The organism is Nocardioides sp. LML1-1-1.1, assembly GCF_040676175.1.
GTDB lineage: Bacteria > Actinomycetota > Actinomycetes > Propionibacteriales > Nocardioidaceae > Nocardioides.
The window spans coordinates 388,186-442,111 of the sequence record NZ_JBEGHK010000004.1; the positions used below are offsets into that span (position 1 = coordinate 388,186).

Consider the following 53,926-nt stretch of genomic DNA (forward strand, 5'->3'; position numbering starts at 1 on the left):
TCCTCGTAGGCCGCGTCGGTGCCGGCGAGGCACACGACCGGCTGGCCGGCGTAGGCCTTCAGCAGGTCCTCGACTCCCGCGGTGGGGCCGGCGACCTCGACGCCGATGCCACCGGCGGCGAGCAGGTTGCTGACGAAGGTCGCCCGGGCGGTGTGCTGGGCGATCGTGCCCAGCGTGGCCAGGAAGACCGGCCGCGCGGCCGGCTCGTCGCGCAGCGCCTCGAAGGAGGCTCCGTAGCGTCGTACCCGGTCGTTGAGGGGGTCGGCCGCACGCTCGGGCAGCGTCTCGGCGAGGTTCGGGAACTCGCTCACGCCGGTGAGCGGGCGCTTGCGGCGGGCGATGTCCTTCTCCCGCTGCGCGACCACGGCGTCGATGCGGGCACGGAAGGCGTCGAAGTCGTGACCGCTCTCCCACTCCTGCTCCAGGCGCTGGAACTCCGCCCAGCCCGCCTCGGCGAGGTCGGCGGTGAGCTTCTCCACGGCGTAGGCGCCACCGGCCGGGTCGGCGACCGCGGCGACGTGCGACTCGTCGATGAGCAGGTGGTTGACGTTGCGCGCGATCCGGCGGCCGAAGCCGTCGGGCAGGCCGTTGGCGCTGTCGAAGGGCAGCACGGTGACGGCGTCCGCGCCACCGACACCGGCGGCGAAGGCGGCGACCGTGCCGCGCAGCATGTTGACGTAGGGGTCGTACTTGCTGAGCATCGGCCGGCTGGTCGCGGCGTGCTGGCGCTGGACCGCGCCGCCGCTCCCGCTGGTCGAGCCTGTCGAGACCGAGCCTGCCGAAACCCCGCTCAGCTCCAGCACCCGGGCCCACAGGATGCGCGCGGCGCGCAGCTTGGCGATGGTCGGGAACTGCTCGTCGGTGGCGGCGTAGCGGAAGTCGACCTGGTCGGCCGCGTCGTCCACGGACAGGCCGTGGTCGGTCAGCCAGCGCAGGTAGGCCACGCCCACCGCGATCGACCAGCCGAGCTCCTGGGCGTCGCTCGCGCCGAGGTCGTGCGCCGCGGTGGCGTCCACGACGATCGCGCGCAGGTCGTGCTGACGGGCCTTGCGCACCAGGGTCTGCAGCTCGGCGACCGCGTCGTCGACGGCCAGCGGGACCTCGCGCAGCATCGCGCCGAGCGGGTCGACGCCGAGGTTGGTGTCGGGGTGCTTGTCACCGGGCAGCGCGAGGAAGGCCTCGGCCACCGCGGTCGTGGCCGACGGGGCGTCGAGGACGACCGGCGCCAGGTCGAGCAGCACGCCGGCCAGGGTCGCGGCGACGTCGGTGCTCTCGTCCGCGGCGAGCCACAGGCTGGTCACGCCGCCGTCGAGGTCGACGAGCGCCGCCTCGTTGGCGAGCTTGGCGTCGGGCCCGCTCACCAGGCTGCGCACGTCCCACGCGCCCTGCCGGTGCGGGCGGACCGGGGTGGCGGGGCCACCGGGCTCACCGAGCGGGGTGATGGCGATGCCGTCGAGCGTCGTACGGGTCAGCTTGTCCCACACGGCACTGTCGGGGTCGTTGTCGCCGAGCTTGCGCGTCTTGCGCAGCACGGCGGCGGTGGCGGCCTCCCAGTCGGCGCGCGAATGCGCGTCCTCGGGCTGCGCCAGCGTCAGGGGCGAGTCAGTCACAAGCGGCCACTTTATCCGCGGTGAGGGTCGTCTCACCCCGGCTGTGAGATATGTCCGACTACCGGGCGGTACGGCGAGGGCCTAGCTGCCGCCGCCCTGGCCCGACCAGTCGGGCAGCTGCTGGAGCGACCAGCGGTTGCCGTCGGGGTCGGCGAACCGGACGAACCGGCCCCAGGGCAGGTCCTCCACCGGCGTGACCTCGATCCCCCGCCCGACCAGGTCGGCATGGCTCGCGTCGGCGTCGGCGACCACCATCTGGAGGTTGTCGAGCGAGCCCGGCGCCATCTCGGTCAGCCCCTTGCCGATCGCGATCGAGCAGCCCGAGCCCGGCGGCGTGAGCTGCACGAACCGGATCTCCTCGCTGACCGTCTGGTCGTGGTCGGCGTTGAAACCGGCCCGCACGTAGAACTCCTTGGCCCGGTCGATGTCCGTCACCGGCACCGTCACGAGCTCCAGCCTCATCTCCATGGAGCCAACCTAGGCGGCATCGCCGACAGCGGACATAGGGTGCGGTGCGTGAAGGTGCGCGACCCTCGGGGGCAGACGTGGCGGGTCACCCGCCGCTGGGTGCCGTGGCGACGCCGGCTCAAGGGCGTCGACACCGGCCCGCTCGACCTGGCCACCGGCCTCGGCGACGACCCGGTCAGCGCGATCGTCGCGATCGTGCTGCTGATCCTCGCGCTGCCCTTCATCGCGTTCTCGCTCGTCGTCGCCGCCGAGCTGCTCCTCCTGCTCCTGCTGCTCCCCTTCGCCGTGCTCGCCCGCGTCCTGCTCGGCCGGCACTGGACGATCGAGGCGCGGCGCGGGTTCACCATCTGGTGGGACGCCCCGGCGGGCGACTGGCGCGCGAGCGGCGAGCGGATCCGCGCGGTGGCCGGCGCGATCCAGCGCGGCGACCTGCCCCGGCGCACCGTGGGCGCCGAGGACGGCGCGGAGGAGGGCGGGTGAAGGTCCGCGACCCCGAGGGCCGCACCTGGCGGGTGACCCGGCGCTGGCTGCCTTGGCGCCCCCGGCGTCGCCGGGGTCTCGACCCGAGCCTGACGATCGAGGCCGTCGACGGCCTGGCCGCACTCGTCCTCTTCCTCGTCTTCGGCCTGATCATCCTGCCGCTGCTCAGCATCGTGGTCGTGCTGGCCCTGGAGTGGCTGCTGGTCCTGCTCATCCTCCCCGTCGTCGTGCTGCTCCGGGTCGCCTTCGGCCACCGGTGGTGGGTCGAGGCCCGGATCGGCTTCCGGCCGTACTGGGAGGAGGAGGTCGGCGCCTGGTCGCAGAGCCGCGACCGCATCCGAGCGGTGGCCGGGGCCATCGAGCGGGGCGACCCGCCGCACCGCACCCTCGGCTCCGAGCCCGACCCGGAGGACTGACCGCCGCCCGGCATTCACCCGCCGGACACCGTCGCCTCGGTCTCCGGCAAGGTACGACGCCCACCGTGGTCGCCATGAGGATCGTCCTGGCCACCGAGACCTTCTACCCGGCCGTCGACAGCACGACGACCACGCTCAAGGCGACCGTCGACCGGCTCGTCGACCTCGGCCACGCCGTGCGCATCGTCGCCCCGGGCCCGGGGCTGGCGAGCTATCGCGGGTGCGACGTGGTGCGGGTGCGCCCGCTGGAGCCGACCGGTGCCCAGGTGCGGGACGCGATCGAGTCCTTCGGGGCCGACGTGGTCCAGGTGCACTCCCCGCGCAACGTCGGGCGCAAGGCGCTCAAGCACGCCGCCCGGCTCGGTGTGCCGACCCTCGCCGTGGAGCAGTCCGCGGTCCTCGACCTGGCCGCCGACTACTGGCGGGCCAAGATCGCCGAGCGCGCCGACCGGGTGCTGGTGACCTCCCCGTGGATGGTCGAGCGGGCCGCCGAGCTCGGCGTCACCGCGCACCTGTGGGAGCCCGGCGTCGACAACCGCGCCTTCAGCCCGACCCTGCGCGACCCGTGGCTGCACGCGTCCTGGTCCAAGGCCAAGTCCCGCGAGGGCGGTCGCGTCGTCGTCGGGTACGTCGGTGGCCTCCACAAGCCCGCCGGCGTACGACGCCTGGCCGACCTCGCCAAGGTCCCCGGCACCCGCCTGGTGGTGATCGGCGACGGCCCGGAGCGCGAGTGGCTGGCGCGGCGCGTGCCGAGCGCCCGCTTCACCGGGCCGCTCTCGATCGGCGACCTGACCGTCGCCGTGCCGACCCTCGACGTGCTGGTCCACCCCGGCGAGCACGAGACCGACTGCCACGCGCTGCGCGAGGCGGCGGCGTCCGGCGTACCGGTGGTGGCGCCGCGGGCCGGTGGTGCCCGCAGCGTGGTGTCCCACCTCGAGACCGGGGTCCTGTACGACGCGAGCGACCCCCGCGACCTGGTCCGCGCCGTCGCCTCGGTGGCCGCCGACCCGCACCGCGCGCTGATGGGCAGCGCGGCACGCGCCCGGGTGGCTGCCCGGACCTGGACCGACGCGGTCGACGAGCTGGTCGCGGAGCACCTCCCGGTGCCGGCTCCGGCCTGAGGCTCAGCCCGAGACGATCCCGACGACGAGGTTGATCGCGGTCGCCAGGATCGCGGCGCCGAAGAGGTACGAGATCAGGCAGTGCCGCAGCACCACGGCCCGCACCGCCGCGCTCTGCACGGCGGTGTCGGAGACCTGGTAGGTCATCCCGAGGTTGTAGCTGAAGTAGAAGAAGTCCCGGAACGACGGCGGCTCGGTGCCGTTGAAGTCGATCCCGCCGGGGGTGTCGGAGTAGTAGAGGTGCGCGTAGCGCGCGGCGTACATCAGGTGCAGCGACGCCCACGACAGCAGGACGGCCGCCAGCCCGACCGCGGCGTCGAGCCGGCTCGCGTCGTCACGGCCGTCGAGGAGCAGCGCGACCACCGCACCGAGGCCGCCGAGCGCCGCGGCCGCCACGACGAGCTCGTCGACGGCGGGGCGCAGGTCCTCCCGGGTGGCCCGGGCCCGGGTCGCGTCGGCGTCCATCGGCCACAGCGCGGCCCAGCCCAGGACGACGAAGACGCCGGCGGCGACGGCGACGCCGAGCAGCGGGTCCACGACCGCCGTGAGCGCGCCCGCGACGAGGGCGGCCAGCAGCCGCGGCCAGGCGGAGGGGACGAGGGCGGGACGGCGCACCCGCCGAGCGTAGGCCCGCGCACGCCCTTTGACGTGCGTCACACGCGTTCCTAGAGTCGACCGAGGCCCTACCCGGGGCCGCCTCCGGACTCTCGGCCCCGAGGAGGTGCGCAGTGCCTGCGCTCTCGTTCCTTGACCGCTCCCACACCGTCGCGCCCCCGGGCTACAGCAGGTGGTTGATCCCACCGGCGGCGCTCGCCGTCCACATGTGCATCGGCCAGGCCTACGCGACCAGCGTCTACAAGGTGTCCCTGATCGAGAGCTTCGGGGCGAGCGAGAAGGCCATCGGCTACATCTTCTCGGTCGCCATCGCCGTGCTGGGCATCTCCTCGGCGCTGTTCGGCACCTGGGTCGACAGCGGCGGCCCGCGCAAGGCGATGTTCACCTCCGCGTGCTGCTGGAGCGTCGGCTTCGTGGTCGCCGCCGCCGGCATCGCCTCCGACCAGCTGTGGCTGGTCTACCTCGGCTACGGCGTGATCGGCGGGATCGGGCTCGGCATCGGCTACATCTCCCCCGTCTCCACGCTGATGAAGTGGTTCCCCGACCGCCCCGGCCTCGCGACCGGCATGGCGATCATGGGCTTCGGCGCCGGCGCGATGATCGCCTCGCCGCTGAGCACCAAGCTCCTCGACCTCTACGGCGACCCGACCCACCCGCTCAAGCCGGACGGCACGCCCAACCTCACCGTCAGCCTCTACGACGGCAGCACGGTCGCGAAGATGTTCCTCACCCTGGCGATCGTCTACTTCGTGGTGATGATGTTCGGCGTCTTCACCGTCCGCGTGCCGGCCCCGGGCTGGTCGCCGCCCCACTTCGACCCGAGCACGGTGAAGGCCAAGCCGCTGGTCACCAGCAACCACGTCTCGGCGCGGAACGCCATCCGCACCCCGCAGTTCTGGCTGCTGTGGACGGTGCTGTTCTGCAACGTCACGGCCGGCATCGGCATCCTGGAGAACGCGGCGCCGATGATCCAGGACTTCTTCCGCACCGAGGACGGCTCCTCGCTGGCCAGCGACCCGACCAAGATCGGCATCGTCGCCGCCGGCTTCGTCGGCTTCCTGTCGCTGTTCAACATGGGCGGCCGGTTCGTGTGGTCGACGGTCTCGGACTTCCTGGGCCGCAAGGTCAACTACGTCATCTACCTCGGGGTCGGGCTCTGCCTCTACGCCCTGCTGGTCTCGGTCGGCTCCGACAGCGTGGCCCTGTTCGTCGTGATCTGCGCGGTGATCATCTCCTTCTACGGCGGTGGTTTCGCGACCGTCCCGGCCTACCTGCGCGACCTCTTCGGCACCTTCCAGGTGGGCGCCATCCACGGCCGCCTGCTGACCGCGTGGTCGGCCGCCGGCGTCGCCGGACCGCTGATCGTCAACGGCGTCCTCGACTCCGCCGCCGAGGACAAGCCCTGCAAGCAGGTCGTCAACACCGTCACCCAGAAGACCGTCGAGGTGTGCGCGGTCAAGGACGGCAAGATCCAGGCCGGCTTCCTCGACGCCGGCGACTACCGCACCGCGCTGCTGATCATGATCGGCGTGCTCGCGGTGGGCTTCGTGGCCAACCTGCTGATCCGGCCGGTCGCGGAGCGCTTCCACGAGCCCCCGGCGAGCACGGCACCCCCGACCCCCTCGGCACCAGGAGGAGAAGCATGACGGAGCAGACGCACGACCTCGGCGACCAGCGCCCGCGCGTGGTCGCGGCCTGGGTGGTGGTCGGGATCCCGCTCGGCTACGGCCTGGTCGAGACGATCCGGAGCGCGCTGAACCTGTTCAGCCCGTGACGACCCGCTCGGCGCCGGCGTAGACGTTCATCGACGTCCCGCGCAGGAAGCCGACGAGGGTCAGCCCGTGCTCGTCGGCCAGGTCGACGGCGAGCGAGGAGGGCGCGGAGACCGCGGCGAGGGCCGGGATGCCGGCCAGCACGGCCTTCTGCACCAGCTCGAACGACGCCCGGCCGCTGACCACGAGGATCGTCTCCCGCAGCGGCAGGGAGCCCGCCAGCAGCGCCTGGCCGACGACCTTGTCGACGGCGTTGTGGCGGCCCACGTCCTCGCGCACGTGCAGCAGCTCGCCGTCGGCGGTGAACAGCCCGGCGGCGTGCAGCCCGCCGGTGCGGTCGAAGACGCGCTGGGCGCGCCGCAGCCGGTCCGGCAGGACGGCGAGCCGGGCCGGGTCGATGCGCAGCGGGTCGTCCGCGACCGGCCAGGTGACGTGGGTGCGGACCTCGTCGAGGCTGGTCTTGCCGCACACCCCGCAGGCCGAGGTGGTGGTGAAGCTGCGGGCCAGCGCCGCCTCCGGCGCCGGCACCGAGGCCGCCAGGGCCACGTCCACGACGTTGTAGGTGTTGCTGCCGTCCTCGAGCGCGCCGGCGCAGTAGCGGACCCCGCTCACGTCGGAGGCCGCGCGCACCACCCCCTCGCTGACCAGGAAGCCCACCGCGAGGTCGAAGTCGTCGCCCGGCGTGCGCATGGTGACCGTCAGCGGCCGACCGTCCACCCGGATCTCCATCGGCTCCTCGGCCGCCAGCGAGTCCGGGCGCCGGTCGACGGCCCCGTCCCGGATGCGGAGCACGGGCCGGCGTACGGTCACTCGTCCCATCGGCGCTCCAGCCGCACGATCACGCCCTTGGAGGTGGGGGTGTTGCTGAGCGCCGCGACGCTGTCGAGCGGCACCAGCACGTTGGTCTCCGGGTAGTACGACGCGGCCGAGCCGCGCGCCGCCGGGTAGGCCACCGCCCGGAAGCCCTCGGCCCGGCGCTCGGAGCCGTCGGTCCACACGCTGACGATGTCGACGAGCTGGCGGTCGGCGAGCCCGAGGTCGGTGAGGTCGTCGGGGTTGACCAGGACCACCCGCCGGGCGTCGTGGATGCCGCGGTAGCGGTCGTTCGGGGCGTAGGGGATGGTGTTCCACTGGTCGTGCGAGCGCAGGCTCTGCAGCACCAGGTGGCCCGGCGGCGCGGCCAGCATGTCGAGGTCGTTGGGCACGAACGTCGCCTTGCCGCTGGGTGTCGGGAAGACCATCGAGTTGACCGGGCTCGGCAGCCGGAAGCCACCGGGGACGGCGACCCGGGCGTTGAAGTCCTCGAAGCCCGGTACGACGCGCGCGATGCGGTCGCGCACCAGGGCGTAGTCGGCCTCGAAGTCCTCCCACGGGACCGGGTTGCCGGCACCGAGCACCTGCCGCGCCAGCCGGCAGATGATCGCGACCTCGCTGAGCAGGTGCGGGGACGCCGGGTCGAGCCGGCCGCGGGACTGGTGCACCTCGCTCATCGAGTCCTCGACGGTGACGAACTGCTCGCCGCTGGCCTGCACGTCGCGGTCGCTGCGGCCCAGCGTGGGCAGGATCAGCGCGGTCTCGCCGACGACCGTGTGCGAGCGGTTGAGCTTGGTGGAGATCTGCACGGTCAGCGAGCAGCGGCGCATCGCCGCCTCGGTGACGAGGCTGTCCGACATCGCCCGCACGAAGTTGCCGGCGACACCGACGAACACCTTGGCCTTGCCGTCACGCATCGCGCGCACCCCGGCGACCGAGTCGACGCCGTGCTCGCGCGGCGGGTCGAAGCCGAACTCCGCGCCGAGCCGGTCGAGGAAGGCGTCGGGCATCCGCTCCCAGATCCCCATCGTCCGGTCGCCCTGGACGTTGCTGTGCCCCCGCACCGGGCACACGCCCGCGCCGGGCTTGCCGATGCTGCCGCGCAGCATGAGGAAGCTCGCGATCTCGCGGATCGTCGGCACGCCGTGGCGGTGCTGGGTCAGGCCCATCGCCCAGCACACGATGATCCGCTCGCTGTCCATCACCCGGCGCGCGAGCTCCTCGATCTCCGAGCGCGACAGTCCGGTGGCGGCGAGGACGTGCTCCCAGGTGAGCGTGCGGGTGTGGGCCTCGAACGCGTCGTACCCGGTCGTGTGGTCGGCGATGAAGGCCCGGTCCAGCACGGTGCCGGGCGCCGCGTCCTCGGCCTCGATGAGCAGCTTGTTGAGCATCTGGAAGAGCGCCAGGTCACCGCCGGGGCGGATCTTGAGGAACTGGTCGGCGATGACCGTGCCCCTGCCCACCACCCCGCGCGGCGTCTGCGGGTTCTTGAACCTCTTCAGCCCGGCCTCCGGCAGCGGGTTGACCGCGACGACCTTGCCGCCGTTGCGCTTGGTCTCCTCCAGCGCGGTGAGCATCCGCGGGTGGTTGGTGCCGGGGTTCTGCCCGACCACCAGCACCAGGTCGGCGGAGTGGATGTCGTCGAGGGAGACGCTGCCCTTGCCGATGCCGAGGGTCTCCCCCAGGCCCGAGCCGCTCGACTCGTGGCACATGTTCGAGCAGTCCGGCAGGTTGTTGGTGCCGAAGGACCGGGCGAAGAGCTGCAGCAGGAAGGCGGCCTCGTTGTTGAGGCGGCCCGAGGTGTAGAACATCGCCTCGTCCGGGGAGGCCAGCCCGGTGAGCTCGTCGGCGATCATCCCGATCGCCTCGTCCCAGCCGATCGGCTCGTAGTGGGTCGCACCGGGGCGCTTCACCATCGGCTCGGTCAGCCGGCCCTGGTGGTTGAGCCACATGTCGGAGGCCTGGTCGAGGTCGGCGACCGAGTGCTCGGCGAAGAACTCCCGCGTCACCCGCTTCGTGGTCGCGTCGTCCGCGACGTGCTTGGCGCCGTTCTCGCAGTACTCGTTGGTGTGCCGGTGCTTCGGGTCCGGCCACGCGCAGCCAGGGCAGTCGATGCCCTCGGCCTGGTTGAGGTTCAGCAGCGTCAGCGCCGTACGACGGGGCCCGGCCTGGGCGAGGGCGTACTCCATCGCGTGGGCGACGGCCGGCACGCCGGCGGCCCAGTCCTTCGGCTTGGTGACCTTCAGCTCGTCCTGGGGATCCTCGTTCGCCGCCCGCATGCTCCCAGCCTCCCCCCGCGGTCAACCGCCGTCAAAGGGTTACGCCCGCGCGGGCCTGGTGCGAGGCGCGGCGATGACCGATCATCGAGGACGTGCCCGCCCCCACGCCCCAGGCCGTGCTCGCCCCGCTGACCGAGTCGGCGATCTTCCTGACCTTCCGGCTCGCCGACGGCGACGACGCCGGCAGCCAGGTCCGTGACCTGCTGGCCGACCTCGGCGGCCTGCGCCGCTCGGTCGGCTTCCGGATCCCCGAAGGGGACCTCACCTGTGTCGCGGGCATCGGCGCGCGGGCGTGGGACCGGATCTTCGACCGGCCACGCCCGGCCGGGCTGCACCCGTTCCGGGAGGTCGTCGGCGCGACCCACCGGGCGCCCGCGACCCCGGGCGACCTGCTGCTCCACATCCGGGCGCACCGGCTCGACCTCTGCTTCGAGCTCGCGCAGCTGGTCACCGGGCGACTCGCCGGCGCCGCGGTCGTCGAGGACGAGGTGCACGGATTCCGCTCCTTCGACCAACGCGACCTGCTCGGCTTCGTCGACGGCACGGAGAACCCCGAGGGCGAGGAGCGCCGGGCGGCGGTGCTCGTCGGGGACGAGGACGCGTCGTACGCCGGCGGGAGCTATGTGATCACCCAGAAGTACCTCCACGACCTCACTGCGTGGAAGGCGCTGAGCGTGGAGCAGCAGGAGCTCGCGATCGGCCGCAGCAAGGCCGACGACATCGAGATGCCGGACGACCGCAAGCCGAGCAACTGCCACGTCGCCCTCACCACGCTGGTCGACGCGGACGGCACCGAGCACGCCATCGTCCGCGACAACATGCCGTTCGGCCGGGTCGGTGCGGGCGAGTACGGCACCTACTTCATCGGCTACGCGCGAGATCCCGCGGTGACCGAGCGGATGCTGCGACGGATGTTCGTGGGTGAGCCCGCGGGCAACCACGACCGGGTGCTCGACTTCTCGACCGCGGTCACCGGCAACCTCTACTTCGTGCCACCGGCCGACCTCCTCGACGGGGCCGCGGACCCGAGCTGAGCGACGGGTAAGGCTTGCCTTACGTGCATATCTCACATGATCCCGGTCACCTACCGGTCAGTAGCGGGAGTAGCGTGGCCCCCCGTGGCAACGACGACGCGACCTGAATTGGTCAAGGGCTCTCGAGCAGCCCGCACGACCATCGCCTTGAAGATCCTGATGGCCCTGAGCGGTCTGCTGTTCATCGGCTTCGTGCTGGGGCACATGTACGGCAACCTCAAGGCCTTCGCCGGTGAGGAGAAGTTCAACGAGTACGCGCACCACCTGCGCGAGCTCGGGACGCCGATGCTCCCCTACGAGGGCTTCCTCTGGATCCTGCGCGTGGGCCTCATCGTCGCCCTCGTCGTGCACGTCGCGTGCGCGATCGCGCTGTGGCGCCGCGCCGCCGCGGCCCGCCCGGTGAAGTACGCCGTCAAGAAGAACCGCGGCTCCTCGCTCTCCTCGCGCACGATGCGCTGGGGCGGGCTGACGCTGCTGCTGTTCATCGTGTGGCACCTGCTCAACTTCACCATCGTCAAGATCAACCCGAGCAACGGCGAGACCGGCGGGGAGAACCCGTACGCGCTGGTCGTCGACACCTTCGACACCTGGTGGATGACGATCATCTACCTGGTCGCGATGGTCGCGCTCGGCCTCCACCTCCACCACGGCACGTTCAGCTCCCTGCAGACCCTCGGCTTCACGAACACCGCCACCTCCCGCGCCCGGGCGCGGGCGGCCGGCTGGGTCGTCGCCATCGTGGTCGCCGGCGGGTTCTCGCTGGTTCCGCTGTCCGTCCTCGTCGGCATCATCGAGAAGTAAGGGGCCAACGACATGGCTGCAGGAACCCACTACCTCCCCGGTCTGACCCCGACCAACGAGCCGTCGGTGCAGACCTCCGACGACGCCGAGGGCTTCTACGTCCTCGGCGACAAGCTGGTCGACGAGAACGCGCCCACCGGTCCCATCGAGGAGCGCTGGACCACCCGCAAGTTCGAGAACCGCCTGGTCAACCCGGCCAACCGCCGCAAGCTCGACATCATCATCGTCGGCACCGGCCTGGCCGGCGGCGCCGCCGCCGCCACGCTCGGCGAGGCCGGCTACAACGTGAAGTCCTTCTGCTACCAGGACTCCCCGCGCCGGGCGCACTCGATCGCCGCCCAGGGCGGCATCAACGCGGCCAAGAACTACAAGGAGGACGGCGACTCGACGTACCGCCTCTTCTACGACACCGTCAAGGGCGGCGACTACCGCTCGCGCGAGTCGAACGTCTTCCGCCTGGCCGAGGTCTCGGCCAACATCATCGACCAGTGCGTCGCGCAGGGCGTCCCCTTCGCCCGTGAGTACGGCGGCCTGCTCGACAACCGCTCGTTCGGTGGCGTCCAGGTCTCCCGCACCTTCTACGCGCGCGGCCAGACCGGCCAGCAGCTGCTGATCGGCGCCTACCAGGCCATGGAGCGCCAGGTCGCGGCCGGCACCGTCGAGCAGTTCACCCGCCACGAGATGCTCGACCTGATCGTCGTCGACGGCAAGGCCCGCGGGATCGTCGCCCGCGACATGGTCACCGGCGCGATCGAGACCCACCTCGCCGACGTCGTCGTGCTCGCCTCCGGCGGCTACGGCAACGTCTTCTACCTCTCGACCAACGCCATGGGTTCCAACGTCATGGCGGCCTGGCGGGCGCACCGCAAGGGCGCCTACATGGCCAACCCCTGCTACACGCAGATCCACCCGACCTGCATCCCGATCTCGGGCGCGCACCAGTCGAAGCTGACCCTGATGTCGGAGTCGCTGCGCAACGACGGCCGGATCTGGGTGCCGAAGAAGGTCGAGGACTGCGACAAGGACCCGCGCGAGATCCCGGAGGAGGACCGCGACTACTACCTGGAGCGGATCTACCCCTCCTTCGGCAACCTGGTCCCCCGCGACATCGCCTCCCGGGCGGCCAAGTACATGTGCGACGAGGGTCGCGGCGTCGGGCCCGCCATCGAGGAGGTCCAGGCCGACGGCACCAAGAAGATGGTCCGGCGCGGCGTCTACCTCGACTTCGCCGACGCGATCAAGCGCCTCGGCAGGGACGGGGTGGAGGAGAAGTACGACAACCTCCTCGACATGTACGAGCGGATCACGGGTGAGAACCCCTACGAGGTGCCGATGCGCATCTACCCCGCCGTGCACTACGTCATGGGCGGCCTGTGGGTCGACTACGAGCTCCGCTCCAACATCGACGGCCTGTTCGTGACCGGTGAGGCCAACTTCTCCGACCACGGCGCCAACCGTCTCGGCGCCTCGGCGCTGATGCAGGGCCTGGCCGACGGCTACTTCGTGCTGCCGAACACCATCCGCGAGTACCTCGCGGACGGGCCGTTCGACAAGATCGACGACAGCCACCCCGACGTACAGGCCGCGCTGAGCGCGGTCAACGAGCGCGTCGACAAGCTGATGTCGATCAACGGCACCCGCTCGGTCGAGTCGATCCACAAGGAGCTCGGCTCGATCATGTGGGAGTACTGCGGCATGGAGCGCACCGAGGAGGGCCTCAAGCTAGCGATCGAGAAGATCAAGGAGCTCCGCAAGGAGTTCTGGACCAACGTGCGCGTGCTCGGCTCCGCCGACTCGCTCAACCAGGACCTGGAGAAGGCCAACCGGGTCGCCGACTTCATCGAGCTCGGCGAGCTGATGTGCATCGACGCCCTCAACCGGCGCGAGTCGTGCGGTGGCCACTTCCGGGCCGAGTCGCAGACCGAGGACGGCGAGGCGCTGCGTCACGACGACGAGTTCGCCTACGTCGCGGCGTGGGAGTGGGGCGGCGACTCCAACGAGGGTGGCAAGCCGGTCCTGCACAAGGAAGACCTGATCTACACCGCTATCGAGCTCAAGCAGAGGAGCTACAAGTGAAGCTCACCCTCAAGATCTGGCGCCAGGAGAACGCTGCGGCGCAGGGTGCGATCCACACCTACGAGCTCGACGGTGTCTCCTCCGACATGTCGTTCCTGGAGATGCTCGACCTGCTCAACGAGCAGCTCGTCACCAGCGGCGAGGAGCCGGTCGCGTTCGACTCCGACTGTCGCGAGGGCATCTGCGGCATGTGCTCGCTGATGATCAACGGCGAGGCGCACGGCCCGGAGGTCACCACGACCTGCCAGCTGCACATGCGCTCGTTCAACGACGGTGACACGATCACCATCGAGCCGTGGCGCGCCGAGCCCTTCCCGGTCATCAAGGACCTGGTCGTCGACCGGTCGGCGTTCGACCGGATCATCCAGGCCGGTGGCTACATCTCCGCCAACACCGGCTCCGCGCCGGAGGCCAACTCGGTGCCCGCGCCGCGCGACAAGGCGATGCGGGCGTTCAACGTGGCGACCTGCATCGGCTGCGGCGCGTGCGTGGCGGCCTGCCCCAACGGCTCGGCCTCGCTGTTCATGGGTGCCAAGATCACCCACCTCGGTGAGCTGCCGCAGGGCCAGCCGGAGCGCTGGAGCCGGGTCGTCGACATGGTCGGCCAGCACGACCACGAGGGCTTCGGCGGCTGCACCAACATCGGTGAGTGCGCGGCGGCGTGCCCCAAGGAGATCCCGCTCGACGTGATCTCGCAGCTCAACAAGGACCTGCGCACCGCGCTCAAGAGCGGCCACTGACCCCCAGGGGGTCGAGTAGGTACTTCCCACCGTCGAGTAGGTACTTCCCACCGTCGAGTGGGGGTTTTCCACCCACGAGTTGTCAGCCCGCCACGGCTTCGGCCGTGGCGAGCTGGTTTTTCGACGGGCTGGTCTGCTGCCGCCGGCGGCTCTCTCCGGCTTGGCGGGCGGGAACCCACAGCTCGACGGTGGGAAACCCCAACTCGCGGGTGGGAAGTGCCGACTCGAAGGCCGGAAACCCCCACTCGAGTTGTGCCACGATGCGGCGGTGGGCTCCCTCTCGATCCGCGCCTGGGTGCAGGAGCGTCATGCGCAGCTGCACATGGCGCGCTGGATGCTGGAGTTCGACGACGAGGACGCCGAGGACGAGTTCGTCGTCTACGACGACATGCGGGGCCTCAACGAGGCCCGCTTCCCGCTGGCGATCGGCATGGTCTTCACGCTCGTGTACGGCGTGGTGGACGTCCTCATCCTCGACGAGGTCCCGCTCGCGCTGGTCCTGATCCGGCTCGCCGGCGCGGTCACCTTCCTGGCCGCCGGGGTGGTCATCACCCGATCGCTGTGGGTGAGCCGGCACCTGCAGCTGGCCTCGGTCGGCCTGCTCAGCGTGTTGCTGGTGGCGCTGGGCACGCTGATGGCACGGTCGGCGGACTTCCCGCCGGAGTACCTGCGGACCTCCTGCACGGTCACCCTGCTCGGCGCGGTCGGCCTGCTGCGGCTGCGGATGCACGCCGCGATCGCGATGACGGCGGTGTACGTCGCCGTGTGCCTCACCCTCCCCGGCGTGCTGGGTGGCGTGGACACCCTGGCCCGCAACGTCGCGCCGACGGCGGGCCTGGCGGCGATCGCCCTGCTCATCGCCTACGCGCTGGAGAAGCTGCGCCGCACCGACTACCTGCGCCAGCGCGAGGTGGAGATCGAGCAGGCCCGCTCCGAGGAGCTGCTGCACAACGTCCTGCCGGCCGCGATCGCCCGCCGGCTGCGCACCGGGGAGGGCGCGATCGCCGACTCCGCGCCGAGCGTGAGCGTGCTCTTCTCCGACATCGTCGGCTTCACCCCGGTCTCCGAGGCGCTCAGCCCCGAGGAGCTGGTGCAGCTGCTGGACACCATGTTCCGCGAGTTCGACGAGCTGTGCGAGCAGCGCGGGATCGAGAAGATCAAGACCGTCGGCGACGCCTACATGGCCGTCGCCGGGCTGCCGGTCCCCGACCCGGACCACGCCGCCTCCCTGGCCGAGCTGGCGCTGGACATGCAGCGCACGCTCAACCGGCTCTCCCCGTCGTGGCCCAGCCCGGTGGCGATGCGGATCGGGATCGCGTCCGGCCCCGTGGTCGCCGGCGTGATCGGCCGGCGCAAGTTCACCTACGACCTGTGGGGCGACACCGTGAACACGGCCAGCCGGATGGAGTCGCACGGGCGCCCGCACCGGATCCAGGTGGCCGAGGCGACGTACGCCCTGCTGGCGGACCGCTACGCCTTCAGCGACCCGCAGACGGTCGAGGTGAAGGGCAAGGGCCCGATGACGACGTACTTCCTGCTGGGAGCGTCCTGAGCAGGGCTCAGCCGCCCGGCGGGCTGGTGCCGTAGGGGTCGAGCGGCGCACCGTCGCCGTTCGACGGCAGGTCACCGCGCGAGACCGGTGGCGACGGGGGCACCGGCGTGAGGTCGCCGCCGTCGTGGTGCCGGGCGCCGAGCGCCGCCGCGACCAGGGCCGCCCGGTCCACGGCGTCCACCGGCGCGCTGACGCCGAGGACGCGACCGTCGGCCGCGACGACGTACTCGTGCTGTCCGCCGCCCGTGCGGTACCAGCCCTTGTCGTCGGGCACGCAGGTCACCGCACCGCTCCCCAGCGGCTCGCTCGCGCAGCGTGCGGCGTCGTAGGTGCCGCTCGTCACGCGGAGCCCGACCTGGGTCGTGTACGGCGGGTCCTCGGGCACGTAGGTCGCGCCGTAGTCCGCCTCGCCCAGCACGCCGGCCGACTGCTCGGCCAGCGCGAAGCCGGGGAGCTCGATCGTGTACACCAGGTCCGGGTCGACGCCCTGGTCGAGCAGGCGCTGGTAGGTGGCGTCCGGCAGGGGTGGGGGGCCGTCGTCGGCCCCGGCGCTCTCGGTGCCGCAGCCGGCGGCCAGGAGGAGCAGGACGGGCAGCAGGACGGCGAGGGCGCGGCGCATGCGACGACCGTAGGCCGCCGCGGCGGCGCCGTCCTGAGCCCGGGTGCTCAGACCGAGGCGTCGGCCTCGGCGGCGGACTTCGTCGCCTTGAGCGCCTTCCAGCCGAGGCTGCCGAGGACGGCGGCGATCGCGATGTTGACCACGATCAGGATGCTGTGGGCGATCCAGTAGCCGGCAGCACGGTCCTCACCGGCGTCGTAGGCGTTGTAGAGGTTCTTGGCGAAGTTGCCGAAGGTGATGACGTTCCAGGCGGCGACGGCCAGGAGCAGGAGGGCGTGCTTGCGCTCGAACTTCACGCGCCCATCCTCCCAGACGCCGTCAGCCACGACGCCGTCAGGTACGACGCCCCCGGCCGATCTTGGCGCCGACCACGGTGCCGAGCGCGGCGCCCACCGCCAGCGGCGTGGTCCAGCCGCCACCGCCACCGGCGCCCTCCGCCACGGTCTCGGGCGTGGCGACCGTCGCCACCGAGACCGGTACGGCGCGGCGCGCGTCCCGCTCGGCGCGCGCCAGCGGGTGGGTGAAGGACCAGGCGGCGGCGTAGAGGACGACCCGGGAGAAGTAGTTGATCCAGACCAGCAGGATCAGCGCGATCCCGAACGCCTGGAAGGCGGGCTGCCCGCGGGTGCTGACCAGGAGCACACCGGAGAGCTGCTTGAGGACCTCGAAGCCGATCGCGCCGAGCCAGGCGCCCGACCACAGCGCCTTCGACGGCACCGGCGGCTTGGCGAGGATCCGGAACATCAGGAAGAACAGCAGCGCCGAGGCCGCGAGCCCGAACACCAGGGCGAGGATCGTGACCAGCCAACCCAGGCCGGAGCCGAGGTGCAGCCAGTCGAGGATCTGCCGCGACATCCGGGTGAGGACGCTGGAGGCGCTGACGCTGACCATCAGCACGACGCCGAGCACGATCAGCGAGACCAGGTCACGCAGCTTGCCGATGATGAAATTCGGCTGCAGCCGCTCGGGCATCTCGAACAGCACGATGAGCGCGGTCTGCAGCGAGGAGAGCCAGCCCAGGCCGGCGTAGAGCACACCGACCAGACCGATCAGCCCGACCGCGCCCGCCGCGCTCTGGATGTCGTCGAGCGGCACCTGGCCCTGACCGTTGCCGACGAGGTCCGGCAGCACCTCGTCCAGCGCCTTGAGCAGGGCGTCCTGGGCGTCGGGGAAGACTTTGGCGACGTAGCCGACGGCGAAGAAGGCGAGCGCCAGCACGGGGAAGACGGACAGGAAGCCGAAGTAGGTGACGCCACCGGCCTGCTGGCTGCCCTTGACCTCCCCGAAGTGCTCCTGCATGCGCAGCACGTGATCGACGAACGACGAGCGAGCACGCAGCTCGGCCAGACGCTCCTTGGCGCGGTCGACAGCCTTCATGTCAGCTTCATCCCAGGGGGAAGGTGCGGGTCGCCCTCCAGCCCTCCTCGTCGTGGTGGACGTACAGATGGAACTCAGTTACCCCGAATCGGCACTCGAAACCCGCCAGGTCCTCGAACGCTCGGTCCAACGTGGGGTCGTCGAGGTGGTGGGCGACGGTGACGTGCGGGTGGTAGGGGTAGTCGAGGTCGACGGCGAGCGGGCCGCGTCGTACCTCGTCGGCGAGCTGCTCGCACTGCGAGATCCCTTCGGCGAGGCCGACGAAGACGACCGGCGAGACCGGGCGGAAGGTCGCCGTCCCGCGCAGGTGCACCTCGAACGGCGAGACCTGCGCCGCCGCGCGCTCGAGCTGCTCCTCGACCGCGGACAGGTCCTCCCCGACCTCGGTCGGCGGGATCAGCGTGATGTGGCTCGGTACGCCGGACGCGGTGGGGTCGCCGATCCGCAGCCGGTAGTCGTAGAGCTCGGTAGCCCAGGGCTCCGGGATGGCGATGGCGACGCCGATCACCGGCATCAGGACTCCGTGGCCCGCAGCGCCGCGGGGGCGACGAAGCCGACCCGCTGGTAGACGTCGCGCAGGGTCGCCTCGGCGACCGCACCGGCCGTCTCCGCGCCCTGCGCCAGCACCTGCTGGAGGTGGTCCTGGTGGTCGAGCAGCTCCAGGGTCCGGTCACGGAACGGGGTGACGAAGTCGACCACCACGTCGGCGACCTCCTTCTTCAGGTCGCCGTACATGCGGCCGGCGAACTGCTCCTCCAGCGCGGGGATCGCCTCGCCGGTGAGCGCGGAGTAGATGGTCAGCAGGTTGCTGACGCCGGGCTTCTCCTCGACGTCGAAGCGGACCTCGGTGCCGGAGTCGGTGACCGCCGAGCGGATCTTCTTCGCGGTGACCTTGGGGTCGTCGAGCATGTCGATGATGCCGGCGGGCGAGGAGCTGGACTTCGACATCTTCCGGGTCGGGTCCTGCAGGTCGTAGAGCTTGGCCGTCGCCTTGAGGATGTAGGGCTCGGGCAGCCGGAAGGTCTTCTTGAAGCGGCTGTTGAAGCGCTGCGCCAGGTCGCGGGTCAGCTCGAGGTGCTGGCGCTGGTCCTCACCGACCGGCACGTAGTGCGGGCGGTAGAGCAGGATGTCGGCGGCCATCAGGACCGGGTAGGCGAACAGCCCGACGCTCGCCGCGCCCTCGCCGCCCTTGGCGGTCTTGTCCTTGAACTGGGTCATCCGGCGGGCCTCGCCGAAGCCGGTGATCCCGTTGAGCACCCAGGCGAGCTGGGCGTGGGCGGGCACGTGGCTCTGCACGAAGATCGACGAGCGGGCCGGGTCGACGCCCGCCGCGATCAGCTGGGCCGCGCCGCGCAGGGTGCGCTCGCGCAGCAGCTTGGGGTCCCACTCGACGGTGAGCGCGTGCAGGTCGGCGATGAAGAAGAACGGCTGGTGGTCGCGCTGCAGGTCCACCCACTGCCGCACCGCGCCCACGTAGTTGCCGAGGTGGAAGGAGTCCGACGTCGGCTGGATCCCGGACAGCACACGCGGACGCGCGGCTCCCTCGGGCGCGGCCGGCTGCGCGGTCTCCGGCACGGGCGGGTGCTCGGTGGTGGCAGACATGCGACCGATTGTGGCAGGAACGGGCTCCGGACCGGGAGTCGGCTCCTACGCCGCCGCGGCCACGGTGTCGCGACGGTGCACGGTCGCGGAGACGAGCAGGATCACCACGCCGACGGCCGCCAGGCCGGCACCGACCAGCGCGGGGGCGCGGTAGCCGTGGCCCGCGGCGATGACGACCCCGCCGAGCCAGGCGCCGAGCGCGTTGGCGACGTTGAGGGCGGCGTGGTTCATCGCCGCACCCAGGGTCACCGCTCCCCCGGCGACGTCCATCAGCCGCAGCTGGAGGTTGACCACCAGCACCGAGCCGGTGGCGGTCACCAGGAAGGCGACCGGCAGCAGCAGCCAGCCGTGCGGGGCGGCGAGCCAGTAGACGAGCATCAGCACGATGCCGGTGGCGCCCGACAGGATCAGGCTCCGGTAGACCGACCAGGCGGCCAGCTCACCGGCGAGCCAGGTGCCGGCGACCATGCCCAGGCCCAGCGCCAGCACGAAGAAGGGGACGGTGCCGCGCTCCAGGCCGCCGACCTCGGTGACGGTCTTGGCGATGTAGGAGTAGACCGCGAACATCCCGCCGAAGCCGACCGCGCCGACGGCCATCGTCAGCCAGACCTGGAGGCTGCCGAAGAACTCCCGCGCCTCCTTGCGCCCGCTCGCCTCGGGGTCACCCGGCAGCGACGGTACGACGGCGAGCACGCCCACCACCGTCACCAGCGCCAGCAGCCCGCCGAGCAGGTACGTCGAGCGCCAGCCCACCTGCTGGCCGAGGAAGGTGGCCAGCGGGACGCCCACGACGTTGGCCACCGACAGCCCCAGCATCACCGCGGCGACCGCCCGGCCGCGGCGCTCCGGCACGACCAGGCTGGCCGCGACGAGGCTGGCGACCCCGAAGTAGGCGCCGTGCGGGAGCCCGTCGAGGAAGCGCGCCACGGTGAGCACCTCGTAGCTGGGCGCGGCGGCGCTGAGGAGGTTGAAGGCGGCGTACGCGCCCATCAGGCCGACGAGCATGCCGCGGCGCGGCAGTGCGGCACCGAAGAAGGCGAGGATCGGGACGCCGACCACGACGCCGAGGGCGTAGGCGGAGATGATGTGCCCCGCGGTCGGCACCGAGACCTTCACCCCGTCCGCGACCTCGGGCAGCACGCCCATGGTCATGAACTCGGTGGTGCCGATGGTGAAACCGCCGACCGCGAGCGCCAGGATCGCCAGCGCGGGTCGGGCGTGGTGCACCGCCGGGCGGCCTTCGGTCGAGGTCGTCGTCGGCGAGGAGGTCACGAGGGATGGTAACCGGGTGCCACCGGCCGGTATTCCGAGAGGTCGGATGTCTCCGCGTGCCGATTTACGCCTGATCCCTACTGCGCCGGAGGCTGCCCGGGTGCTCGGATGAGGCATGTCACTCCCCCGCCTGGCGGCCGCCCTGCTCGCGGTGCCGCTGCTCGCCGTGTCCCTGCCGAGCGCACCCGCGAGCGCCGGCGCGCCGTACGTCGTCACGCTCGCGTCGTCGAGCACGACGGTCACCTACGGCGGCAAGGTGCTGCTGCGCGGCGCGGTGTCGCCGACGGCGGCCGGTCAGCGGGTCGCCGTGCAGCGCCGGGTCGAGAGCGGTGCGTGGACCACGATCTCCCGGCCGCTCGTCGGCCGCGACAACCGCTACGCCGTCGCGGTGACGCCCGCGCCCGGCCGCACGACGTTCCGGGTCGTCAAGGCGGCGACCCGGGGTCATGCCGGCGACGTGAGCCCGGCGGTCTTCGTCAACGCGTGGCGCTGGCGCAGCCTGGTCGGGGTCGCGCCCGTCGCGTCGAACGACCTGCGGACGGGGACGTTCCCCCAGCACGGCTACACCTACGGCGCGGGCGTCTCCCTCGGTGACGGCGGGTACGTCGAGTGGCGGGTCCGCGCCTGGCGCTGCATCCGGGTGCGCGCGACCATCGGCGTCGCCCAGACCTCGCCCGACCTGACGAGGTTCATCGCCGGGGTCAGCTGGAAGGAGGACCTCGGCGACGACCTCGGCTACGCCGAGCACGGGCTGGGGGTCGAGGACTCACCGCGGCTCTTCCAGGCCGAGACCCGCGCGTCCGGCATCCTCGCGGACGACTCCGTGCAGCTCGAGGCCTACGAGGTCGACGGCAACCCGCCGTCCAGCTCGGCGCGGCTCGTCTTCGCGGCACCGGCGGTCTACTGCAACTCCTGATCGGGGCGGGCGCCCGACGCGGCCCGCTCCTCGTAGGCCGCGCGGGCCGCCGGGTCGGCCGACGCCAGCACCTCGTCGGCCTTGAGGACCTTGGTCATCGCCGACTGCACCGCGCGCGGCAGGGCCAGCGTCGACTTGCTCAGCCCCTGGGTCCAGCGCGGCACCCACATCTCCGCACGCGGCTTGCGCACGGCCGCCTCGATCACCTCGGCCACGTCGTCGGCGGTGACCGGGCGGACGCCGCGGGCGGCGGGGACGCCGGCCGAGAGCTCGGTCTGCACCACGGTCGGCAGCACCATGGTCACCTCGATGCCCTGCGGCGCGAGCTCGGCGCGGGTGGCCTCGCTGAAGCCGACGACCGCGAACTTCGACGCCGAGTAGGTCGCCCCGTGCGGCAGCGCCACCCGGCCGACGGCCGAGGCGACGTTGACGATGTGCCCCCGGCCCCGCCGCGCCATCGCGGGCGCGACGGCCTTGGTGCCGAAGATGACGCCGTGCACGTTGACGTCGATGATCGTCCGCGCCTTCTGGTGGGACTCCTCGAGGATCGGGCCGAGCGGCATGATCCCGGCGTTGTTGACCAGCACGTCCCAGGGGCCGTGCCGGTCGACCTCGTCGAGGAACTCGGCCCAGGAGCCCGGGTCGGTGACGTCGAGGCGCGCGGCGACCACGCGGCCGTCGTACGGCGCGGCGACGTCCTTGCCCAGGTCGACGTCGAGGTCGCCCAGCGCGACCCGGGCGCCCTGGCGGGCGAAGCGCTCGACGGTGGCGCGGCCGATGCCGCGGGCGCCGCCGGTGACGATGACGGACAGGTGGGACAGGTCGGTGCTCACGGTGCCTCCGGGGCTCAGAGTCGGACGAGGTCGATCGGCTGGCCGTCCTTCGGGAACGGCAGCGAGTGGTTGTCGAGCGGGGCGGCGTACGACGGGTCGACGCGCCACTCGTGGGTGCGCAGCAGGCGGTGCAGGATCGACTTCACCTCGGCGCCGGCGAAGTAGAGCCCGATGCACTTGTGCACGCCGCCGCCGAACGGCGACCAGGCGTAGCGGTGGGCCTTGTCCTCGCGGCGCACGGGCCCGAACCGCTCGGGGTCGAAGCGCTCGGGGTCGGTCCACAGCTCGGGCATCAGGTGGGAGTACTGCACGCCGACGGCGACCGTGCTGCCCGCCGGGACCCGCACGCCCTGGACGGTGGTGTCCTTGACGGTCTTGCGCGCCAGCATCGGCACTGGCGCCCGTAGCCGCAGGCTCTCCTTCATCACGAGGTCGAGCGAGGTGAGCTGGTCGAGCTCGGCCAGGGTCGGGGCCTCGCCCAGCGCGAACGACTCCGCGCGGCAGCGGTCCTGCCACTCCGGGTGCTGGCCGAGGTGCTGGAGCATCGTCGAGGTGGTGATGGTCGAGGTGTCGTGCGCGGCCATCATCAGGAAGATCATGTGGTCGACCACGTCGTCGTCGGTGAACCGCTCGCCCTCCGCGGTCTCGATGTGGCAGAGCACGGAGAACAGGTCGCCGGTGCGCTCGGCCCGCTTCGCCGGCAGGTAGTGCCGCAGGAACTCCTCCAGGACCTTCCGGCCCTTGTACGCCCTCCCCCACCGGGTCCCCGGAACGTCCGCCCGCACCACCCCGGCCGCCGCCTGCACGCACGCGATGAACGCAGCGTTCACCCGCTCCATCTCGGCCCGCGAGGTGTCCGCCGCGCCACCCATAAAGATGTCGGCGGCGATGTCGAGGGTGAGCTGCTTGAGCGCGGGATAGCAGCGGAAGTCGGTGCTCGGCTGCCACGCCGCCAGGCCGCGGGCGATCGCGGGGTGCATCGCGTCGACGTACGACGCCAGGCGGTCGCGGGTGAACGCCTCCTGCATGATCCGGCGGTGCACGTGGTGCTCCTCGCCGTCGAGCAGCATCAGCCCGCGGTGGAAGAACGGACCGACCATCGCGCCCCACGCCGGCCCGTTGACGAACGCCTTGTCGGCGTTGCGCAGCGCCTCCTCGACCGCGTCCGGGCCGAGCAGCATCACGTAGGTCTGGCCGAGGAAGGGGAACGGCGAGACCGGGCCGTAGGTCTCGTACTGGTGGCGCATCAGCGCCACCGGGTCCTTCGCGTAGGCCGTCAGGCGGCCCAGGAACGGCAGTCCCCGGTCACCCGGGCGGACGGTGGGGAGCGTCACCGGCGCGGTCGTCATGGATCACAGCGTCATTCAGGAAGGACGTCCTGTCAACCTTCTCTTTAGGTGGGCTGCGTGGCAGGGTTGGCCGCGTGGCGGTGCAGTCAGGGGTCTACAAGGGCGTCAGCGCGGCGGAGCGTGCCGCCGAGCGCCGGCGCCGACTGCTCGACGCGACGCTCTCGGTCTGGGCCGACCCCGAGGTGCGGACCACGATGACCGCGGTCTGTGGGACGGCGGGGCTCAGCGAGAGGTACTTCTACGAGTCCTTCACCGGCCTCGACGCCGCCCTCACCGCGGTGCTGGAAGAGGTCGCGACGGAGATCGAGACGGTCACCCTGGCCGCTGCGGAGGCCGCAGGGGCGGAGCCGGCCGCGCGGATCCACGCTGCCGTGGGCGCCTTCGTCGACCTGCTCCTCGCCGACCCGCGGAAGGGCCGGGTCGCCATCATTGAGGCCGCTGCCCTGCCTGGGTTGCGTGGGCGTCGTACCGAGCTGTTGCGGCACTTCGCCCACCTCGCCGCCGAGGAGGCGCACTCCTCCGCGCCCGCGCGGCACGAGGACGAGCTCGCAGGATTGCTGTTCATCGGGGGGATGGCGGAGGTGGTCACCGCGTGGTTGGACGGGGCACTTGATGTATCGCCGGATGAGGTGGTGGCGACGGCCAGCCGGGCGTTCCTGGGGTTGTACGGCTGAGCGCCACTGCGTCCTTCCGCCCAGATTGACGCATACGAGAGGCGCGTGTTGTCCGTTCTCGGTCAGCAGGGCGAACGCATGCAGGTCAGGGGCCATGTCGAAGGGACACGCGGCTAAACACCGACACGCAAAGGGCAGGCAACGCTCGACCGCAGAGGTCCAGGAGTGGGTCACCGACGCCTCCCAGTCTTGACCGAGTGGGTCGGCTCTTCGTGCCGTCGGTCAGCCCCAGTTGGGTCTCAGCCGGAAACGTTTGCGGTCAGCCTCAGTCGGCCGCCGGGCCTTCTGGCCCCGAAGGGCTGGTTTCGACTGTGGGTGTTTTGCGGCGGGACCAGCTGCTGGGGACGGGCAGATTGCCGTTGATGACGAGGGTGACGACGACTGATGGGTAGTGGGGTTCGGTCATGCCGTGTTGTAGGGGGTTGAGAACGAAGAGGTAGTTCTCTGGGGTGCCGATGGGGAGCACTTTTCGGCTCATGTCGAGGATGACGAGGATGGAGAGGCGGGTGCCGTCGGCGGCTGCGTACTGCGTGGGTTGGCCGATGTACTTGGGCGCGGTTTCGGGTGTGACCGGTTGGTCACGGGCGACTTTGAGTTCGGCTGTGATGCCGTCGTGGCGAGTGTCGAGGAACCCGAGGGCGAGTGGTGTGCCTCGTTCTACGCGGCCTTCGAGGGTGGGGTCGGCGAGGAGTGCGGTGTGGAGGTCGTTGTGGAAGTCGCGTTCGCGGATGTACTGGCCGCGGCGGTACTTCTTGTTCCATGTCATGGCGAGCCCGATGCGGGAGATGGCGTTGAGGAGTCGGGCGAATGCTTGGAGGTGTCCGTGGGGGTATCCGGCGGCGGCGAGGTTTTCGTAGATGGCGTGAAGGCGTTCGTCGAACACGTCGTACTCGGTGGTGGCGTCGCGGGCGTGGTCGTAGGGGCGAATGCGGATTTCGCGGTGGCCGGCGACGTCTAGGTCTTGGCTGACGGGGTTGCCGTCGGTGTCGGTGCCGCGCCAGGTGAGGCGGATGAGGACGGGCGGTGCGTGTTGCGAGGTGGGGACGGAGTAGCGGACGTGGAGTGAGCCGGTGCCCTCGAAGGTTTGGGGGTCGCCGGCGTGTTCGTTGCGGGTCCAGGTCAGCGCTGGGCGTTCGAGCTCGGTGTGGTTCAGGGTGCTGATGAGTTCGGCGTCGAGGCGTGTGGCCCAGCCTGGCCAGGGGTCTGTTTGGACGTTGAGGGTGAGGGTGTGGGTGAGGTTCGGGTCGATGATGGCTGGTCCGGTGAGGAGCTTGTCGTCGATGGAGACGAGTGCGACGGCGACGTTTGGGCTTTCGGGTTCGGGGTCGGTTGGGGGTATCCAGGGGCGGCCGCGGGTGCGCCTGTGCTCGCTTGAACGGATGAACAGCAGCGGGGTGGGGAGCTGTGCGGCTTGGTTGGTGATGGTCGCGACCTCGAGGGGGTCGTTGCTGGCGGCGAGGGTTTCGCGGAGTTCGCGTGCCCGCATCAGCAGGGGGTCGTCGAGCCGGAAGTCGGTCAGGTCGATCGCGGCGGCTCGGCGTTGTGCCGCGGTGCGGTGTGCTTGGGCTTGACCGAGGTCGGCGTTGAGGTCTGCGGCTTGGGCTTCAAGGTGGTGGGCGACGGCTTCGAGGAGTTTGGTGGTGACGTCGAGGCCACGGTGAGTGGCGGTGCCGCTCGACTTGGGTGCGTTGCGTAGCGCTTTGGCGTGTTCGCGCAGGCGGTTGGCTCGGTTGGTGAGCTGTTCGGCGGGGTCAGACGCCGTGACGTTTTGGCTGGCCAGGGCGCCGGCGACGGCGTCCGGGTAGGGCAGATTAAGGAGGTCGCAGACGGTTGCGGCACGGGTTGCGGTCGCGTGCTCGAACGGTTGGAGCCACTTCCGGTCGTCGCCGGTAAGGGCCTGGCTGAACTGGAGGGCGGTCGCGAGGTCGTCGAGTGCTGCGGTTACGACGGCGGGGTCGTTGATGGGGTTGTTGTTGGTATCGCGGCTGGTGAGGGCGGCGTGGAGCCCTGCGGTGGTGAGGGCGAGGTTGGTGAGTGCTCGTTGGGAGGCGTGCGCTTGGTCGTTGGGGTTGTTGTAGTACGCGTCTTGGAGGAGCTTGACGGCGGCGTCGCGGCCTTCGACTCGGGCGAGAACTTCGGCGTACTCGAGGGCTCCGTAGTGAGACTCTGGTGAATGGCGGGCGCCGACGTCGATGAGCTTGTCGGTGATGCCGAGGAGGCCGATGCCGCAGTTGAGGAGGCCGTTGAGAGCTTCTTCGGCTTCGTCGTGTTGCCGCATGCCGTAGGTGTGTCGGGGTGCGTCGGTGATCCATTGGCGAGCGAGGTCGGTGGTGACGCGGGCGTCAGGTTGCCAGGGTTGTTCAATGACTTTGCTGGCTTGGTGCCATTCGAGGTCAGGTATCCGGGCGAGTGCTGCTTTCTCGAGCGTGGCAAGAGCGTCGAGGTTGGGGACGTGCCGGCGTAGCGCGGAGAGCGCGGTGAGGATGAGTTCGAGGCGGTCGGGCAGTTCGAAGTTGGCTGCCAGGTAGCTGGCGTAGACCGCGAGCTGGACCTTGTCTTCCTCCCGGGTCCACGTGAGCCGTGTGGCTGCCTTGAGGACTGCATCGATCATGACCATGTACGGGTCAGTGACGAGTGCGGGTAGGAGGTCGGAGACGGTCGAGGGGACCGGGTGGCGTGACCCAATTTCTGTCCATGCCTCGACCGCGGAGGACCTGAGCCCTTGGTCGGCGTCTACGAGGTAGGTGTGCAGGGTCGGGAGGATTGCTTGGAGGACGTGGGGTTCGTCGCCGTATCTGCGGCCGATGTCTCCGAGGGTCTCCAGGAGTGGCATCACGACTTCGACCCCGAAGTTGTTGTCGCGTTCGGCGGTAATGACGGTGCAGATGGTGGCGCACACGGCGACTGGGTCGGTCACTGCGGCTTTCTCGACCGCACGAAGGAGGCGGCGGGAACCCTGGTAGAGGCTGTTGAGGCGGCCGTAGGCGTTGAGCCCGGCTAGTAGGTCTGGTTCGGCGGTCGTTTCCAGGCGTTGGGTGGGTGCTTCGAGTCGGTGACGGGTCAGTGCGATGAACGCACCGAGGGTCGTGTCGATGTGGGGTTGGAGGGCGTTGCTGGAGCGGTGGCTGATGCTCTCGATGGCTTCGCATGCCTCGAAGGTGACGTCGTGGCCCCATGACTCGTCTGAGTGTGCGATGAGGAACGCGAAGGCGGTGTCGATGACCGCTTGTGACGCGGATTCGTCGAGGACCGGGTCTTGGGGTCGGCGGAACCTGTTGTCGGGGTCGACCATGTTGATGGCGTGACGTGCTGATCCGATGAGGCCCTTGCGGATGTCTTCGGAGGCGTACTGGCCGGCCTGCTCGAACAGCGGGCCGACGCGGGCCGGGTCTTCGATGAGGATGCGGGCCAAGGCCCGTTCGGCTGAACCCATGGTGCCGGTGTCGTAGCTGTCGCTGGGAGGCACGCCGAGCGAGGTCGCGAGGTTGGGAAGCAGGGCGACCGCTAGGTCGAGGTGGGTTGCTGCGAGGTGCTCGATAGCGCCGGCTGCGGCTCGGCGGTCGAAGTCGGATGCGCGGGGTCGTTTGATGTTCGGGGCAAGGATGAGACCCGTGTCTTGGGGTCTGGGAAGCATCGCGGCCAACGTGTCCTGGATCAGGTCGGGAGCCAGGGCGGCGAGGACTCGAATGGGCCCGGGGTCGTTCGCTGAGATGACGGGGTTGGGCCCGGAGAAGTGGTGGTCGTCGGGTGTCTTGGAACCGGCGATGACCGCTGTGTTGCGGATGACGTCCCCGTCGATGAGGTCGCCGGTTATCTTAGTGGGGTGGTCGGTCAGGCACCGGCCGGCCTCCAGGCTCGCGCGGTTCCTGAGGACCTCAACTGCCGTCGTTACCAGCCGTTCGGCGAGGTCGGGTCGTTTGGCGCTCAGGTGCCGCAACGGTTCGAGGACATCGACGATGCCAACCGTCTCGACGGCGTCGAAGAGTTCGTCGACGATGCCGTCGTCGAACCGTTCATGTGCCCGGCCAGCGACCGCAGTCAGGCGCTGCCGGGCCTTCTTCTGCTCCTCAAAGTCTGGGGCGGCTTCGGGGTCGGTGTCGAGGATGTTGAGGTCGTCCAGAATGTTGGCTGCGGCAGGGTCCGCCGTCGCGCGAAGGCTTCGGCGCCTTTCAACCCGAGCCGTTCGGAGCACCCCGAGGTCGTGACGCCGTTGGGCAGCTTCGGCTTCTTGTGCCTCGGCTTCGGCTCGACTTTCCTGGTACTCAGTCTCCAGGTTCGGCAACCGTCCGGTCGGGTTACGTCTAGCGCACCCGATGCAGTGGTCGGTGTAGAAGTCGAACGCGATGTGTTCCAGCTGCATCCCAGAGGTGTCGCCGATGGCGACCTCGCACTCGATCCGGCGGGAGTTCAGTGGGAGCCCGGTCGTCGCTTCGAGCATGCCCTGCCCGCCTGACTGGATGAAACGCATGCTCTGGCAGTGGTTAGTCGCCAGGTCGATGATGCGGGCGTTCTTCTGACCGAGCGCGATGTAGCTCGCGTACTCGTCCTCGTTCATCATCGATCTCACCACGTCCCGGGCCGGCAGAGGCCACCAGTCTTCCGTACCGGACCGACACGCCGGTCACACCACCGGCTTAACCCGCGTTGAGGAGGTCCTAGCGGGCTACGCGGTGAGCAAGCCCCGGTCGGTGAGCTCCTCGAAGGCGAGGGTGCGGTGTGATGCGTCCACGCCGTCTAACCCACCGTCCGCGCAGCGGACCTTCAGCTCCAGTGCCTCGAACGCGTTTGCGTGGCGGCCGACCTTAAGGCGTGTGGCTGAGACGTACTTGACGATGGTCACGGTGTCCCCCGATCGTTCCACCCTGTTGCTGATCTGGTCCGGGGTTTCGGAGGCGAACGGCCCCTCTCTCAGCAGAGCGGTGGGAGGGTGCATGGCGCAGACGGCTCCATCATGCTCCGACTGATCCGAACAGAGCCCGATTGGCCACCACTCGAAGCCCCCGAAGGACACGAAATGCGTCCTGTCTCCAGACATATCTAGTGCGATGGCGAAAGGTCTCACGAAAGCGGGGACCTCTTTAGCGGTTCGCACCGAGACGTCCAGATCCGCCGCGACGAGTGCGGCGCCGCCAGTCGGGCGCGCTCCCTCGCGCGTCTGCGCAGGCCAGGAGTTTGCTTCCTTCGATCCGCGAGCGGATCGGCTCAAGAGTCGAAGTCTCTTGCGTGCTGGCACCACTGCCGAAGTCGACGGTTCCTACCCGAAACGAAGGTCGCAAGGTTGTCGAGGTAGTGACGATAAGCAGACTCCGACTGCGGTAACGCCTTATGAATCGGACCGGCCGCGATCCAGGCACGTCATACCGCACCAGGGCGCGTCGAGCCTTCCGATGTCCGGGTGACGGGTTGTGGCACTTGTCTGAGCCGCTCGCTGGCCACGCGCTGAATGACCTTGGTTGTCGGCGGTCGACCCTAATCTTGCGGCCATGACAGATCGCAGCGTGGAGTTCATCGCCATCGCCGAGCGGGCATCCGCCTTGGCTGACCGCGAAGGTGAGCTCGACACGGGCCCCCTGGATGCTCTCGAAGCTGCGGCCGAAGACGTAGGACGCTCATGGTCCCAGTCCAACCTGGGCTATCAGGCGAACGTCTACTAGCAGAACTACCAAGTGCCGCCACCCGGCGCGATGTTCAGCCGCGAGTGGGGTTTCCAGGGGATGTTCCAGGGCACCACCGGCGACTGGGAGGTCCACCAGGTCGAACAGGTCACGACCTACATCGAGGAGAAGGCGGGACACCCCGATCTGAGTGGACCGCGAGCCAAGTCAGACGCGATCCGACCCGAGGTCGAGGACCTGGTTCAGCAGGCGCGGTCGGTAGCCGCCAAGATCCCGGCCCCGCACGACGACTACGTCAAGGAACACGTCGAGCAGCTGCAGCACATCGCCCTGCCGGACGTCGGACTGCTGGCGCGCGTTCAGATGCGCGGCGTGACAGGACAGATCATGACTCGCGATGCCCAAGCGATCGAGGGCGGTGCTCAGGCAGCCGGTCACCAGATCGCCATTGCCAATGTCATGCACATCAAGTCGCCGTACGGGGTGGCTCGTAGTCTGGCGAAAGTTTGCGAGCGCCTGGGCAGGCATCTGGAGGGTGAGGACCCCCTCGCGGAGAAGGCTGTCATTCAGTTGGGCAGCAAGGTCTTCATCGGACACGGTGGCGCATCGGCCGAGTATCTGAAGCTGGGAGTATGGTTCGGCGATCTCGGCCTGGACTGGGAAGTATTCGACCGGAAGCCCACTGCCGGCATGAGCACCAAAGAGCGGCTCCTCGAGATGCTCGGCAACGCGCAGATTGCATTTCTGCTCATGACTCCCGAGGACGAAGATGCCGAGGGCAGGATGAACGCCCGGGCGAACGTGATCCACGAGGTAGGGCTGTTTCAGGGTCGGTTGGGCTGGATGAAGGCAATCATCCTTCTCGAAGAGGGCTGCGAAGAGTTCTCCAACGTCGAAGGCGTCGGCCAAATCCGGTACCCCAAGGGCAACATCAAGGCAGCGTTCGAAGAGATTCGCGAGGTTCTACAGCGCGAGGGCGTCCTCTAATCACCGCCTTTACTGGTCTCTACAGCTTCGGCGGCGTCGCCCGCAGCGTGCACGCGTCGAGCTGAGCGTGTGGTGGCCCGTAGGACCCGGGGCTTCAAGCTCTTGCGCACGACAGTCGCAACCGTGACCTGACCAAGAGTCGGTGGACGACATCCTCCCAAGCGCCTCCGCTTCTAGGACGCGCAGCGGGCCACCACGCTGCCCGCTTCCCCACACAGGCACGGGTCTTCCCCGGGTCGAGAACACCCGGTCTCGGGGTTGAGGGCCCGCCGATATTCCGCCCTCGTTTGCTGACCAGCCGCGGACAGCGCGCATGGCACCCGCGTCATTTCGCCGCGTCAGGTCCTCGAACTCCGGCCAGCCGTGCCGAGAATGGCTCGAACGGCTTCGCTCACCACGGCACTGTCAGGAAGCGGAGCGCCGACAGGTGTCCCGGACCGCATCGCCCCAGTGAGCTCAGCGAGCACAGTCTTGACACGCTCGACAATGCCCTCGAGGTTAGATGCCGTCACCTGCCAATAGAGCGCGGTGGTCTCTTGGAAGGGACTGCCCTTGTCCAACTCTCGGCAGAGGTCCATCGAGTACCGATGGGTGATTCGGGTGCTACCACCAGCTTGCCGCGCTTCGCGCGCCATTGCCTCGATGGTCCCGATGCCCTGAAAGAAGGTAGGACCGCCCTCGAACACCTCGCGCGCGTACTCCGGCAGGACGTTAGGTGAGATGACATAGCCCTTCCGCCAGGTGTTGCCGACCGTCGCGTCAACGCAGATCGCCGAAGGAATTCGCCTGTACCGCGGCAGATCCGCGAGGTCGTCGTAGCCGTTCAACTCGCGGGCAGCCCAGTCGCGCAACGGAGACGAACCGGCTCGCCCACCGAGCAAGATCACTCGACGTAGGGTCGGAGCGATCGGAGCGTCGGCGACGATATCGGCTTCTACGGCTCCAAGCAGGTCCAGGTCCTCGTCCATGGCCTCTATGGTGCTGGATTGTGCCGACAGTCGGCGATTGATCCTGGCGCGTCACCGCCGGAGCATCAGTTGGGTCGGACACGATAGCGACATGGGGAAGTACGACCTCGCACTCGAAGAAGCTCGGCGCGAGTTGGAGCGCCAGTCGTCGGACATCGCATCTCTTCGCGACAGAGCGGTGACCCTGCTGACGATCGGCGGAACCCTTGCCACGATATTGGGTGGGCTCGCGACCCGCGGCGGGGCCGAGGTCCGCCCTTTTACGTACGCCGGCGTTGGCCTGTTCTGCGCCCTTGCCGTCGTAGCCGTCGTGGTCATGACTCCTCGAAAAGTCCATTTCGGCCAAGATCCCGCCAAGATCATCGAGGCCGCCGATGTGCAGGGCTCCAGTTCGGATTCGCTGGTTCGACATATGGCCGAGCAGATGAACGAGCAGTACGAAACGAACAAGCCGAAGGTGGACCAACTCACCTACTGGTACACCGGCGCCGTCGTCTTATTTGCTGCAGAAGTGGTCGCACTGCTGCTGGACCTGCGAGGGCGATGAATCCGAAAGTGGCACCGAAACCCGCACCCCAGCCGGCGCCCGCTCCGAAACTGCCTCCGACGACGCGGCCGCCCGAGCGTCGCGATGCTCCCCGACAGGACCCCCGTCCGCCCCAACGGCCGCGCCAGCAGTCGTAGCACCCTGCGCGCGGCCGGCCCACGAGTGGTCTGCATCTTCATGCCGCCTGAAGGCGGGCGCGTCAGTCCGCCGCGTATGGGCTACCGCCGGACGGCAGGTGGCCACTTGGGCGTCGCGGGCCCCTATAGCTAGCACTCGGGCGATGTGAGGACGCGGGCGGGTCAGTGGGCGAGCCGCATGCCCAACGACTTGGGCGCCGTCTCCACAAACCCCATCGACTCGTAGAGCCGGCGGCCGGGTGCGTCAGCCATCAACGTCACGTACGGCTCGGCGGGGGCGGCCTCGGCGATCTGTGCCAGGAGGTCGGCGAGCACCCGACGCCCGAGGCCGCGGCCCTGGTGCTCGGGGAGGGTCGCCATGTCGGCGATGTGGAAGTACCAGCCGCCGTCGCCGATCACACGGCCCATCGCGACGGCCCGGCCGTCGTGTTCGATGACGCTCCAGCACCAACTGCCCGTCAGTGCGCCCTCGCCCTGCGCCGAGGACTTCGGCGACAGGCCTGAGGCCGCCCTCAGGTGGAGGTACTCCTCGAGAGGCGGGGGCGTGCGGATCAGCTGGTCTTCGATGGCTCCCACCGGTCGAGGGTAGGTGACGGATCAGCGGAACCGGCCGGAGTTCGGCCCGCCCTGGCGAGCCCCAGCAGCGGAACGGCCGGGCCCCGGTAGCGTCGCGGGGTGGCACGTTCTCGTCGGTCCAGCGGTCGCCGAGGCGGCACGCGGCAGCCGCGACCGTTGCCGGTTGCGGGGCCGGGTGAGCGGGTGTGGGTCCTCGACGTCCCGTACGGCGTGCAGGTCGACCAGGCGACGTGGCACCCGGCGGTCAAGACCCACCTGTACGTAGGGACCCGGCTCCCCCAGCACCTCCAGCCCTACGCGCCGGGTCCGTACACGCTCGGCAGGTTCATCGAGAACGAGCTCAACCCGGACGACCCGGCGCCCAACCCCGAGCCGACCGACGCCCTGGAGCCGCGCAGGATCCAGTTCGAGGCGGCTGACGCGATCGCCGACCGCGCCCAGGCGGGTGGGCGGATGTTCCTGCTGGCGGACGAGCCGGGGGTCGGGAAGACGATCTCGGCGGTGCTCGGCGCGACGGCGGTGGGCGACCTGCGGGGCGCGCGGCGGGTGCTGGTGGTGGCGGACCGGCCGGCGGCGATCACGATCGGGCACTGGTGCCGGACGATCGCGGCGCTCGGCGACGGCGGCATGGAGTGGGTCGTCATCACGTGGGACCGGCTGGAGAAGGTCGTGGGGCACACCTGGGACGTGATCATCGCTGACGAGGCCCACGCACTGCGTCGTACGACGACGAAGCGGTGGAAGCTGTGGGCGCGGATCTCGGGGCACGGGAAGGCCCACGACAAGGCGCCGTTCGTGATCGCGACGACCGCGACGCCGGGGCACACGCCGCTGGAGCTGCCGTACCTCGCGCCGGCGTACGCGCAGGTCCTCGGTGAGCCGATGAAGGAGTGGACGTCGGCGACGCAGCCGGGGGCGACGTTCGCAGAGGCGCTGGAGCGGCACGGGGTCGGCGTCGAGCAGGGCCGGTACGGCGCCGCGTGGACCGCCGATCCCGGACGGCGGGCCGCGGACCTCAAGCTCGTGCGGGGCTGGCTGGCCGACGTACGGCCGGCTGCGATGCTGCACCGCGCGGCGCCGTGGGGCCCGGTGCCGATCTCGGGGATGCCGGTGGCGCTGACGCCGGCGGAGCGCAGTGCGTACGAGGCGGAGTGGGGCGAGTTCTGCCGGGAGATGGACATCGCCCGGCGCGGGCGCAACGTCGCCAAGGGGCGGGCTGCGCTGCTGCGCTTCCGGCAGAAGGCCGGGCTGATCCGGGTCGACTCGACGGTCGACTGGATCGCCCAGCAGGTGCGGGCGGAGCGGCAGGTGGCGTGCTCGGTGGAGTTCGTCGCGACCGCCGCCGACCCGATCACCGAGCGGCTCCGGGAGTCCGGCATCGAGGTGGCGACGATCTACGGCCGCGACCGGTTCGACCCCGAGGCGGAACGGCTCCGGTTCCAGACCGGGGAGGCGAAGGTGTGCGTCTTCACCACCGTCGCGTCGATCAGCCTGCACGCGGGCGAGACCCTGGCCGATGGCCGCCAGGCGAGCACCGAGCCGCGGGTCGGGGTGTTCCACCAGGCCCGCTTCTCCGGGATCGCCGGGCGGCAGGTCACCGGGCGCACCCACCGCGACCACCAGGTCTCCCCCTGGCACATCGCCTACGCCGAGGGCACGGTCGAGGAGCAGGTCGGCAAGGTCATGGTCGAGCGGATCGCGGCCGCCTCCGACACGGTCGGGAGCGACACCACCGGCCTCGCGGACCTCGCCGAGCTGCTCGGGGCCGACTGGCTGCCGGCCGCCTCGCTGACCGACGACGGCGCCTGACGCAGAATGTCCCGGTGGCCCGCCTCCCCTGCCCCTGCTGCGGTCACCTGACACTCGACGAGGGTCCGGGTGACTTCGAGATCTGCGAGGTCTGCTTCTGGGAGGACGACGGCGTTCAGCTGCGCTACCCGATGAGCCCGGAGGGTCCCAACGGCGTGAGCCTCATGGAGGCGCAGCAGGCGTACACCCGCTCGGGCGCGATGCACCCGGGCTTCCGCCGGAAGGTCCGCACGCCGCACCACGACGAGCCGCTCGACGCCGGGTGGCGGCCCTTCGATCCCGCACTCGACTGGACCAACCCCGCCCTGGACGGCGACCAGTGGCCGGTCAACGCCGAGGCGCTCTACTACTGGCGCGACACCTATTGGAACGGCGACCAGCACCGGCTGCCGGCCGCACCCGCGGAGCCGACGAACGAGGACCGGTTCCTCGACCACCTGCGGCAGGTGCCGGAGCTGGAGGCCGCCATCGCCGAGTCCGGGCGGCGCTGGGGCGCCGCCCACGCGTTCGACGTCTGCCGGTCGGCGGCCGAGGTGGCGCTCCGGGCGTACCGGGACGGCGACGACGCCACCGGGCGCCGGATCGTGGGCGCGATGGTGCCCGCGCTGGACGAGGGCTCACCGGCGTACGCGCCTAACTGCGTCGCGATCGCCTTCCTCGAGGACCACGCCTGGCACGAGCCCTGGGTCCAGCCGTACGTCGACCGCTGGCCCGCGCCCGTCCGCGACGAGCTCCGCGAGCGGCAGGCGCACCTGCAGCGGCACACTGAGGAACAGGCGCAGCGGCACGACGCCTTCGAGGAGCTCTTCCGATCCGGGCGGGGCCGGCCGGTCGACGCGGTCGCGGCGGAGCTGCGCGCGCTCCAGAGCCACGCGTACGACGACCCCCGCACCAACTGGAGCCGGCAGGTGCTGGCCCGCTTCATCAGTGATCCTCGCTGGATCTACCGCCACCCGGTCGACTCTCTCGCCCTGGCCTGGCGCTACCGCGCCGTGGCGAGTCCGCTGCGGACCCTGGCCCAGCTCAATCGCCCGCGCGTCTCGGGCTGAGCCGTTCGGCGCCGCTCAGCCCTTTCGCAGCTCCTCGGCGAGCATCACGATGATGCCGCTCGGGCCGCGCACGTAGGTGAGCCGGTAGATGTCCTCGTAGGTGCCCACACCCCGCAGCGGGGTGCAGCCGTGCTTCGCGGCGATCTCCAGGGCGGCGTCGAGGTCGTCGACGGAGAAGGCCACGCGGTGCATGCCGATCTCGTTGGGCAGGGTCGGCTCGGTCTCGATCGCGTCGGGGTGGATGTACTCGAACAGCTCCAGCCGGCCGTGGCCGTCCGGGGTCTGCAGCATGGCGATCTTGGCGTGGTTGCCGTCGAGGCCGACCGCGGTGTCGGTCCACTCCCCGCTCACCTCGTCCCGGCCGAGGACCGTCAGGCCCAGGTCGGTGAAGAAGGCGATCGTCGCCTCCAGGTCCCGTACGGCGATGGCGACGTTCTCGAGCTTGATGGGCATGTCCAGCACCGTACCCACCGACCGCCGCCCGGCGACACCGTCAGCCGGCCAGGTGGCCCCACTCGGTCGCCAGGTCCGACCACGGACCGCTGGCCGCGATCGCGCCGTCCTCCAGCACGACCACGCGGTCGGCCCGGGCCAGCGCGGCCCGCTTGGAGGTCGCCCCGATGACCGTGGCGTTGCGCTCGCGCAGCGCCGTCCACAGCTCGATCTCGGTGCTCGCGTCGAGCGCGCTGGACACGTCGTCGGCGAGCAGCAGCTCGGCGTCGGCGGCCAGCGCGCGGGCCAGCGCGAGGCGCTGCACCTGCCCGCCGGAGAGCCGTACGCCGCGGTGCCCGACCAGCGCGTCCTTGCCGCCGGCCTCGACCACGTCGGGGCCCAGCCGGGCCGCCGCGACCGGCTCGTCGAAGCGGCGCGCGTGGCCCAGCCGGACGTTGTCGGCGAAGCTGCCGGACAGCACCCGCGGCACCTGCGCCACGTGGGCGACCTGGCCTGGTCGCAGGAACACCTGCGGGTCGGCCACCTCCTCGCCGTTCCAGCGGATCGCACCCTCGTGCTCGATCAGGCCCGCCAGCGCCGCCAGCAGGCTGGACTTGCCGGCGCCGACCTGGCCGACGAGCAGCACCAGCTCACCGGAGCGCACCGTGAGGTCCACGTCGTGCACGCCGATCGTGCCGTCGTCGTGGATCGCGGCGAACCCGCCGAGGTCGAGCGACTCCAGGGCGACCCGGGGCACCGGGGCCGGCTCCGGCGCGGCGCCCTCGACCAGGTCGACGCCCGGGGGCAGGTCCATCAGGTCGACGCCGCCGGCGAACCGGGCGGTCTCGCGCTGCCAGGCGCGGGTGCCCGGCGCCTCGGTGACCACCATCCCGGCCACCCGGCCGAACCAGTCGAAGCCCGCGACCGCGTTGGCCACCAGCAGGGTCGTGGCGAGCCCCCAGCCGTCGGCGAGGTAGACCGCCCAGGCCGCCACGACGCCGCACTGCACCATCAGCATCGGCACCCCGTCGAGGACCGCCTGCACCCGGTGCTCGCGCACAGCGGCGTCCACCCGGCCGCCGTCGACGGCCCGCAGGTGCACGCGGACCTGGGGCGTCGCCGCGGCGAGCTTGACGGTGCGGGCCGCCTCCAGCGCGGAGACGACCGCGCGGCCGAACCGGGCCCGCGCCGCCGAGGCTGCGGCCGCCGAGCGACCGGCGATCGGCCGGCCCAGCGCCGAGGCGAGCGCGGAGACCACCAGCACGGCCATCAGCACCGCACCGGCCAGCGCCGTGCCGGCGAGCAGCGCGGTGACGGCGGCGATCACGATGCCGTTGACGAAGTCGACCCAGCGGTCGGCGTAGCGCGCGTAGCGGTCGGCGTCCATCGACCGCGCGACCACCTCACCGGGCGGCGTGCGGGGCAGCCGGCGCTGGTCGGTCTGGCCGCGCAGCACCGCCATCCGGGTGCGCAGCAGGATCTCGATCCACCAGCGGGGGTAGCGCCAGAACGCGTCGGCCAGCATCAGCGGCGAGGCCAGCAGGCAGACCACCAGCGCACCGACCAGCGGCCACGGCACCCCGCCGTCGCCGAGGTCGACCACGATCGAGCCCCACAGCAGGCCGGTGACCGCGCCCTGCGCGCCGGTCAGCGAGGCGGCCAGGAAGAGAGCCGCACCGCCGATGCCCCACGCCGGGCGCACCGACAGCACGTGCACGATGCCGCGGGCCAGGCTGGGCCCGGTGCCGACCGCGGGCACCTCCGGCGGCGGTCCGGTACGACGGCGCCCGCCCACGCCCTCCGCCGGCTCCTCGGACGAGGCCTCAGGCTCGGCCTCGGGCGCCGGCACCTCGCCGGCCACCGGGATGGCCGGCCCGGGGTCGACCCGGCTCGCCCGCAGCAGGTCGCGGAACGGGCCCTCCGTGCGCGCCAGCTCGACGCGGCGTCCCTGCTGGACGACCCGGCCGTGGTCGAGCACGGCGACCAGCGGCGCCCGCTGGATGGTGGTGAGCCGGTGCGCGATCAGCACGCCGGTCCGGCCGCTGAGCAGCCGGTCGGCGGCTGCGACCACGCGGCGCTCGGTGTGCGGGTCCATCCGCGCGGTGGCCTCGTCGAGGACCACGACCCGCACGTCGCGGATCAGCAGCCGGGCGAAGGCCACCAGCTGCTCCTCCCCCGCCGAGAGCCGGGTGCCGCCCGCGCCGAGCGGGGTGTCGAGCCCGTCGGGCAGGCCCGCCACCCAGCCGGTGAGGCCGAGCTGGGCGAGCGCCGCCTCGACCTGGGCACGCGGCTGGTCGCCGAAGAGGGTGATGTTCTCCTCCAGCGTCCCGGACAGGATCTCGGTGCGCTGGGTGACCACGCCCACCGCGGCGCGCAGTCGCTGGAGGTCGAGCTCGCGCACGTCGACGCCGCCGAGGAGGACCGTGCCGGGGGGCGGCTCGACCGCCCGCGAGAGCAGGGAGGCCAGCGTCGACTTGCCGGAGCCGGACCGGCCGACCAGCGCGATCGTCTGGCCGGCGGGGACGTGCAGGTCGACGTCGCGCAGGGCGAAGCTGCCCTCGGCGTAGGCGAAGTCGAGGCCGCGGATCTCCAGGGCCAGCGCCTCCCCCGACGCGGCCGGCACGTCGCGCCCGCCCGCGGGCTCCGGCTCGACCGCGAGCATCTGCCGCAGCCGGATCACCGCGCCGAGGCCCGCCTGCAGGTCGGGCAGGTGGTTGGCGAGCATCGCGACCTGGCCGACGAAGGTCGAGGTCACCAGGAAGAGGGTGACCAGGCGGGCCACCGAGATCGCGCCGCCGGAGGCCAGCAGCACACCGGCGACGGCGACCGCGACGAGCAGCGCGTAGAGCAGCACCCCCGCGCGCCGGCCGAGCCGGCTCTCGATCAGGACGACCGCCCGGAAGCGCTCGTGCACCAGCGCGGACAGCCGCGCGACCCGCTGCACGACGTGCGCCTGGCCGAGGCTGGTGCGCAGGTCGTCACGCCCGGCGATGCCCTCCTCCAGCGCCGCCGCGTGGTCGGTCCAAGCCATCTCCTCGACGACCTTGCGGCGCGCGATCTCGCCGAGCAGCGAGCGGATCGCGGCGAAGGTGACCACGGCCAGCAGCGGGAACAGCAGCCACGCCGGCCACCAGGTGAAGCCGGCGACCAGCCACAGCGGGATCGCGCCGAAGGCGGTGCGGGCCAGCATCCACAGCTGCCAGCGGACCAGGTTGCCGACCTCGTGGGTGTCGTCGTCGACCCGGTCCAGGATCTCGCCGACGGCTTGCTCGCCGAGGGCCGCGAGCGGCTGGCGCAGGGCGGCGTCGAGCAGGTCCTCGCGCAGCCGGCCCTCGACCCGGTCGGAGTTGCCGACCCACATCACCTTGCCGACGGTGTCGATCAGCGAGGCGCCCACCACGCACACCGCGAGCAGCACGACCAGGGCGCGGGAGGGGTCCTCGGCGAGGTGGCCGGCGACGACGGTGCCGAGCGTCGTGCCGATCGCCGCGAGGGCCGCGCACACCAGCGCCACCCCGGCGAGCGGGGTGCTCAGCCGGCGCCAGTCGACGCGGCGCGCGGGGTCGTCGACGACGCCGCCCGGGGTGGGGACGGCGGTGCGGGTCAGCGTCTCGGTCATCGGAGCCACCGTAGTTTCCGGGTCCGACACTTCGCCTCCGAATATCTTCCGGCCCACACCCCCGAAAACGGCCGGACTCCCCGGGCCGTGGCCCAGGGAGTCCGGATCGTGCGTGCGGTGCGATCAGAAGGCGGCGAGCGCCTCGTTGAGCGTCGCGCTGGGCCGCATGACGGTCGAGGTCTTCTCGCCGTCGGGGCGGTAGTAGCCGCCGATGTCGGCCGGCTTGCCCTGGACCGCGATCAGCTCCTCGGCGATCGTCGCCTCGTTGGCGCGCAGGCTCTCGGCCAGCGGCTGGAACGCGGCCGCGAGGTCGGCGTCCTCGGTCTGCTTTGCCAGCTCCTCGGCCCAGTAGAGCGCGAGGTAGAAGTGCGAGCCGCGGTTGTCGGTCGTGCCGAGCTTGCGGCCCGGCGAGCGGTCCTCGTTGAGGAAGGTGCCGGTGGCGCGGTCGAGCGCGTCGGCCAGCACCTGCGCGGCCGGGGCGCCGGCCTGCTCGGCGTACTTCTCCAGCGAGGGCACCAGCGCGAAGAACTCACCCAGGCTGTCCCAGCGCAGGTAGTTCTCCTCGACGAGCTGCTGCACGTGCTTCGGCGCCGAGCCACCCGCGCCGGTCTCGAAGAGGCCGCCGCCGGCGATCAGCGGTACGACGGAGAGCATCTTCGCGGACGTGCCGAGCTCGAGGATCGGGAACAGGTCGGTGTTGTAGTCGCGCAGCACGTTGCCGGTCACCGAGATGGTGTCCTCGCCCTTGCGCATCCGCTCCAGGGAGTACGACGTCGCCAGGGACGGCGCCAGGATCTGGATCTCCAGGCCCTCGGTGTCGTGCTCGGGGAGGTAGGCGTTGACCTTCTTGATCAGCTCGGCGTCGTGGGCACGCGCCTCGTTGAGCCAGAAGATCGCCGGGGTCTGCGACGCGCGGGCGCGGGTGACGGCGAGCTTGACCCAGTCCTGGACGGGGATGTCCTTGGTCTGGCAGGCGCGCCAGATGTCGCCGGCCTCGACGTCGTGCTCGATCAGCACGTCGCCGTTGGAGGCCACGACGCGCACGGTGCCGGCGGCCGGGATCTCGAAGGTCTTGTCGTGCGAGCCGTACTCCTCGGCGGCCTGTGCCATGAGGCCGACGTTCGGGACGGTGCCGATGGTGGCCGGGTCGAGCGGGCCGTGGGCCTTCACGTCGTCGAAGACGGCCTTGTAGACCCCGGCGTACGACGAGTCGGGGATCACCGCGAGGGTGTCGTCCTCGCCGCCGTCGGCGCCCCAGAGCTTGCCGCCGTTGCGGACCAGCGCGGGGATGGAGGCGTCGATGATGACGTCGCTGGGGACGTGCAGGTTGGTGATGCCCTTGTCGGAGTTGACGTAGGACAGCCGGGGGCCGTCGGCGAGGCCGGCCTCGAAGGCGGCCTTGATCTCCGCGCCGTTGGGCAGCGCGTCCAGGCCGGACAGGATCGCGCCGAGGCCGTCGTTGGCGGACAGGCCGGCGGCGGCGAGGTCGGCGCCGTACTGCTCGAAGACGTCGGCGAAGTAGGCCTGCACGACGTGGCCGAAGATGATCGGGTCGGAGACCTTCATCATCGTCGCCTTGAGGTGCACCGAGAAGAGCACGTCCTGGGCCTTGGCCTCGGCGAGCGCGTTGCGCAGGAAGGCGTGCAGGTGGGCGACCTCGAGCTTGGTGGCGTCGACGATCTCGCCGGCGAGCACCTTCAGGCCGTCCTTGAGGACGACGCTCTCGCCGTCGGCCTTCTCCAGCACGATCGACAGGGTGTCGTCGGCGGCGAGGGTCACGGACTTCTCGTTGCTGGCGAAGTCGTGGGCGCCCATGGTGGCGATGTCGGTCTTGGAGCCCTCGCCGAACGCCTTGTTGGTGTGCGGGTGGGTCTTCGCGTAGTTCTTCACCGACGCCGGCGCGCGACGGTCGGAGTTGCCCTCACGCAGGACCGGGTTGACGGCGGAGCCCTTGACCTTGTCGTACTTGGCCCGGATCTCCTGCTCCTCCGGGGTGGAGGGCGACTCGGGGTAGGCCGGCAGGTCGAAGCCCTGCTCCTGCAGCTCCTTGATCGCGGCCTTGAGCTGCGGGATGGAGGCGGAGATGTTGGGGAGCTTGATGATGTTGGCCTCGGGCGTCTTCGCGAGCTCGCCGAGCTCGGTCAGCGCGTCGTCGGCGAGGCCGAACTGGGCGAGGATGCGGGCCGCGACGGAGATGTCGCGGGTCTCGAAGGCGACGCCGGCCTTGGCCGCGAAGGCCTCGACGATCGGCAGGAAGGAGTACGTCGCGAGCAGCGGCGCCTCGTCGGTGTGGGTGTAGATGATGCTCGACATGTTCGGGCGTCACTCCTGAGCCGTTGGGGATTCTTGACGTCAAGATACCTGATGGAGGGGCACGGGTCCCCCTCCACGGTCACCCTAGTGACTAGGGTGGTTGCTGCAACCCGGCTGGTTTCGGGCCGGACCGAGGAGAGAGACCGACATGACGCAAGAAGTGACGGCCGCCGAGACGGCCGAGACCCCGCCCACCCTCACCCAGAAGCTGCTGGCCGAGGCCATCGGCACGTTCGTCCTGGTCTTCATCGGCTGCGGCGCAGCGTTCACGACCGGCGCGGACGTCGCGGCGACCGGCCTCGCCTTCGGTATCGCGATCGTGATCATGGCCTATTCCTTCGGCCGGATCTCCGGCGGCCACTTCAACCCGGCCGTCTCCGTCGGTGCGGCGCTGGCCGGCCGGATCTCGTGGAAGGACACCGGCCTCTACGCCGCCGCGCAGACCGTCGGCGCGCTCGTCGGCGGCTTCGTCCTGGCCATCACCATCCTCGCCAGCGACGTGGGCTGGGGCTTCGGCGACCCGCTCGGCAGCAACGGCTTCGGTGAGCCCGGCACCGTCGAGTGGGGCGGCGCGCTGCTCATCGAGATCTTCCTGACCTTCATCTTCCTGATCGTGATCCTCGGCGTCACCGACGACCGCAACCGCGCGATCGCCGCCCAGGCGCCGCTCGCGATCGGCCTGGCCCTCGCCGCGATCCACTTCGTCGGCATCAACGCCACCGGTACGTCCGTCAACCCCGCCCGTTCCATCGGCGTGGCCTTCTTCTCCGGCGGCGACGCGATCCAGGACCTGTGGCTGTTCATCGTCGCCCCGCTCATCGGTGCCGCCATCGCCGGCGTGCTCTACCCGGTGCTCTTCGGCCGCGACAAGGACCCGGTCGTCGGCTCCGGCCTGAGCTTCGGCAGCGGCGGCTCGTCCGACCCGGGCTTCACCCAGCAGTGGAACCAGCAGGCGGGTGGCTACGGCCAGCCGCAGCAGCAGCCCGGTCAGCCGATCATCCAGGACGGCTGGCAGTGGGACCCCGCCGCGCAGCAGTGGATCCCCGCGCAGCAGCAGCCCTTCCCGGGCGCCCCGGACCCGGCCGCCGCGCCGGCCCCCGACCCGACCCAGCAGGGTGGCGGCGGTTGGGCACCTCCGCCGGGCGACCAGACGCAAGTGCGTCCGCCGCAGTAACGCAGCAGATCTAGGAACCGGGCTCGTCGTACGCGGCGAGCCCGGTTTCGTCTGTCCGGACCAGGCCGATGCCGCGCGCGTACACCTCGCGCCGGCTGCCCTGCTCGGTCCGCACCTCCAGGACCACCGTGTCGTCGTACTCCCCCAGCGGTACGTCGACCGACTCGTCCCGCGCGACGACCGACGCCACCTCGTCCTCGCCGGGCAGGTCCGCGGTCCGGAAGCCGTCGCCGCGGCGCGGGTGCGCCGGCATGGCCAGGCCCGCCTCGGCGCCGGACTCGCCCGCGGACCAGACGCCGTCGCGGCCGAACCACCACACGTTGCCCGACTCGTCCTGCGCGTAGTGGTCGCGCACGGGAGCCTGCCCGCTGACGGCGCGCACCAGCACGGTGGTCGGCACGCCGTCGACCTCGCCGCCCGGCTCCACGGTGAGGGTGAGCGTGGGCGAGGTGGCCATCGGGCCGTCGTAGCGCCAGGTGGCGCCGGGGACCAGCGGGAACCAGGGGTTGTCGACGCGGTCGACGAAGTCGCGCGGGTCGGGGTCGGGCGTGGGCACGACCAGCCCGTCGACGCCGGTGGGCGCGGACGGCGCGGAGGCCGAGCTGCACCCGGCGAGCGCGAGCACGGCCAGGGCCGCGAGCAAGGACCGGGCGCGGGACGGCATGGCGCCCATCGTCTCGCACCGCCGCCCGGCTGCCGGCACCCGGTCCGACGCTGCTAGCGTCCAGAGCGTCCGCCAGACCCACTGAGGAGTGACCCTGTGAGCACCAGCCCGCTCAAGGTGGCCGTGACCGGCGCAGCCGGCCAGATCGGCTACAGCCTTCTGTTCCGCATCGCCAGCGGCGCCATCGCCGGTGACCGTCCCGTCGAGCTGCGCCTGCTCGAGATCGAGCCGGCTCTCAAGGCCCTCGAGGGCGTCGTCATGGAGCTCGACGACTGCGCGTTCCCGAACCTCGCCGGTGTCGAGATCGGCGCCGACCCGGAGAAGATCTTCGACGGCGTCAACCTCGCCCTGCTCGTCGGCGCGCGCCCGCGCGGCCCGGGCATGGAGCGGGGTGACCTGCTCTCGGCCAACGGCGCGATCTTCACCGCGCAGGGCAAGGCGCTCAACAAGGTCGCCGCGGACGACGTACGCATCGGCGTGACGGGCAACCCGGCCAACACCAACGCGCTCATCGCCAAGAGCAACGCCCCCGACATCCCGCAGGAGCGGTTCTCCGCGCTGACCCGTCTCGACCACAACCGGGCGATCTCGCAGCTCGCGGCCAAGACCGGCGCGGCCGTCACGGACATCAAGAAGATCACCATCTGGGGCAACCACTCCGCGACCCAGTACCCCGACATCTTCCACGCCGAGATCGCCGGCAAGAACGCCGCCGAGGTCGTCGACGACCAGGCCTGGATCGCCGACACCTTCATCCCGACCGTCGCCAAGCGCGGCGCGGCGATCATCGACGCCCGCGGCGCCTCCTCGGCCGCCTCGGCCGCCTCGGCGACCTGCGACGCCGCCCGCGACTGGCTGAACGGCACCCCCGCCGGCGACTGGGTCTCCATGGCGGTCGTCTCCGACGGCTCCTACGGCGTGCCGGAGGGCCTCGTGTCGTCGTTCCCCGTCACCACCTCGAACGGCGACTGGGAGATCGTCCAGGGCCTGGAGATCGACGACTTCTCGCGCGGCAAGATCGACGCGTCGGTCGCCGAGCTCGCCGAGGAGAAGAGCGCGGTCACCGAGCTCGGCCTCATCTGAGGCTCGACTAGGGGTTTCCCACCGTCGTGTGGGGGTTTCCCACCGTCGAGTCGGGACTTGGGCACCCGCGTCCTTCGGGACGCGGGTGCTTCCTTTTTCCACGACGTCGAAACAGCCCATTCACGAGGCGGAAAGCCCCCATTCGGGAGCCGCAACCCCCCACTCGCGCGCCGCAAACCCCCACTCGCGGGGGTGGAGGGTCAGACGGGCTGCTCCGGGATGGTCGCGACGAGCACGAACAGGGCGACCGCGAGGATCACCAGCAGCGCCACGTCGAGCACCCGGTGACGCACGGCGAGCATCCCCGCGTCGCGATCGGGCAGCACCAGGCGCAGCGCCGCGGCCAGGCCCAGCCCGGCGGAGACGATGCGCAGTCCGGTGCGCCACTCCGACAGGCTGGCGACGACGAGCCCGGTGAGGATGATCAGCAGGATGCCGATGTAGAACGCGCCACCGATCGTCGACGGGTAGCGCCGAGGGCCGAGCGGCTCCTCGTCGTCCTCCCCCGGGACCTGCGGCTGCTCGTTCAGTGCGCTGCCTTCCCGCCCGCGTTCTTCTCGGCCATCGCGACCACGTTGGCCAGCAGCATGGCGCGGGTCATCGGACCGACGCCACCCGGGTTCGGCGAGACCCAGCCCGCGACGTCCCACACGTCGGGCGCCACGTCGCCGGCGATCTTTCCGTCGACCCGGCTGACGCCGACGTCGAGCACGGCCGCGCCGGGCTTGACCATGTCGGCGGTGACGATGCCGGGGACCCCCGCGGCGGCGACCACGATGTCCGCCGTCCGCACGTGCGCGGCGAGGTCGACCGTGCCGGTGTGGCACAAGGTGACCGTGGCGTTCTCCGAGCGGCGGGTCAGCAGCAGCCCGAGCGGTCGGCCCACGGTGATCCCGCGACCGACGACGACCACCTCGGCGCCCGCGATCGGGACCTCGTGGCGCCGCAGCAGCTCGACGATGCCGTACGGCGTGCACGGCAGCGGCGCCTCGTTGCCCAGCACCAGCCAGCCCAGGTTGGTCGGGTGCAGCCCGTCGGCGTCCTTGGCCGGGTCGATCAGGCCGAGCACCCGGTTCTCGTCGCGCCCGCGCGGCAGCGGGAGCTGGACGATGTAGCCGGTGCAGGCGGGGTCGGCGTTGAGCGTGGCCACCGCCTCCTCGATCTCCTCCTGGGTGGCGACCTCGGGGAGGTCGACCCGGATCGAGGCGATGCCGACCTCGGCGCAGTCCTTGTGCTTGCCGTTGACGTACCACCGCGAGCCCGGGTCGTCGCCGACCAGGACGGTGCCCAGGCCGGGGGTGATCCCCTGCTCCTTCAGCGCCGCGATGCGGACCTTGAGCTCGTCCTTGATCGCGGCGGCGGTCGCGGTGCCGTCGAGCTTCTGTGCAGTCACGAGGTGATCCTTCCAGATGAGTTCATGCGGTCAATGCCGACCGGACTCGGTCGACCAGCCGTCCGCGGTCGCGAGGCGGCCGGCGCGGGACGCAGCCGGCCCGGAGCCGGAGGGAGCGAGGCACGAGCGACCGGAGGCGCAGGGAGGCGTCGTCCCGCGCGCCGCCCGTCTTGCCGCCAGACGAACGCACCCCCTACGCAAGCCAACAGCGAGCGCGGCAGCGGGGCGGAGCGAAGCGACGACCCGCTCGCGCCATCCAACTCAGTGCGCGAAGTGGCGGGTGCCGGTGAAGTACATCGTCACGCCGGCGGCCTCGCACGCCTTGATCGTCTCCTCGTCGCGCACCGAGCCGCCCGGCTGCACGATCGCCTTCACGCCCGCGTCGAGCAGGATCTGCGGGCCGTCGGCGAACGGGAAGAAGGCGTCGGAGGCGGCGACCGAGCCGGTGGCGCGCACCCCCGCGCGGCCCACGGCCAGCTTGCAGGAGTCGACCCGGTTGACCTGGCCCATGCCGATGCCGACGGCGGCACCGTCGGTGGCGAGCAGGATCGCGTTCGACTTGGCGGCGCGCACCGCCCGCCAGGCGAAGGCGAGGTCGGCGAGGGTCTGCTCGTCGGCGGCCTCGCCGGTCGCGAGGGTCCAGCTGGCCGGGTCGTCCCCCTCGGCCTGGAACCGGTCGGCGTGCTGCACGAGCAGGCCGCCGCTGATCGGGCGGGTCTCCACGCCGTCCTGCGCGAGGGGCTCGGCGACGAGGATCCGGATGTTCTTCTTGGCCTGGAGCAGCTCGACCGCGCCGTCGTCGTAGCCGGGGGCGACGATGACCTCGGTGAAGATCTCGGCGACCTGGGCGGCCATCTCCTTGGAGACCGGCACGTTGGTGGCGATCACGCCACCGAAGGCGGAGACCGGGTCGCACTCGTGGGCCCGGCGGTGCGCCTCGGCGACGTCCGCGCCGACGGCGATGCCGCAGGGGTTGGCGTGCTTGATGATCGCGACGGTGGGCTGGTCCCCGTGGTCGTACGCCGCGCGGCGGGCCGCGTCGGTGTCGACGTAGTTGTTGTAGGACATCTCCTTGCCGTGCAGCTGCTCGGCGGCGGCGAGCCCACCGGGGCCGTGGCCGGAGGTGTAGAGCGCGGCGGGCTGGTGCGGGTTCTCGCCGTAGCGCAGCACCGCCGACTTGTCCCACGTGCCGCCGATCCACGCGGGGAAGCCGGTGCCCTCGGAGGAGTCGGTGAGCACCGAGCCCATCCACGAGGCCACCTGGACGTCGTACGTCGCGGTGTGGACGAACGCCTTGGCGGCCAGCGCCTTGCGCTCGTCGTAGGTGAAGCCACCGGCCTGCACGGCCTCGAGCGTGCGGGCGTAGTCGGCGCCGTCGGTGACGATCGCGACCGAGGGGTGGTTCTTGGCGGCGGCGCGGACCATCGAGGGACCGCCGATGTCGATCTTCTCGATGCAGTCGTCGACGCCGGCGCCGGAGGCGACGGTGGCGGCGAAGGGGTAGAGGTTGACCACGACGAGGTCGAAGGGCGCGACCTCCAGCTCCTCGAGCTGGGCAACGTGCTCGGGCAGGCGGCGGTCGGCGAGGATCCCGGCGTGCACCCGCGGGTGCAGCGTCTTGACCCGGCCGTCGAGGCACTCGGGGAAGCCGGTCAGGTCCTCGACCTTGGTGACGGGCAGGCCGAGGCCCTCGATGAGGGCGGCGGAGCCGCCGGTGGAGACCAGTTCGACGCCGGCGTCGTGCAGCCCGCGGACGAGGTCCTCGAGGCCGGTCTTGTCGAAGACGGAGACAAGCGCGCGCTTGATCTGGATGCGGTCGGTCACGGCGGGGTCACTTCCTCATCGGTCGTTGCATGTCGATGAGGGCACCCAGGCGGTCGATGCCGACTCGTCACTCCCCGGTGGTCCCCCACCTGCGCCAGTCGTGTGCGCTCATCGTAGCGGCGATCAGCCCCCGAGCCGAACCCGTCGGCCCTCGACCGCGAAGCCCTCCCGGGCCATCCGCCCGACCGACTCGACGAGCATCGACCGCTCGCCCACCTTGATCCGCTCGTGCAGGCTCTCGACGGTGTCGTCGTCCTCCACCGGTACGACGGTCTGCGCCACGATCGCGCCGGTGTCGACCCCGGCGTCGACCACGAAGAGGGTGGCGCCGGTGACCTTGACGCCGTAGTCGAGCGCGTCGCGCGGACCGTGCATCCCCGGGAACGACGGCGACAGCGCCGGGTGGGTGTTGACCGTGCGGCCGCCGAAGGCGCCGAGGAAGGACTCGCCCACCAGCTTCATGAAGCCGGCGAGCACGACGAGGTCAGGCTCGAAGGCCGCGACCTTGTCCGCGAGCGCGCGGTCCCAGTGCTCGCGGGAGGTGTAGTCGGAGACCTTGGCGACGAAGGTCGGCACGCCGGCACGCTCGGCGCGCGCGAGACCCTCGATGTCGTCGCGGTCGGCGCCGACGGCCACGACCTGCGCGCCGTAGGCGGGGTCGGCGGCGGCGTCGAGGATCGCCTGCAGGTTGGTGCCGGAGCCCGACACGAGGACGACGAGACGAGCAGGCACGGCCGCCACTGTAGTGGCCCTCCACCGCAGGTACCGCGCTCCGGGACCTCAGGCGGACGCGCCGGCCCGGGCCGCGTCCGTACGGTCGGCCGGTGAGCACCCCGACCCGGCTGGCCGGTCTCGACCTCCTGCGCGGCATCGCGGTGCTGCTGGTGATGCTGCGGCACGCGCTGCCGGGCCTCTTCCCGGGCGCGGGGGTCGTCGGCGTCGTCATGTTCTTCACGCTGAGCGGCTACCTGATCACCGGCGTCCTGGCCCGGGGCACCGGGCTGCGCCGCTTCTACCTGCGCCGCGCGCTCCGGCTGGTGCCCGCGCTGCTGGCGCTGGTGGTGGTCGTGGTCGGCGTGACGCTGACCCTCGACCCGCTCGGCGACCGCGACCTGCTCGGTACGACGGTCGTGGTGGCGCTGACCTGGACGGCCAACCTGCCGGGTGTGCACACCAGCACCGCGACCTTCCACCTGTGGACGCTGGCGACCGAGGAGCAGTTCTACCTCGTGTGGCCGTGGGCCCTGGCGCTCGCCGTACGACGCCGTGCCGGCCTCGTCCTCGCCGGCGCGGCCGCGCTCTGCCTGCTCGCGTCGGTCGCCACCGTGCTGTGGCTGCGTGAGGACCCGGACCTCGCCTACGCGCTGCCCACCTCGTGGGCGGTCTGCTTCGTGGTCGGGGGCGCGACGTGGTGGTACCGCGGCCGGCTCCGGCGACTGGCCGCCGGCTGGCCGGTGCCCGCGCTGGCCGTCCTCGTCGTGCTCGGCACGGTGGCCCTGCGCGGCAGCGCGCTGACCTACCTGGTCGCCGCGCCCGCCGTCGCGGGGCTGACCGCCGTGCTGCTGCTGACCTGGGGCACCCGTGCGCGGCTCGACGGGGCGCCCCTGCGGCCGCTGGTCTGGCTGGGGACGGTGTCCTACGCGGCCTACCTGTGGAACTACCCGCTCACCCTGTGGCTGCGACCGGCCCTCGACGGCGCGGCCGGCCCGGTGGCGGCGGTGCTGACCGTGCTCGCCGCCGCCTTGTCCTGGCGCCTGGTGGAGCAGCCGGTCGCCGACCGGTGGGCCCGGCGCGAGGAGCTCAGTCGCGTCGCCGCGGGAGCCGGACCGCGCTGAGCCGGGTGCGCACCCAGCCGTCGCCGTCGCGCTGCCACCAGCACACCGCGAGCGCACCCAGCACGCCGCCGATGCCGAACGAGGTGATCGCGTGCAGCAGCACCTCGAAGGTGTAGGGCCCCACGTGCGCCAGCCGGCCCGGGCCGACGGCACCGCCCGCGAGGAGGGTCAGCGCGGCGAGCCCGACCCCGGCGGTGATCCCGCCGGCGCAGCCGCGGATCGCGGCCTGGTCCCAGGCGAGGACCGGCCGGTCGCGCTGGACCCGCCCGGCGACGTACGCCGCGAGCAGCACGGGGGTCACCATCAGCCACTCGGTCCACCACGGCTGCGCGCCCTGGTCGGGCAGCGCCGCGAGGAGCGGGAACATCGGCAGCGGGCCGAGCACCACGGCGCTCGTCGAGACGGTGGTGCCGGTGCCGACGGTGAAGCCGGGACCGAGCAGGTAGGAGCTGGAGAAGAGCATCGCGTTGGGCGCGACCCCGAGGGTCACCAGGGTCATCAGCAGCACCGCGCCGGCGTCGGCGTGCAGCTGCGAGACCACGTTGGCGGCGGTGGAGAAGTCGAGGACGAAGGCCACCAGGAGCGCGACCAGGCTGACCAGCGCCCACAGCCGCAGGATGCGGCCGGCGACGAGGGCGGCGTCCCGCACCCCGACCGGTACGACGGGCAGCCAGATCGCCGCGCGACCCGAGCCGAACGCGATGGCCGCGCCGCCGACGAGCCCGCCGAGCAGGACCGACCAGAGCACCACCCGAGGCACGCTCGGGGAGGAGGCCGCGGTCGCGGCGACCGCGGAGGTGACGACGGCGACGACGGCGTAGCCGGTCGCGAAGAGGGCGGCCGCCAGCGGCACCGTCCAGTCTCGCGCTCCGTCGGCGATCCGGTCCGCGTCCGGGCCGTGCCCGGAGACCGACTCACCGACCCGGTGGCCGACCCGCCAGGCGACCCAGCCGCAGATGAAGGTGAGGCCGAGCGGGATCGCGGTGATCCGGATCCCCTCGACGGCGACCGACGAGCCGTGGGCCAGCAGCCAGCCGTGCGCGCCGACACGCAGCGCGCCGCTCGGGCTGCCCGCGCCGCCGGCATCGGTGAGGAACCAGCCGACGACCGCGACTGCCAGGCAGACCAGCAGCGGACCGCCCGCGGCGATCGCGCCGCCGATCGTCGCGGTCGGCACCAGCGGGCGGCTGGTGGCGAGCGCGCGGCGGAGGTCGGCGTCGCTGCGGGCCGTGCCCTTGCCGGGTCGTCCGGCGGCACGGCGCACCGGCGAGGACTGGAGCGACGTCATGGTCCGTCCATCTTCACGCCGCGACCGCGCGGGACCGGGCCGCCACGCCGACGGGTGGCGGTTCGGGGCTGAGAATCCCCTGAACAGGCGGGCATCCGGGGCCTCCGGGTTGGAGCGGGATCGCCCCGGCGTCGTACGGTGGTGCGGTCATGAGCCGCTCCCGCACCACTCCCCCGGACGAGGGGTACGTCAGCACCGCCGACCTCGCTGCCGGCTTCGACGAGTTCTACAAGGACGCCCGGGACCGGCTGCTGCTGCAGACCTTCGCACTGACCGGCGACCTGGCCGTGGCCCGCAGCGCGGTGCGCGAGGCGTTCGTCGTGGCCTGGCACCACTGGCGCAAGACCTCCCGGCTGGCGGACCCGGAGATGTCGGTGCGCCCCAACGCCTGGCGCAAGGCGCTGCGCCGCGCCAGCACCCGCCCCTGGCACCGCAAGAAGGACCTCGACGCGGAGGCCCGCTCGGTCCTCGACGCCCTCGGCGCGCTGACCCTCAACCAGCGCAAGGCGCTGCTGCTGACCCAGCTCGCGGCGGTCAGCATGGAGGAGATGGCGCACGAGGTCGGCCTGCCGCTCGAGGCCGCCGAGCGCGAGCTCCAGCTGGGTGCGGCCCACTTCGCGACCGAGCTGGAGGTCCCGACCTCGGCGATCCCGCTCGCGCTCAACGTCCTCGCCGACGCCACCAGCGGCACCACCTGGCCGCGCGTCACCATCGTCCGCCGGGCCGGCAGCGCCCGGCGCCGTGCGCACACCGTCGTCGGTGCGACCGCCGCCGTGGTCGCCCTCGTCGCCGGCGGCGCGGTGGCGACCGACTCCACCGGCGTACGGCCCTCGCTCGACCGCGAGACGCTGCCCTCCGCCTCCGCGCCACGCTCCTCGGGCCCCGCCGTCAACGCGCTGCCCGACACCTCACTGCTGCCCGTCGCCGACGTCCAGAGCGTGCTCGGCGGCCGGCCCTGGCGCCAGGGCGCGACCTCCGACAACTCCGCCGGCAACGGCCGGGTGCTCCCCTGCCAGCCCGACCGGTACGCCGACCCGCGCGGCACCGCCGCCTGGGTGCGCACCTTCCGCAGCACCAGCCCCAAGGCCGACCGCACGCTCGTGCAGTTCGCCGAGGCCTCGGTCGGCGAGAAGCAGGCGCTGCGCACCTACCGCCGGGCACTCGGCTGGTTCACCGGCTGCCCCACCCCGGCCGACGACGCCTCCGCCGTGCCGCGGATCCAGCTGATCAGCACCGCCGACGTCCCCGGCGTCGGTGACGAGGCCTCGCTGGTGGTGCTCCGCTCCCGCGCCGACCGGACCGTGCACGTCGTCGGGCTCGCCCGCACCGGCGCGCTCACCACGAGCACCGCGCTGTCCGCGAAGATCCCCGTCGGCCAGGCCGACCGCAAGCGGGTGGCCCGCCTGCTCGCAGCCTCCGTCGGCCGCCTGTGCTCGCTCGAGGGCGGCGGGTCCTGCGCGGCGACGCCGAAAGTGACCGACCGCGCGCCGTACCCCGTCGGCAAGGTGCCGTGGATGCTCTCCGAGGTCGACCTGCCCCCGCTGAACGTCGACCAGAGTCCGTGGGTCGGCACCCCGCCCACGGCGCTGACCAAGGACCGGGTCGACTCCGGCGCGGTCGGCTGCGGCACGGTGCACCTCTTCGGCGCCTTCCGCGGCCAGAAGGTCCAGGACAACCGGTTCCGCACCTTCGTCCTCAGCGCGGCGAGCCTGCCGCCCGAGGTCGGTCTCACCCAGACCGTCGGCACCCTCCCGGTGTCCTCGGCACGGGCCTTCGTCGAGCGCTTCCGCGCCCAGGTCGCCGCCTGTCCCGACACCGACGCGACCGCCGGCACCGAGGTCGACGAGCTCGCCTCCGGCGGCAACGCCGCGACCGCGCTGTCGGTGTGGCACCTCAAGACCGCGCTGCCCGGCGACAAGACCGTCGAGTACGACGTCGCGGTGATCCGCCGCGGTGGCACCCTCGCCGTCGTCGTCTACGTCGCCGCGCCCAAGGCCCGGATCGCCGACGAGGACTTCGTGGCCCTCGCCCGGCGCTCGCTCGACCGGCTCCGCTGGATCCCGGCGACCTAGCTGTGATGTCCGGGGAGGTTGGTCATCCGGGTGATCGGTGGCCGGCCTCCGATCGCGGAGTGGGCTCGGTGGTGATTGTAGAAGTGGAGCCAGTCGGGCAAGGCTGCTCGGCGGGCGGCTTC

47 protein-coding genes, 1 pseudogene and 1 riboswitch (1 of these 49 cut by a window edge) are annotated in these 53,926 nt (G+C 71.4%); of the genes and pseudogenes, 21 read left to right on the forward strand and 27 right to left on the reverse strand.

Going from position 1 to position 53,926, the window contains the following annotated elements:
* Both MRBLML1_RS17000 and MRBLML1_RS17005 read right to left on the reverse strand, forming a co-directional pair.
* Positions 1-1,610: the 5' portion of a methylmalonyl-CoA mutase family protein gene (locus tag MRBLML1_RS17000; RefSeq protein WP_364518075.1), read on the reverse strand. 151 nt of this gene lie to the left of the window's left edge; only the first 1,610 of its 1,761 coding nucleotides appear in the window; the start codon lies at positions 1,608-1,610; its stop codon lies beyond the left edge, outside the window.
* An 81-nt stretch (positions 1,611-1,691) separates the two neighbouring features.
* Positions 1,692-2,078 (reverse strand): glyoxalase superfamily protein, encoded by a 387-nt coding sequence (locus MRBLML1_RS17005; RefSeq protein ID WP_364518077.1) that lies wholly within the window; start codon positions 2,076-2,078, stop codon positions 1,692-1,694.
* Between the two features lie 48 nt (positions 2,079-2,126).
* Between MRBLML1_RS17005 and MRBLML1_RS17010 the strand changes: the two genes are divergently transcribed.
* The 3 genes from MRBLML1_RS17010 (at position 2,127) to MRBLML1_RS17020 (ending at position 4,095) form a co-directional block, all read left to right on the forward strand.
* Positions 2,127-2,558: a hypothetical protein gene (locus tag MRBLML1_RS17010; protein ID WP_364518079.1), complete on the forward strand. Its 432-nt coding sequence runs from the start codon at positions 2,127-2,129 to the stop codon at positions 2,556-2,558.
* Positions 2,555-2,974, forward strand: a complete 420-nt coding sequence (locus tag MRBLML1_RS17015; protein ID WP_364518081.1) for a hypothetical protein — start codon at positions 2,555-2,557, stop codon at positions 2,972-2,974. Before MRBLML1_RS17010 ends, MRBLML1_RS17015 begins: the two co-directional genes overlap by 4 nt.
* Before the next feature lie 74 nt (positions 2,975-3,048).
* The gene (locus MRBLML1_RS17020) at positions 3,049-4,095 is read left to right on the forward strand and encodes a glycosyltransferase (protein WP_364518083.1); all 1,047 of its coding nucleotides are present in this window, start codon (positions 3,049-3,051) and stop codon (positions 4,093-4,095) included.
* A 3-nt stretch (positions 4,096-4,098) separates the two neighbouring features.
* Here MRBLML1_RS17020 and MRBLML1_RS17025 read toward each other — a convergent pair whose 3' ends face one another.
* On the reverse strand, positions 4,099-4,710 hold the full coding sequence (locus MRBLML1_RS17025; protein WP_364518085.1) for a DUF1345 domain-containing protein: 612 nt from the start codon (positions 4,708-4,710) through the stop codon (positions 4,099-4,101).
* 113 nt (positions 4,711-4,823) lie between these two features.
* On the opposite strand from MRBLML1_RS17025, the gene MRBLML1_RS17030 reads away from it, so the two are divergent.
* Both MRBLML1_RS17030 and MRBLML1_RS17035 read left to right on the forward strand, forming a co-directional pair.
* Positions 4,824-6,356 (forward strand): OFA family MFS transporter, encoded by a 1,533-nt coding sequence (locus MRBLML1_RS17030; protein ID WP_364518087.1) that lies wholly within the window; start codon positions 4,824-4,826, stop codon positions 6,354-6,356.
* Positions 6,353-6,484: an MFS transporter small subunit gene (locus MRBLML1_RS17035; RefSeq protein ID WP_364518089.1), complete on the forward strand. Its 132-nt coding sequence runs from the start codon at positions 6,353-6,355 to the stop codon at positions 6,482-6,484. The genes MRBLML1_RS17030 and MRBLML1_RS17035 overlap by 4 nt, the downstream gene beginning before the upstream one ends.
* Here MRBLML1_RS17035 and fdhD read toward each other — a convergent pair.
* Together fdhD and MRBLML1_RS17045 are read right to left on the reverse strand one after the other, a co-directional pair.
* On the reverse strand, positions 6,474-7,301 hold the full coding sequence (gene fdhD / locus MRBLML1_RS17040) for a formate dehydrogenase accessory sulfurtransferase FdhD (protein WP_364518091.1): 828 nt from the start codon (positions 7,299-7,301) through the stop codon (positions 6,474-6,476). The two genes, MRBLML1_RS17035 and fdhD, sit on opposite strands and share 11 nt — an antisense overlap.
* Positions 7,289-9,574, reverse strand: coding sequence for an FdhF/YdeP family oxidoreductase (locus MRBLML1_RS17045; protein ID WP_364518093.1), 2,286 nt, complete (start codon positions 9,572-9,574; stop codon positions 7,289-7,291). Before MRBLML1_RS17045 ends, fdhD begins: the two co-directional genes overlap by 13 nt.
* A gap of 92 nt (positions 9,575-9,666) precedes the next feature.
* Between MRBLML1_RS17045 and MRBLML1_RS17050 the strand changes: the two genes are divergently transcribed.
* From MRBLML1_RS17050 to MRBLML1_RS17070, 5 genes are all read left to right on the forward strand, one after another.
* The gene (locus MRBLML1_RS17050; protein ID WP_364518095.1) at positions 9,667-10,608 is read left to right on the forward strand and encodes a Dyp-type peroxidase; all 942 of its coding nucleotides are present in this window, start codon (positions 9,667-9,669) and stop codon (positions 10,606-10,608) included.
* 36 nt (positions 10,609-10,644) lie between these two features.
* Positions 10,645-11,409 (forward strand): succinate dehydrogenase cytochrome b subunit, encoded by a 765-nt coding sequence (locus tag MRBLML1_RS17055; protein ID WP_364518097.1) that lies wholly within the window; start codon positions 10,645-10,647, stop codon positions 11,407-11,409.
* A gap of 12 nt (positions 11,410-11,421) precedes the next feature.
* On the forward strand, positions 11,422-13,485 hold the full coding sequence (locus tag MRBLML1_RS17060) for a fumarate reductase/succinate dehydrogenase flavoprotein subunit (protein ID WP_364518099.1): 2,064 nt from the start codon (positions 11,422-11,424) through the stop codon (positions 13,483-13,485).
* Positions 13,482-14,225 (forward strand): succinate dehydrogenase/fumarate reductase iron-sulfur subunit, encoded by a 744-nt coding sequence (locus MRBLML1_RS17065; RefSeq protein WP_364518101.1) that lies wholly within the window; start codon positions 13,482-13,484, stop codon positions 14,223-14,225. Before MRBLML1_RS17060 ends, MRBLML1_RS17065 begins: the two co-directional genes overlap by 4 nt.
* 268 nt (positions 14,226-14,493) lie before the next feature.
* A complete protein-coding gene (locus tag MRBLML1_RS17070) occupies positions 14,494-15,777 on the forward strand; it encodes an adenylate/guanylate cyclase domain-containing protein (RefSeq protein WP_364518103.1) in 1,284 nt (427 codons plus the stop codon).
* Positions 15,778-15,784: 7 nt separating this feature from the next.
* Here MRBLML1_RS17070 and MRBLML1_RS17075 read toward each other — a convergent pair whose 3' ends face one another.
* From MRBLML1_RS17075 to MRBLML1_RS17100, 6 genes are read right to left on the reverse strand one after another with little or no spacing between them, the layout of a single operon-like run.
* Entirely contained in the window at positions 15,785-16,396 is a 612-nt protein-coding gene (locus MRBLML1_RS17075; RefSeq protein ID WP_364518105.1) for a hypothetical protein, read from the reverse strand.
* A 47-nt stretch (positions 16,397-16,443) separates the two neighbouring features.
* Positions 16,444-16,692, reverse strand: coding sequence for an SCO4848 family membrane protein (locus MRBLML1_RS17080; RefSeq protein WP_364518107.1), 249 nt, complete (start codon positions 16,690-16,692; stop codon positions 16,444-16,446).
* 37 nt (positions 16,693-16,729) lie between these two features.
* On the reverse strand, positions 16,730-17,773 hold the full coding sequence (locus MRBLML1_RS17085) for a YihY/virulence factor BrkB family protein (protein WP_364518109.1): 1,044 nt from the start codon (positions 17,771-17,773) through the stop codon (positions 16,730-16,732).
* Positions 17,774-17,780: 7 nt separating this feature from the next.
* Entirely contained in the window at positions 17,781-18,287 is a 507-nt protein-coding gene (locus MRBLML1_RS17090; protein ID WP_364518111.1) for a 2'-5' RNA ligase family protein, read from the reverse strand.
* A complete protein-coding gene (gene trpS, locus MRBLML1_RS17095) occupies positions 18,287-19,375 on the reverse strand; it encodes a tryptophan--tRNA ligase (RefSeq protein WP_364518113.1) in 1,089 nt (362 codons plus the stop codon). Before trpS ends, MRBLML1_RS17090 begins: the two co-directional genes overlap by 1 nt.
* A gap of 45 nt (positions 19,376-19,420) precedes the next feature.
* Positions 19,421-20,647, reverse strand: a complete 1,227-nt coding sequence (locus MRBLML1_RS17100) for an MFS transporter (RefSeq protein ID WP_364518115.1) — start codon at positions 20,645-20,647, stop codon at positions 19,421-19,423.
* Between the two features lie 115 nt (positions 20,648-20,762).
* Here MRBLML1_RS17100 and MRBLML1_RS17105 point away from each other — a divergent pair, with 115 nt between their 5' ends.
* Positions 20,763-21,563: a hypothetical protein gene (locus MRBLML1_RS17105; RefSeq protein ID WP_364518117.1), complete on the forward strand. Its 801-nt coding sequence runs from the start codon at positions 20,763-20,765 to the stop codon at positions 21,561-21,563.
* Here the strand turns inward: MRBLML1_RS17105 and MRBLML1_RS17110 are convergent.
* Positions 21,548-22,396, reverse strand: coding sequence for an SDR family oxidoreductase (locus MRBLML1_RS17110; RefSeq protein ID WP_364518119.1), 849 nt, complete (start codon positions 22,394-22,396; stop codon positions 21,548-21,550). The two genes, MRBLML1_RS17105 and MRBLML1_RS17110, sit on opposite strands and share 16 nt — an antisense overlap.
* Before the next feature lie 14 nt (positions 22,397-22,410).
* Positions 22,411-23,745, reverse strand: a complete 1,335-nt coding sequence (locus tag MRBLML1_RS17115) for a cytochrome P450 (protein ID WP_364518121.1) — start codon at positions 23,743-23,745, stop codon at positions 22,411-22,413.
* Between the two features lie 74 nt (positions 23,746-23,819).
* On the opposite strand from MRBLML1_RS17115, the gene MRBLML1_RS17120 reads away from it, so the two are divergent.
* Entirely contained in the window at positions 23,820-24,419 is a 600-nt protein-coding gene (locus MRBLML1_RS17120; RefSeq protein WP_364518123.1) for a TetR/AcrR family transcriptional regulator, read from the forward strand.
* A gap of 265 nt (positions 24,420-24,684) precedes the next feature.
* Here MRBLML1_RS17120 and MRBLML1_RS17125 read toward each other — a convergent pair whose 3' ends face one another.
* Entirely contained in the window at positions 24,685-28,977 is a 4,293-nt protein-coding gene (locus MRBLML1_RS17125) for a hypothetical protein (protein ID WP_364518125.1), read from the reverse strand.
* Positions 28,978-29,082: 105 nt separating this feature from the next.
* Positions 29,083-29,430, reverse strand: a complete 348-nt coding sequence (locus MRBLML1_RS17130) for a hypothetical protein (RefSeq protein WP_364518127.1) — start codon at positions 29,428-29,430, stop codon at positions 29,083-29,085.
* A 472-nt stretch (positions 29,431-29,902) separates the two neighbouring features.
* Between MRBLML1_RS17130 and MRBLML1_RS17135 the strand changes: the two genes are divergently transcribed.
* A complete protein-coding gene (locus tag MRBLML1_RS17135) occupies positions 29,903-30,073 on the forward strand; it encodes a hypothetical protein (protein WP_364518129.1) in 171 nt (56 codons plus the stop codon).
* A 12-nt stretch (positions 30,074-30,085) separates the two neighbouring features.
* Complete coding sequence (locus tag MRBLML1_RS17140; protein ID WP_364518131.1) at positions 30,086-31,021, forward strand: TIR domain-containing protein; 936 nt, start codon at positions 30,086-30,088, stop codon at positions 31,019-31,021.
* Positions 31,022-31,359: 338 nt separating this feature from the next.
* Here the strand turns inward: MRBLML1_RS17140 and MRBLML1_RS17145 are convergent, their stop codons facing one another.
* Positions 31,360-31,989: a hypothetical protein gene (locus tag MRBLML1_RS17145; protein ID WP_364518133.1), complete on the reverse strand. Its 630-nt coding sequence runs from the start codon at positions 31,987-31,989 to the stop codon at positions 31,360-31,362.
* A gap of 91 nt (positions 31,990-32,080) precedes the next feature.
* Here MRBLML1_RS17145 and MRBLML1_RS17150 point away from each other — a divergent pair, with 91 nt between their 5' ends.
* A complete protein-coding gene (locus MRBLML1_RS17150; protein WP_364518135.1) occupies positions 32,081-32,536 on the forward strand; it encodes a hypothetical protein in 456 nt (151 codons plus the stop codon).
* A gap of 299 nt (positions 32,537-32,835) precedes the next feature.
* Here the strand turns inward: MRBLML1_RS17150 and MRBLML1_RS17155 are convergent, their stop codons facing one another.
* Positions 32,836-33,249 (reverse strand): GNAT family N-acetyltransferase, encoded by a 414-nt coding sequence (locus MRBLML1_RS17155; RefSeq protein WP_364518137.1) that lies wholly within the window; start codon positions 33,247-33,249, stop codon positions 32,836-32,838.
* Between the two features lie 183 nt (positions 33,250-33,432).
* Here MRBLML1_RS17155 and MRBLML1_RS17160 point away from each other — a divergent pair, with 183 nt between their 5' ends.
* Together MRBLML1_RS17160 and MRBLML1_RS17165 are read left to right on the forward strand one after the other, a co-directional pair.
* Complete coding sequence (locus MRBLML1_RS17160; protein ID WP_364518139.1) at positions 33,433-35,058, forward strand: helicase; 1,626 nt, start codon at positions 33,433-33,435, stop codon at positions 35,056-35,058.
* Between the two features lie 14 nt (positions 35,059-35,072).
* A complete protein-coding gene (locus tag MRBLML1_RS17165; RefSeq protein WP_364518141.1) occupies positions 35,073-36,107 on the forward strand; it encodes a CPCC family cysteine-rich protein in 1,035 nt (344 codons plus the stop codon).
* A 15-nt stretch (positions 36,108-36,122) separates the two neighbouring features.
* Here the strand turns inward: MRBLML1_RS17165 and MRBLML1_RS17170 are convergent, their stop codons facing one another.
* The 3 genes from MRBLML1_RS17170 to MRBLML1_RS17180 form a co-directional block, all read right to left on the reverse strand.
* Positions 36,123-36,560, reverse strand: a complete 438-nt coding sequence (locus MRBLML1_RS17170; RefSeq protein WP_364518143.1) for a VOC family protein — start codon at positions 36,558-36,560, stop codon at positions 36,123-36,125.
* Between the two features lie 40 nt (positions 36,561-36,600).
* On the reverse strand, positions 36,601-40,158 hold the full coding sequence (locus MRBLML1_RS17175; RefSeq protein WP_364518145.1) for an ABC transporter ATP-binding protein: 3,558 nt from the start codon (positions 40,156-40,158) through the stop codon (positions 36,601-36,603).
* 123 nt (positions 40,159-40,281) lie between these two features.
* Complete coding sequence (locus tag MRBLML1_RS17180; protein ID WP_364518147.1) at positions 40,282-42,471, reverse strand: NADP-dependent isocitrate dehydrogenase; 2,190 nt, start codon at positions 42,469-42,471, stop codon at positions 40,282-40,284.
* A 148-nt stretch (positions 42,472-42,619) separates the two neighbouring features.
* On the opposite strand from MRBLML1_RS17180, the gene MRBLML1_RS17185 reads away from it, so the two are divergent.
* Entirely contained in the window at positions 42,620-43,645 is a 1,026-nt protein-coding gene (locus MRBLML1_RS17185) for an aquaporin (RefSeq protein ID WP_364518149.1), read from the forward strand.
* A 10-nt stretch (positions 43,646-43,655) separates the two neighbouring features.
* On the opposite strand, the gene MRBLML1_RS17190 is transcribed toward MRBLML1_RS17185, so the two are convergent.
* Positions 43,656-44,309 carry a hypothetical protein gene (locus tag MRBLML1_RS17190; RefSeq protein WP_364518151.1) on the reverse strand — a complete coding sequence of 218 codons (654 nt, stop codon included), beginning with the start codon at positions 44,307-44,309 and terminating at the stop codon, positions 43,656-43,658.
* A 96-nt stretch (positions 44,310-44,405) separates the two neighbouring features.
* Here MRBLML1_RS17190 and MRBLML1_RS17195 point away from each other — a divergent pair, with 96 nt between their 5' ends.
* A complete protein-coding gene (locus MRBLML1_RS17195; RefSeq protein ID WP_364518152.1) occupies positions 44,406-45,392 on the forward strand; it encodes a malate dehydrogenase in 987 nt (328 codons plus the stop codon).
* Positions 45,393-45,592: 200 nt separating this feature from the next.
* Here the strand turns inward: MRBLML1_RS17195 and MRBLML1_RS17200 are convergent, their stop codons facing one another.
* From MRBLML1_RS17200 to purN, 4 genes are all read right to left on the reverse strand, one after another.
* Positions 45,593-46,027, reverse strand: a complete 435-nt coding sequence (locus MRBLML1_RS17200) for a DUF3017 domain-containing protein (RefSeq protein ID WP_364518192.1) — start codon at positions 46,025-46,027, stop codon at positions 45,593-45,595.
* Entirely contained in the window at positions 45,919-46,785 is an 867-nt protein-coding gene (locus MRBLML1_RS17205; protein ID WP_364518154.1) for a bifunctional methylenetetrahydrofolate dehydrogenase/methenyltetrahydrofolate cyclohydrolase, read from the reverse strand. The genes MRBLML1_RS17200 and MRBLML1_RS17205 overlap by 109 nt, the downstream gene beginning before the upstream one ends.
* Before the next feature lie 261 nt (positions 46,786-47,046).
* Positions 47,047-48,609, reverse strand: a complete 1,563-nt coding sequence (gene purH, locus MRBLML1_RS17210; RefSeq protein ID WP_364518156.1) for a bifunctional phosphoribosylaminoimidazolecarboxamide formyltransferase/IMP cyclohydrolase — start codon at positions 48,607-48,609, stop codon at positions 47,047-47,049.
* 36 nt (positions 48,610-48,645) lie between these two features.
* Positions 48,646-48,721: riboswitch (ZMP/ZTP riboswitch) on the reverse strand.
* 11 nt (positions 48,722-48,732) lie between these two features.
* Positions 48,733-49,341 carry a phosphoribosylglycinamide formyltransferase gene (gene purN / locus MRBLML1_RS17215; protein ID WP_364518158.1) on the reverse strand — a complete coding sequence of 203 codons (609 nt, stop codon included), beginning with the start codon at positions 49,339-49,341 and terminating at the stop codon, positions 48,733-48,735.
* A gap of 92 nt (positions 49,342-49,433) precedes the next feature.
* Here purN and MRBLML1_RS17220 point away from each other — a divergent pair, with 92 nt between their 5' ends.
* Positions 49,434-50,444, forward strand: a complete 1,011-nt coding sequence (locus MRBLML1_RS17220) for an acyltransferase family protein (protein ID WP_364518160.1) — start codon at positions 49,434-49,436, stop codon at positions 50,442-50,444.
* Here MRBLML1_RS17220 and MRBLML1_RS17225 read toward each other — a convergent pair.
* Positions 50,410-51,732: a DUF6350 family protein gene (locus MRBLML1_RS17225; RefSeq protein ID WP_364518162.1), complete on the reverse strand. Its 1,323-nt coding sequence runs from the start codon at positions 51,730-51,732 to the stop codon at positions 50,410-50,412. The genes MRBLML1_RS17220 and MRBLML1_RS17225 overlap by 35 nt on opposite strands.
* A 149-nt stretch (positions 51,733-51,881) precedes the next feature.
* Between MRBLML1_RS17225 and MRBLML1_RS17230 the strand changes: the two genes are divergently transcribed.
* Positions 51,882-53,804, forward strand: a complete 1,923-nt coding sequence (locus MRBLML1_RS17230) for a hypothetical protein (RefSeq protein WP_364518164.1) — start codon at positions 51,882-51,884, stop codon at positions 53,802-53,804.
* Here MRBLML1_RS17230 and MRBLML1_RS17235 read toward each other — a convergent pair.
* Positions 53,801-53,926: pseudogene (locus MRBLML1_RS17235) on the reverse strand (integrase core domain-containing protein); the annotation flags it as partial. The gene MRBLML1_RS17230 and the pseudogene MRBLML1_RS17235 sit on opposite strands and share 4 nt — an antisense overlap.

Coding starts and splice junctions, on each gene's coding strand:
- MRBLML1_RS17115 (WP_364518121.1), bottom strand. CDS start 23,745: ATGACGACCGCGCCGGTGACGCTCCCCACCGTCCGCCCGGGTGACCGG.
- MRBLML1_RS17090 (WP_364518111.1), bottom strand. CDS start 18,287: ATGCCGGTGATCGGCGTCGCCATCGCCATCCCGGAGCCCTGGGCTACC.
- MRBLML1_RS17150 (WP_364518135.1), top strand. CDS start 32,081: ATGGGGAAGTACGACCTCGCACTCGAAGAAGCTCGGCGCGAGTTGGAG.
- MRBLML1_RS17135 (WP_364518129.1), top strand. CDS start 29,903: ATGACAGATCGCAGCGTGGAGTTCATCGCCATCGCCGAGCGGGCATCC.
- MRBLML1_RS17190 (WP_364518151.1), bottom strand. CDS start 44,309: ATGCCGTCCCGCGCCCGGTCCTTGCTCGCGGCCCTGGCCGTGCTCGCG.
- MRBLML1_RS17060 (WP_364518099.1), top strand. CDS start 11,422: ATGGCTGCAGGAACCCACTACCTCCCCGGTCTGACCCCGACCAACGAG.
- trpS (WP_364518113.1), bottom strand. CDS start 19,375: ATGTCTGCCACCACCGAGCACCCGCCCGTGCCGGAGACCGCGCAGCCG.
- MRBLML1_RS17230 (WP_364518164.1), top strand. CDS start 51,882: ATGAGCCGCTCCCGCACCACTCCCCCGGACGAGGGGTACGTCAGCACC.
- MRBLML1_RS17185 (WP_364518149.1), top strand. CDS start 42,620: ATGACGCAAGAAGTGACGGCCGCCGAGACGGCCGAGACCCCGCCCACC.
- MRBLML1_RS17145 (WP_364518133.1), bottom strand. CDS start 31,989: ATGGACGAGGACCTGGACCTGCTTGGAGCCGTAGAAGCCGATATCGTC.
- MRBLML1_RS17180 (WP_364518147.1), bottom strand. CDS start 42,471: ATGTCGAGCATCATCTACACCCACACCGACGAGGCGCCGCTGCTCGCG.
- MRBLML1_RS17170 (WP_364518143.1), bottom strand. CDS start 36,560: ATGCCCATCAAGCTCGAGAACGTCGCCATCGCCGTACGGGACCTGGAG.
- MRBLML1_RS17105 (WP_364518117.1), top strand. CDS start 20,763: ATGTCACTCCCCCGCCTGGCGGCCGCCCTGCTCGCGGTGCCGCTGCTC.
- fdhD (WP_364518091.1), bottom strand. CDS start 7,301: ATGGGACGAGTGACCGTACGCCGGCCCGTGCTCCGCATCCGGGACGGG.
- MRBLML1_RS17055 (WP_364518097.1), top strand. CDS start 10,645: ATGATCCCGGTCACCTACCGGTCAGTAGCGGGAGTAGCGTGGCCCCCC.
- MRBLML1_RS17075 (WP_364518105.1), bottom strand. CDS start 16,396: ATGCGCCGCGCCCTCGCCGTCCTGCTGCCCGTCCTGCTCCTCCTGGCC.
- MRBLML1_RS17020 (WP_364518083.1), top strand. CDS start 3,049: ATGAGGATCGTCCTGGCCACCGAGACCTTCTACCCGGCCGTCGACAGC.
- MRBLML1_RS17225 (WP_364518162.1), bottom strand. CDS start 51,732: ATGACGTCGCTCCAGTCCTCGCCGGTGCGCCGTGCCGCCGGACGACCC.
- MRBLML1_RS17085 (WP_364518109.1), bottom strand. CDS start 17,773: ATGAAGGCTGTCGACCGCGCCAAGGAGCGTCTGGCCGAGCTGCGTGCT.
- MRBLML1_RS17035 (WP_364518089.1), top strand. CDS start 6,353: ATGACGGAGCAGACGCACGACCTCGGCGACCAGCGCCCGCGCGTGGTC.
- MRBLML1_RS17175 (WP_364518145.1), bottom strand. CDS start 40,158: ATGACCGAGACGCTGACCCGCACCGCCGTCCCCACCCCGGGCGGCGTC.
- MRBLML1_RS17005 (WP_364518077.1), bottom strand. CDS start 2,078: ATGGAGATGAGGCTGGAGCTCGTGACGGTGCCGGTGACGGACATCGAC.
- MRBLML1_RS17045 (WP_364518093.1), bottom strand. CDS start 9,574: ATGCGGGCGGCGAACGAGGATCCCCAGGACGAGCTGAAGGTCACCAAG.
- MRBLML1_RS17125 (WP_364518125.1), bottom strand. CDS start 28,977: ATGATGAACGAGGACGAGTACGCGAGCTACATCGCGCTCGGTCAGAAG.